General features: G+C 45.3%; 53 protein-coding genes and 1 tRNA gene. 23 read left to right on the forward strand and 31 right to left on the reverse strand.

Annotation, left to right across the window (positions count from 1 at the left end; translation table 11 throughout):
* Positions 1 to 312: 312 nt before the first annotated feature.
* From ABV001_RS14610 to ABV001_RS14635, 6 genes are all read right to left on the reverse strand, one after another.
* Complete coding sequence (locus ABV001_RS14610; RefSeq protein WP_352423500.1) at positions 313 to 1,029, reverse strand: head GIN domain-containing protein; 717 nt, start codon at positions 1,027 to 1,029, stop codon at positions 313 to 315.
* A 153-nt stretch (positions 1,030 to 1,182) separates the two neighbouring features.
* Complete coding sequence (locus tag ABV001_RS14615; RefSeq protein ID WP_352423501.1) at positions 1,183 to 2,493, reverse strand: TolC family protein; 1,311 nt, start codon at positions 2,491 to 2,493, stop codon at positions 1,183 to 1,185.
* Positions 2,494 to 2,498: 5 nt separating this feature from the next.
* Complete coding sequence (locus tag ABV001_RS14620; protein WP_352423502.1) at positions 2,499 to 3,605, reverse strand: efflux RND transporter periplasmic adaptor subunit; 1,107 nt, start codon at positions 3,603 to 3,605, stop codon at positions 2,499 to 2,501.
* 235 nt (positions 3,606 to 3,840) lie between these two features.
* Positions 3,841 to 5,088 (reverse strand): ABC transporter permease, encoded by a 1,248-nt coding sequence (locus ABV001_RS14625; protein ID WP_323424630.1) that lies wholly within the window; start codon positions 5,086 to 5,088, stop codon positions 3,841 to 3,843.
* Positions 5,089 to 5,137: 49 nt separating this feature from the next.
* Positions 5,138 to 6,400 (reverse strand): ABC transporter permease, encoded by a 1,263-nt coding sequence (locus tag ABV001_RS14630; protein WP_323424631.1) that lies wholly within the window; start codon positions 6,398 to 6,400, stop codon positions 5,138 to 5,140.
* Positions 6,397 to 7,119 (reverse strand): ABC transporter ATP-binding protein, encoded by a 723-nt coding sequence (locus ABV001_RS14635; protein WP_352423503.1) that lies wholly within the window; start codon positions 7,117 to 7,119, stop codon positions 6,397 to 6,399. The genes ABV001_RS14630 and ABV001_RS14635 overlap by 4 nt, the downstream gene beginning before the upstream one ends.
* A gap of 372 nt (positions 7,120 to 7,491) precedes the next feature.
* On the opposite strand from ABV001_RS14635, the gene ABV001_RS14640 reads away from it, so the two are divergent.
* A complete protein-coding gene (locus ABV001_RS14640; protein WP_352423504.1) occupies positions 7,492 to 8,886 on the forward strand; it encodes an alpha/beta hydrolase family protein in 1,395 nt (464 codons plus the stop codon).
* Positions 8,887 to 8,971: 85 nt separating this feature from the next.
* Here ABV001_RS14640 and ABV001_RS14645 read toward each other — a convergent pair whose 3' ends face one another.
* Both ABV001_RS14645 and ABV001_RS14650 read right to left on the reverse strand, forming a co-directional pair.
* Positions 8,972 to 9,634, reverse strand: coding sequence for a polysaccharide deacetylase family protein (locus ABV001_RS14645; protein ID WP_352423690.1), 663 nt, complete (start codon positions 9,632 to 9,634; stop codon positions 8,972 to 8,974).
* Between the two features lie 65 nt (positions 9,635 to 9,699).
* The gene (locus ABV001_RS14650) at positions 9,700 to 13,173 is read right to left on the reverse strand and encodes a glycosyltransferase family 117 protein (protein ID WP_352423505.1); all 3,474 of its coding nucleotides are present in this window, start codon (positions 13,171 to 13,173) and stop codon (positions 9,700 to 9,702) included.
* A 682-nt stretch (positions 13,174 to 13,855) separates the two neighbouring features.
* Between ABV001_RS14650 and ndk the strand changes: the two genes are divergently transcribed.
* From ndk to folE, 7 genes are all read left to right on the forward strand, one after another.
* Positions 13,856 to 14,317: a nucleoside-diphosphate kinase gene (gene ndk, locus ABV001_RS14655; RefSeq protein WP_352423506.1), complete on the forward strand. Its 462-nt coding sequence runs from the start codon at positions 13,856 to 13,858 to the stop codon at positions 14,315 to 14,317.
* Positions 14,318 to 14,365: 48 nt separating this feature from the next.
* Positions 14,366 to 15,412: a peptidoglycan DD-metalloendopeptidase family protein gene (locus ABV001_RS14660; RefSeq protein WP_352423507.1), complete on the forward strand. Its 1,047-nt coding sequence runs from the start codon at positions 14,366 to 14,368 to the stop codon at positions 15,410 to 15,412.
* 94 nt (positions 15,413 to 15,506) lie between these two features.
* Complete coding sequence (locus ABV001_RS14665; RefSeq protein WP_352423508.1) at positions 15,507 to 16,073, forward strand: DUF1599 domain-containing protein; 567 nt, start codon at positions 15,507 to 15,509, stop codon at positions 16,071 to 16,073.
* Positions 16,074 to 16,274: 201 nt separating this feature from the next.
* Positions 16,275 to 17,420, forward strand: coding sequence for a BT_3928 family protein (locus ABV001_RS14670; protein WP_352423509.1), 1,146 nt, complete (start codon positions 16,275 to 16,277; stop codon positions 17,418 to 17,420).
* Between the two features lie 51 nt (positions 17,421 to 17,471).
* Entirely contained in the window at positions 17,472 to 18,227 is a 756-nt protein-coding gene (tpiA, locus tag ABV001_RS14675) for a triose-phosphate isomerase (protein ID WP_352423510.1), read from the forward strand.
* Between the two features lie 209 nt (positions 18,228 to 18,436).
* Positions 18,437 to 18,958, forward strand: coding sequence for an SPOR domain-containing protein (locus ABV001_RS14680; RefSeq protein ID WP_352423511.1), 522 nt, complete (start codon positions 18,437 to 18,439; stop codon positions 18,956 to 18,958).
* A gap of 32 nt (positions 18,959 to 18,990) precedes the next feature.
* Entirely contained in the window at positions 18,991 to 19,566 is a 576-nt protein-coding gene (gene folE, locus ABV001_RS14685) for a GTP cyclohydrolase I FolE (RefSeq protein ID WP_352423512.1), read from the forward strand.
* Positions 19,567 to 19,651: 85 nt separating this feature from the next.
* On the opposite strand, the gene typA is transcribed toward folE, so the two are convergent.
* Positions 19,652 to 21,454 carry a translational GTPase TypA gene (gene typA, locus ABV001_RS14690; protein ID WP_352423513.1) on the reverse strand — a complete coding sequence of 601 codons (1,803 nt, stop codon included), beginning with the start codon at positions 21,452 to 21,454 and terminating at the stop codon, positions 19,652 to 19,654.
* Between the two features lie 276 nt (positions 21,455 to 21,730).
* On the opposite strand from typA, the gene ABV001_RS14695 reads away from it, so the two are divergent.
* The 6 genes from ABV001_RS14695 (at position 21,731) to ABV001_RS14720 (ending at position 26,781) form a co-directional block, all read left to right on the forward strand.
* Positions 21,731 to 22,174 (forward strand): putative signal transducing protein, encoded by a 444-nt coding sequence (locus ABV001_RS14695; protein ID WP_352423514.1) that lies wholly within the window; start codon positions 21,731 to 21,733, stop codon positions 22,172 to 22,174.
* Between the two features lie 37 nt (positions 22,175 to 22,211).
* Positions 22,212 to 22,517, forward strand: a complete 306-nt coding sequence (locus tag ABV001_RS14700) for a hypothetical protein (protein WP_352423515.1) — start codon at positions 22,212 to 22,214, stop codon at positions 22,515 to 22,517.
* Between the two features lie 67 nt (positions 22,518 to 22,584).
* The gene (locus ABV001_RS14705) at positions 22,585 to 22,947 is read left to right on the forward strand and encodes a MarR family winged helix-turn-helix transcriptional regulator (RefSeq protein WP_294083817.1); all 363 of its coding nucleotides are present in this window, start codon (positions 22,585 to 22,587) and stop codon (positions 22,945 to 22,947) included.
* Positions 22,948 to 23,012: 65 nt separating this feature from the next.
* Positions 23,013 to 25,481, forward strand: coding sequence for an FAD-dependent oxidoreductase (locus ABV001_RS14710; RefSeq protein ID WP_352423516.1), 2,469 nt, complete (start codon positions 23,013 to 23,015; stop codon positions 25,479 to 25,481).
* Positions 25,482 to 25,526: 45 nt separating this feature from the next.
* Positions 25,527 to 25,820 (forward strand): rhodanese-like domain-containing protein, encoded by a 294-nt coding sequence (locus ABV001_RS14715; RefSeq protein ID WP_294083821.1) that lies wholly within the window; start codon positions 25,527 to 25,529, stop codon positions 25,818 to 25,820.
* 118 nt (positions 25,821 to 25,938) lie between these two features.
* Entirely contained in the window at positions 25,939 to 26,781 is an 843-nt protein-coding gene (locus ABV001_RS14720; protein ID WP_352423517.1) for an energy transducer TonB, read from the forward strand.
* Here the strand turns inward: ABV001_RS14720 and ABV001_RS14725 are convergent.
* The 6 genes from ABV001_RS14725 to rpmH form a co-directional block, all read right to left on the reverse strand.
* On the reverse strand, positions 26,773 to 27,387 hold the full coding sequence (locus tag ABV001_RS14725) for a NigD1/NigD2 family lipoprotein (protein ID WP_352423518.1): 615 nt from the start codon (positions 27,385 to 27,387) through the stop codon (positions 26,773 to 26,775). The genes ABV001_RS14720 and ABV001_RS14725 overlap by 9 nt on opposite strands.
* 7 nt (positions 27,388 to 27,394) lie before the next feature.
* Entirely contained in the window at positions 27,395 to 28,564 is a 1,170-nt protein-coding gene (locus ABV001_RS14730) for a 1-acyl-sn-glycerol-3-phosphate acyltransferase (protein WP_352423519.1), read from the reverse strand.
* Positions 28,542 to 29,558, reverse strand: coding sequence for a D-alanine--D-alanine ligase (locus tag ABV001_RS14735; RefSeq protein ID WP_352423691.1), 1,017 nt, complete (start codon positions 29,556 to 29,558; stop codon positions 28,542 to 28,544). The genes ABV001_RS14730 and ABV001_RS14735 overlap by 23 nt, the downstream gene beginning before the upstream one ends.
* Before the next feature lie 55 nt (positions 29,559 to 29,613).
* Positions 29,614 to 30,696 carry an RluA family pseudouridine synthase gene (locus ABV001_RS14740; RefSeq protein ID WP_502929905.1) on the reverse strand — a complete coding sequence of 361 codons (1,083 nt, stop codon included), beginning with the start codon at positions 30,694 to 30,696 and terminating at the stop codon, positions 29,614 to 29,616.
* A gap of 10 nt (positions 30,697 to 30,706) precedes the next feature.
* Positions 30,707 to 31,366 (reverse strand): PASTA domain-containing protein, encoded by a 660-nt coding sequence (locus ABV001_RS14745; protein ID WP_352423520.1) that lies wholly within the window; start codon positions 31,364 to 31,366, stop codon positions 30,707 to 30,709.
* Between the two features lie 179 nt (positions 31,367 to 31,545).
* A complete protein-coding gene (rpmH, locus tag ABV001_RS14750) occupies positions 31,546 to 31,692 on the reverse strand; it encodes a 50S ribosomal protein L34 (RefSeq protein ID WP_019539052.1) in 147 nt (48 codons plus the stop codon).
* 278 nt (positions 31,693 to 31,970) lie between these two features.
* Between rpmH and ABV001_RS14755 the strand changes: the two genes are divergently transcribed.
* The 8 genes from ABV001_RS14755 to ABV001_RS14790 all read left to right on the forward strand — a co-directional run bounded on the left by ABV001_RS14755 (position 31,971) and on the right by ABV001_RS14790 (position 39,136).
* Positions 31,971 to 32,042 (forward strand) — tRNA-Glu (locus ABV001_RS14755).
* 40 nt (positions 32,043 to 32,082) lie between these two features.
* On the forward strand, positions 32,083 to 32,337 hold the full coding sequence (gene rpsT / locus ABV001_RS14760; RefSeq protein ID WP_076931048.1) for a 30S ribosomal protein S20: 255 nt from the start codon (positions 32,083 to 32,085) through the stop codon (positions 32,335 to 32,337).
* A 1-nt stretch (position 32,338) separates the two neighbouring features.
* A complete protein-coding gene (locus ABV001_RS14765; protein ID WP_352423521.1) occupies positions 32,339 to 32,644 on the forward strand; it encodes a Dabb family protein in 306 nt (101 codons plus the stop codon).
* Positions 32,645 to 32,869: 225 nt separating this feature from the next.
* Positions 32,870 to 34,828, forward strand: coding sequence for a DNA topoisomerase (ATP-hydrolyzing) subunit B (gene gyrB, locus ABV001_RS14770; protein WP_352423522.1), 1,959 nt, complete (start codon positions 32,870 to 32,872; stop codon positions 34,826 to 34,828).
* A gap of 16 nt (positions 34,829 to 34,844) precedes the next feature.
* Positions 34,845 to 35,750, forward strand: a complete 906-nt coding sequence (locus ABV001_RS14775) for a S66 peptidase family protein (RefSeq protein WP_352423523.1) — start codon at positions 34,845 to 34,847, stop codon at positions 35,748 to 35,750.
* Positions 35,751 to 35,843: 93 nt separating this feature from the next.
* The gene (locus ABV001_RS14780) at positions 35,844 to 37,358 is read left to right on the forward strand and encodes a potassium/proton antiporter (protein WP_352423524.1); all 1,515 of its coding nucleotides are present in this window, start codon (positions 35,844 to 35,846) and stop codon (positions 37,356 to 37,358) included.
* Between the two features lie 188 nt (positions 37,359 to 37,546).
* Entirely contained in the window at positions 37,547 to 38,551 is a 1,005-nt protein-coding gene (locus ABV001_RS14785) for a M28 family peptidase (protein ID WP_352423525.1), read from the forward strand.
* Positions 38,552 to 38,698: 147 nt separating this feature from the next.
* On the forward strand, positions 38,699 to 39,136 hold the full coding sequence (locus ABV001_RS14790; RefSeq protein ID WP_352423526.1) for a SufE family protein: 438 nt from the start codon (positions 38,699 to 38,701) through the stop codon (positions 39,134 to 39,136).
* Positions 39,137 to 39,169: 33 nt separating this feature from the next.
* Here the strand turns inward: ABV001_RS14790 and hydE are convergent, their stop codons facing one another.
* The 5 genes from hydE to ABV001_RS14815 form a co-directional block, all read right to left on the reverse strand.
* Positions 39,170 to 40,276, reverse strand: a complete 1,107-nt coding sequence (gene hydE, locus ABV001_RS14795) for a [FeFe] hydrogenase H-cluster radical SAM maturase HydE (protein ID WP_352423527.1) — start codon at positions 40,274 to 40,276, stop codon at positions 39,170 to 39,172.
* Positions 40,277 to 40,288: 12 nt separating this feature from the next.
* Positions 40,289 to 41,077, reverse strand: coding sequence for a pyrroline-5-carboxylate reductase family protein (locus ABV001_RS14800; protein WP_352423528.1), 789 nt, complete (start codon positions 41,075 to 41,077; stop codon positions 40,289 to 40,291).
* 69 nt (positions 41,078 to 41,146) lie between these two features.
* On the reverse strand, positions 41,147 to 41,305 hold the full coding sequence (locus tag ABV001_RS14805) for a hypothetical protein (protein WP_352423529.1): 159 nt from the start codon (positions 41,303 to 41,305) through the stop codon (positions 41,147 to 41,149).
* Positions 41,289 to 42,065, reverse strand: coding sequence for a glutamate 5-kinase (gene proB / locus ABV001_RS14810; protein ID WP_352423530.1), 777 nt, complete (start codon positions 42,063 to 42,065; stop codon positions 41,289 to 41,291). Before proB ends, ABV001_RS14805 begins: the two co-directional genes overlap by 17 nt.
* 123 nt (positions 42,066 to 42,188) lie before the next feature.
* Positions 42,189 to 43,376, reverse strand: a complete 1,188-nt coding sequence (locus ABV001_RS14815) for a glutamate-5-semialdehyde dehydrogenase (protein WP_352423531.1) — start codon at positions 43,374 to 43,376, stop codon at positions 42,189 to 42,191.
* Positions 43,377 to 43,562: 186 nt separating this feature from the next.
* On the opposite strand from ABV001_RS14815, the gene ABV001_RS14820 reads away from it, so the two are divergent.
* Entirely contained in the window at positions 43,563 to 45,368 is a 1,806-nt protein-coding gene (locus tag ABV001_RS14820; protein WP_294083853.1) for an ABC transporter ATP-binding protein, read from the forward strand.
* 6 nt (positions 45,369 to 45,374) lie between these two features.
* Here ABV001_RS14820 and ABV001_RS14825 read toward each other — a convergent pair whose 3' ends face one another.
* The 11 genes from ABV001_RS14825 to ABV001_RS14875 all read right to left on the reverse strand — a co-directional run bounded on the left by ABV001_RS14825 (position 45,375) and on the right by ABV001_RS14875 (position 57,518).
* Complete coding sequence (locus ABV001_RS14825) at positions 45,375 to 46,673, reverse strand: sensor histidine kinase (protein ID WP_352423532.1); 1,299 nt, start codon at positions 46,671 to 46,673, stop codon at positions 45,375 to 45,377.
* Complete coding sequence (locus ABV001_RS14830; protein WP_352423693.1) at positions 46,670 to 48,061, reverse strand: sigma-54-dependent transcriptional regulator; 1,392 nt, start codon at positions 48,059 to 48,061, stop codon at positions 46,670 to 46,672. Before ABV001_RS14830 ends, ABV001_RS14825 begins: the two co-directional genes overlap by 4 nt.
* 158 nt (positions 48,062 to 48,219) lie before the next feature.
* Positions 48,220 to 49,695, reverse strand: coding sequence for a TolC family protein (locus tag ABV001_RS14835; RefSeq protein WP_502929906.1), 1,476 nt, complete (start codon positions 49,693 to 49,695; stop codon positions 48,220 to 48,222).
* A 190-nt stretch (positions 49,696 to 49,885) separates the two neighbouring features.
* The gene (locus ABV001_RS14840; protein WP_352423534.1) at positions 49,886 to 50,056 is read right to left on the reverse strand and encodes a helix-turn-helix transcriptional regulator; all 171 of its coding nucleotides are present in this window, start codon (positions 50,054 to 50,056) and stop codon (positions 49,886 to 49,888) included.
* Between the two features lie 338 nt (positions 50,057 to 50,394).
* Positions 50,395 to 51,255, reverse strand: coding sequence for a nucleotidyl transferase AbiEii/AbiGii toxin family protein (locus tag ABV001_RS14845; RefSeq protein WP_352423535.1), 861 nt, complete (start codon positions 51,253 to 51,255; stop codon positions 50,395 to 50,397).
* Complete coding sequence (locus ABV001_RS14850; RefSeq protein WP_352423536.1) at positions 51,252 to 51,836, reverse strand: type IV toxin-antitoxin system AbiEi family antitoxin domain-containing protein; 585 nt, start codon at positions 51,834 to 51,836, stop codon at positions 51,252 to 51,254. Before ABV001_RS14850 ends, ABV001_RS14845 begins: the two co-directional genes overlap by 4 nt.
* Before the next feature lie 365 nt (positions 51,837 to 52,201).
* Entirely contained in the window at positions 52,202 to 53,452 is a 1,251-nt protein-coding gene (locus ABV001_RS14855) for an ABC transporter permease (protein WP_352423537.1), read from the reverse strand.
* Between the two features lie 11 nt (positions 53,453 to 53,463).
* Complete coding sequence (locus ABV001_RS14860; protein WP_352423538.1) at positions 53,464 to 53,799, reverse strand: ABC transporter permease; 336 nt, start codon at positions 53,797 to 53,799, stop codon at positions 53,464 to 53,466.
* Between the two features lie 283 nt (positions 53,800 to 54,082).
* Positions 54,083 to 54,721: an ABC transporter permease gene (locus ABV001_RS14865; protein ID WP_352423539.1), complete on the reverse strand. Its 639-nt coding sequence runs from the start codon at positions 54,719 to 54,721 to the stop codon at positions 54,083 to 54,085.
* 158 nt (positions 54,722 to 54,879) lie between these two features.
* Positions 54,880 to 56,202, reverse strand: coding sequence for an ABC transporter permease (locus tag ABV001_RS14870; RefSeq protein WP_352423540.1), 1,323 nt, complete (start codon positions 56,200 to 56,202; stop codon positions 54,880 to 54,882).
* A 2-nt stretch (positions 56,203 to 56,204) separates the two neighbouring features.
* The gene (locus ABV001_RS14875) at positions 56,205 to 57,518 is read right to left on the reverse strand and encodes an ABC transporter permease (protein ID WP_352423541.1); all 1,314 of its coding nucleotides are present in this window, start codon (positions 57,516 to 57,518) and stop codon (positions 56,205 to 56,207) included.
* Positions 57,519 to 57,671: the final 153 nt, after the last annotated feature.

Consider the following 57,671-nt stretch of genomic DNA (forward strand, 5'->3'; position numbering starts at 1 on the left):
GGCATCGATTTATAAAGCACTCCACTACAAAGACAGACCTTTTAGAAAAATCAAAATTTGTAGTACACAGCAAGACTTTCAAAAAAATAAGAATGCTGTTTTACAGAGAAATACATCCTGAAGGGGTCAAAGTTGGGTTAATATTGTTACCACAAAAGGGGATAATTCTTATACGCTGGAATATATAGAACATGATACTGAAATAAGTGAAGTAGAATAAGCGAAAAAACCCGAATACTTTCACAAGCCTCCGGGTTCGAAATTTTTTGTAATTAAAAGTAGAAGTAGAGTATTTATTGAGTAAGCAAGGGGTTAATTCCCTGCTTTTATTTTTCCTAATCCCTCTTTGTTGAGTTCTTTATCCGCCGGGTTACCATAATACCTGACGCTCCCAATACCCTCGGAACGTACCTTAAGGTGTTCTGAGGCATAGCAGCTAACGTTGCCGACTCCCTGCGACGTGACAACGGCACTTCGTGCGGTGAGTTCTGCTGTATTTACGTTGCCCACCCCTTCGGATTGGATTTCCACTTTGTCGGCCTTGCCGCCTAATGTGGTGTTGCCCACTCCCTCTGAAGAGATGTAAATGGAGCCGACATCGAGCCTGTCTGCTGTGAGATTGCCTACTCCTTCCGAGTCAATGGTCAGTTCGGGAGTGGAGAAAGTGCCTTCGATCTCAATATTTCCTACGCCGTCGAAATCAATTCTGGTAAGGGTGGGGGTTGAGATGGAGATCAGCAGTTTGTCGGAATGCTTATTGTTCTTTTTCAGGTGACGGTCTTCCATTGTAAGAATCAGTTTGTCATTGTCCATCCTTACGTCGAGGATATTGAGCAGTTCTTCACTACCCTCTGCAGTCACGCTGACAGTAGGGGATTGCTTGATGTGAATGTTGGCTATCACCGACGATTCGATGGCCGTAAATTCACTTACTTCAAATTGATCCGCAGCTTGGCGCGATTGGGCACCTACGGAGATGCAGGCTGTGAAAAGCACTGTGATGAGGATTAAAGTAGCTGAAATTTTCATATTGTTTTTGTTAAGAAGTTAAGAAGTTAAGAAGTGGAGAAGTTGGAAGTTGAGAAGTTAAGAATTAATTCTAATATGACAATGAGAATAATATGCCAATGAAATTGGATCATATAATGATTTAATAAATCAATTGGCACATTAATTTACTCTTCAATCCCTTAATAATTCAAGGATTTTGAGGCGGAACGCATATTCGTATTTGGCTTGCGCTTCTTCTCCCAGCACTTGGGTGAGATTGTTCTTGGCGAGGAACAGTTCATAAGAGTTGGCCCGTCCGCTCTCGTATTTCTCTTCCGCGAAACGGTAAGCTTCCCGACTGGCTTCTATGGATTTCAGTGCGGCGTCCCACCGGCTTTTGGCGCCGGTAGCATTGTAGTAGGCCTGCTCAATCCGTTTGCGCAATTCTACTTTGGCCTTGTCCATCTCGAGTTGTGTGTTGGTGATGGCCAGTTCGGCGCTATGGACACTGTTCCTGACCTGGAACCGGTTGAAGATGGGGATGCGGAGGCTGAACCCGAGCGAACTGCTCCTGTTGTTGCGCAATTGCGAACCGAAAGAGTCGTTATCCCTGCCGCTCATCTTGTAGTAACCGCTTCCGATATTGGCACCGAACGAGAGGGAAGGGTAGTATTGCGCTTTTGCCATCAGCAGTTCCTTCTCACTACTCTCTAACCGGTAGCGCATTCCCCGGATCTCCGGACGATTTACCAACGCACTTTCGTATACCGCTTCCGACCGGAGAAGGGTGGCTTCATTGATCAGCGTTTCTGCGGGAGGGGCAGTGATGTTGAAATGGTTGAATTCTTCCAGTTCCATGATTTGGGCAAGGTCGAGCAACGCCAGTTTGAGGTTGCTTTCCGCCTGTACCCGGTTCAGTTCTTCCTTTGCCACTTGCGCTTCCAGTTCATAGAGTTCACCCTGTGCCATCTTGCCGCTTTTCACCAATTCGCTACGACGTTGCAGGTTGGCCCTGCTGGTCTCGATCTGGTTCTCGGCGATCTGGAGCAGTTCTTGGTTGAGCAGTGCCTGAAGGAAAGCGGTGGAGACGCTCATGACGACGTCGTCGCGCATCTTTGCCAGATCAGCTTCCGAGGCGTACATATCGGCTTTTCTTGCATCGATGTTGTGCTTCATCCGCAAACCGTCGAAAAGGGTGATATCCCCGCCGATATTGAAGCTAGTCTGTGACGAGTTGGTGTTTTCATATACATTGTCGAGCCCGATGGAGCGGCCAAATACAAAGTTCTGTCCTGCCGACGCATTCAGGTTCGGCAGCAGGTCGGCACGTGCCTGACCATAAGCGATCTCCCGCTGTTGCCTGCCCAGTTCCTGTTGTTTGATATTGCGGTTGTTCTCCAGCGCAATATCGATGCATTCCTGCAACGTATACTTGTGCTGAGCTTCTGCCGGAAGCAGTGAAGCGCTGATAAACAGGGCGCTGATAATAGTTCTGATATACATGGTAATTACTTTTTCTTATTTTCAATAATCTCCGTGCCACGGATCTTGTCATTTTCTTTCAGTCCTTCGGTCACTTCGATGCGGATTCCGTCCGAAAGTCCGATTTTCACATGTTTCCGTTCGAATTCTTGCGGTTTTTCGCTCTTTACCATATAAACGAACGCAGAGTCGCCACTGAATTCGACTGAACTCTCGGGAATAGTCACCACTTCTTTACGCTGGTCAAGGATAATCTCGGCGTTGGCGCTGTAGCCTGCCCGGATAAAAAGATCTTCCGGTAGTTTCAGGGCAGCTTTCATTTCGAAAAGGATGGCCCCGCTTTCTTCTACACCTTTGGGTGCGACATATTCTAATGAGGCGGGAATCTTCAAGTCCTGGATGGCACCGATGGTAATCTCCATGGGCATCTCTACCGAAAGTTTGCCTACCTCCGTCTCGTCGATCTTACCCACGAAAAGCATGTCGCCCAGGTCGGCTACCGAGGCTACGGTAGTGCCGTCGTTGAAGTTATTCGACTGGATCACCGAATTACCCGCTTTGACGGGCACGTCAAGGATAGTGCCGCTCACTGTGGAACGTACCAGCGTATTGCTGGTCTGTGCTGAACTCTTGGTAATCCCGGTACGTACCAGACTCAGGTTGTCGTTGGCGGCGCGAAGCTCTTCCTGGTCGTTTTTGTACTGTAGTTCCACCTTCTCGAACTCTTCCCTTGAGATCACGTCATTGTCGAAGAGTTTTTTATCACGCTCATAATTGATTTTGCTTTGGTTGGCTGCCAACCGGGCCCTTTCTACACGCGACTCGGCACTGCTCTCGTTCACCATGTCGGGCACCACCTGTATCCGGGCAATGATATCTCCCGCCTGCACGGTTTCGCCTGCTTCTTTGTAGACCTCGGCAATAATGCCCGACATCTGCGGTTTGATAAGGATCTCATTACGCGGTTCCACTTTTCCTGTAGCCACGGTTCGTTTTTCGATATCGCCTTTTGTGGCAGCTTCGATCTTGTAAGTCACTGTTTTCGGACGCGATTTCTGCCAGAGAAACACAAAAGTAGATATAACCAAGAGCCCTAACAGGGACAATCCAACAATTCGCAATATTTTCTTCATACTATATATATTTTATTGTTATTTGCTTCGCGTTATTCGATTCTATTGTTATTCGATTCGCGTTATTCAATAGTTATTCGGCTTCGCCGTTATTTCCCGCTTTGCGGGATAGTACAACCGAACAACCACTGAATAGCAATTGAATTGCAATTGAATTACAATTGAATAACAACTGAATTACCACTGAATTACAATTGAATTACAACTGAACAACAACTGAATAACCACCGAACAACTATTCCTCACTGATCGCCTCTACGGGTTTGATCATCATGGCACGTTGTGCGGGTATATATCCCGCCATGGCACCAATCACGATAAGGATAATGAGTGAACCCACGGCCATGCCGAAGGAGACTTGTGGGTCTTTAAAGAACTGGTCGCCCTGGCTGAGTACGATCCCCGTTGCCCGTAGCAATCCCACTCCCAGCACAATGCCGAGTAGTCCCGCCAATACGGTGAGTACCACACTCTCACTGAGGATTTGGCCGATGATATTCCTGGGGGTGGCTCCCAGAGCCCTGCGGATACCGATCTCTTTGGTGCGCTCCCGGACAGTGACCAGCATGATGTTACTCACACCGATAGCGCCGGCGAAGAGCGTACCCAATCCCACGATCCATATCAGGGCCGCGATGCCGATGCCGAGGTAGTTGAACATCTTGAATTGTTCCTCTATGTTCAAAGTCCATATTGCATCCTTGTCGTCGGGTGAAACCTGATGCTGCTGTTTCAGTATCTCGGTAACCTGATCCTGCACTTTCTTTACCGGTACTTCGTCCTTGGCAGTGACAGCCAGTAGATGAACGATATTTCCCTGGTTGAATGCCTGCTGCATGGTGGAGAATGGGAGTACAACCGATTCAGTGGTATTACCTCCAATGCTGACGCCCGAGGTGCCGCGGGCTACTCCTATTACCTGAAAGTAGATGCCGTTCACACGTACCTGTTTTCCGGTAGGATCTTCCCCTTTCTGGAAGAGCACTTCATAGATTCGCTCACCGATCACACATACTTTTCGTTTTTCCGCAATATCTATATCGTTGATATATCGTCCGTAGACCATTTTGCTTTTCTCTATCAGGTCGTATTCCGGATAACTGCCTTTTATGCGGTAGGAGCCGTTTTTATCGCCCCTGACCACGTTTTTGTCATTGCCCCCGCTGAACAGCATGGGAGAGATATACTGTAGTTCACTCACCTTTTCTTTGATCACCGGGATATCGCTATTGGTGATATTCCACCTTCTGCCTTTCTGAAATCCTTTGTAGGGAACGGTTGTGCGCTCCGCTTCGAAGAAGCAGGAATTGGTGGCAAATCCTTCGATCTGCGAAAAAATCCCTTGTTCAAGCGCATTGCCTGCTCCCACCATCAGTATCAGCATCAGCATTCCCCAAAAAACACCGAAGGCGGTCAACGCACTCCGTGATTTGTTGTGCGTGATAGTGATCCATATTTCCTGCCACCTGTCTAAATCAAACATTTTTTTAAGAGTAAAGAGTAAAGAATCAAGACTTTTAGCACCACATTGATTATTCCTGCCGCATTGCTTCAATCGGCTTCACTTTCACTGCCTTGCGGGCGGGCAGGTAGCCGGCAATTACGCCTGAGATAATCAGCACGAGTGTGGCGAACAGTGCATAGCCCACATTCACCGTAGGATTGGAAAATATAGACATCTGCGGTTCGTCGGACACAGCTTGTGCATTGGCCGCCTGTTCCATAAAGAAGTTGACCGTTTCGGTCAGCCCGATTCCCATTATCAATCCTATATACCCGAAAACGGTAGTGATAAAGATTGATTCCAGGATAATGGTCTTCAGGATAGAGGTTGGTGTGGCGCCGATGGCTTTCCGTATCCCGATCTCACGGGTACGTTCCTTGACGGATACCAGCATGATGTTGCTTACGCCTACGATCCCCGCGATGAGTGTGAGGATACCGATAATAGTGACCAGGAAGGTGATTCCCCCGAATATTTTCATCGTCTCCACATATTCCGTTTGTGCATTATATACCCAGAGCGCTTGCTGGTCTTCCGGGTTAAAATTCAGCCGGCGTCCCATCAGTGCCCTCAGGGATTCATTGAACCGGTCGTTCTCCTCTTCTGTAACCAGTCCGTCTACGGTGAAAGTGATCTGATAGAACTTACGGTTAGGATTAAAAATGGTCTGTGCAGTAGAGAATGGAATGTAAGTATTCGATCCGCCCCATTGTTCCTTTTTAGAATTCACGCCTACCACCTTGAACATCAGTTGTCCCACCTTGACATATTTACCCAGAGGTGATTCTTCCTTGAAAAGGAGATCGGCAACTTTTTTATCCAGTACGATTACTTTATTCGATTGGTTGATATCCAGTTGATTAATGAAACGTCCTTCTTCCGGGGCAATGGTCAGTTTCTCAATATCAAAATAGTTCGGCATTACTCCTCTCACCTGGTAGGAGCCGTATTCATTCCCGTAAGAGATGGTTTGGGATGTGTTGAACCGGGGCGTAATGAGCCGGCTCTCCTCTACTTCTTTCCTGATAAAATCCAGTTCGTCCTCTGTAAAATAGAGGTTCCTTTCCGATTTCAGTCCCTTGTGGGGCATAGATGTGGTGCCGGGCCAGAGGTTGACCCGGTTCACTGCCCGGGAACTGAAGTTTTGCATTACTCCGTTCCGCAGTCCGTTACCTGCCCCCAGCAAGACAATAAGGATAAAGATACCCCATGACACCGAAAGTCCGGTGAGGGTAGTGCGCATCTTGTTCTTTTTCAGCGTGGACAGTATTTCCTGAAGCTGGTCGCTCATACCATTTGCGATTTTTGGGATGGGGTAGTGATATGTACGCCGTTATCCTTGCGTGTTTCGTATTCGATCATGCCGTCTTTCAGGTGGATGATACGGTTGGTGGCATCTGCCACCGACGGTTCATGTGTTACGATAATGGTGGTGATCCCTTCACTGTTGAGGTTCGTCAAAACTTCCATCACTTCCACCGTAGTCTTGCTGTCGAGGGCGCCCGTAGGTTCGTCGGCCAGGATGATCTTTGGATTCGAGATCAGGGCACGGGCAATAGCTACCCGTTGTTTTTGCCCGCCCGACATCTCGTTCGGCATGTGGTGTGCCCAGTCTTTCAAACCCATCCTGTCGAGATGTTCCAACGCGATGATATTCCTTTTTTTGCGGCTCACCTTCTTATAATAGAGAGGTAACGCCACATTTTCCAATGCGTTCTTGAAGTTGATCAGATTGAACGACTGGAAGACAAACCCGATCATCTCATTGCGGTAAAGCGCCGCCTGTGTCTCGCTGAGATTTTTAATCAGTGTGCCATTCAGGAAGTATTCGCCCGAATCGTATGTGTCGAGGATGCCCAGGATATTCAATAGGGTGGATTTTCCCGATCCCGACGCCCCCATGATGGAGACATATTCACCGGAAGCTATTTCCAGATCGATTCCTTTCAGGACATGAAGCGACAGGGCTTCTGTTCGGTAGGATTTATGTAATTGCCGGATTTCAATCATATAATAATATTTCTTGTGACCTCTATAGTTGTTTCTTTTGCTTAGACCATCTTTCACTCAAAATGGTTACAGGATTTTTCGCTTATTTTATTTGCACGGCACAAATGTATGTCAAAACATTGTACTATGCAATACATAATACTATATTGTTTTTATTTTTAACATTGTTTGTGATTTAGTGGAAAAGTGGTTAGGTGCCTAAGTGGCTAAGTGGTTAGGTGGCTAAGACTGGAGGACTGGGAGCGGGGGAGACTGGGAGAGGGGTGTTGAATCGTTGAATTGGAAAAAATAGTTGATACTAATGAATATTTGTTGTAAGTTTGCGAAAAAATGAAGCACATTTTCGTTGTTTAGTCCTTATTGCAGGAGCCTATGAAGAAATTGATTATTGCCGTACTTTGCATCTGCTTCGCAGGTGCTCTTTTCTCCCAGGATATAACAGGTTCATGGGGCGGAAAGCTGCAAATTCAAAATACCAGACTTGGGATTGTTTTCCATATCGTGAAAAACGACACAGTTTACGAAACAAAGATGGACAGCCCCGACCAGGGCGCTTTCGGACTGGCTACATCCAAAACTGTTTTTTCAAATGATCAGTTGGAAATCTCAGCAGGCGGAATGGGTATTTCCTATACCGGAACTTTTCAGGGTGATTCTATTGAGGGTATATTTCGTCAGGGTGGACTGCAATTGCCGTTGGTGTTGAAGCCCACTCAAAAAACTGACTTGTCCCGTCCCCAGGAACCTAAACCGCCTTTCCCATATTTGACAGAAGATATTACTTTCCGGAATGGGGTGAACGGAAACAGACTGTCCGGCACATTGACGGTTCCGGACGAAACGGGGATATTCCCGGCGGTAATCCTCATAGCCGGAAGTGGACCAAATGACCGCGATGAGGCTATTTTCGGTCACAAACCCTTTTGGGTGATCGCCGACCATCTGACACGCAACGGATTTGCGGTCTTGCGCTATGACAAACGGGGTATTGGCCAATCGAATGGTGATTACGCCAATGCTACTACGGCAGATTTTGCTTCTGATGCCGAGGCGGCGTTTCATTTTCTCCAAGCGCAAACTCGTATCGACAAAAAGCGGATAGCCCTGATCGGACACAGTGAAGGGGGAGTAATTGCACCCATGGTGGCAGCAAATGATACAACGGTCGGAGCGATAGTATTGATGGCGGGAATGGGAGTAGAGGGAAGCAGGCTTCTCCTGGAACAGAATGCGGACCTCTTGAAGATGGGGCAGGTGCGGCAGGATACCATCGATCGGATACTGGCAGTGTTAGAGACGGTCTATCCAAGCCTGAAAAATTGGAAAGGGACAGAAGAAGAGAAAAAAGAACTCAGCGATAAATTCGGTAAATTGTGGGAAGCAATGCCTGCCTCATCCCGTGGGGCAAACAGCCGGGAACAATTTATCAGCAGGAATATGGGGTCGATGCTCCTGCCATGGTACCGGGCCTTTTTATCATTAAATCCCGCCGGATACCTTGAAAAAGTGAAATGCCCCGTGCTGGCTGTCAATGGTGAAAAAGACATACAAGTGGACTCCCGGCAAAATCTGGAGATGATAAGGAAGTCGTTGGAAAAAGGAGGTAATAAAAATTATACGATCAAACCATACCCCGGCCTGAATCACCTTTTCCAGGAATGTGAAACCGGTTCGGTGGGAGAATATGGAAAGATTGAGCAAACAATATCACCCCGGTTTTTGTCGGACATAACGGACTGGCTGCAACATGTTTTTGCAGGGAAATAAAGGGAGTATAAGCTGCCGATCGGAGCGTTTGAATCGGCTTTCATTGCCTGTAGGTTTTTTGAATGGATATGAGGAAAGCGTTCTGTTAAATATAGGCAGTTTGTCGGGCCGGAAGGGAAATGGAATTTATATCCGGGATCAACTCGAAAGCATATCCTTCTTGCTGCAACCACTCAATGGCACGTGGAAGGGCGTATTTCATATTCTTCTCGGCTTTCAATGAATCGTGAAACACGATGATGGACCCGTCGCGCGTGTACTTCTTCACGTTGTCCAGCACCTGTTGGGGGTTCATAAAACGACTGTAATCCCTTGTGACCACATCCCACATGATCACTTTATAGCCTGCATTCTTCAGCGCCAGGTTTTGCGGTATGCGCATGTGTCCGTGGGGAGGTCGGAATAGCGGCGAATCGATCAGCTCCGCTGCTTTATTGGTATTTTTCAACAGAAAGGATGTCCTGCTTTTCCAGCCTTGTACATGGTTGAAGGTATGATTTCCGGTAAGGTGCCCCTTCCCAAGAAGTTGACGGTACAGGTCCGGATATTTTCGTACGTTATCACCCACGCAGAAAAAAGTGGCTTTTATATTGTAGCGATCCAACAGATCCAATACCCAGGGAGTTACCTCGGGTATGGGACCATCATCAAAAGTGAGATAGACCGTTTTCTGGCCGGGGATGCTTATCCGCCAGCGGGCTTCCGGAAAAAGAAGCCTGTAAAAATGTGGGGGTTGCTCAATTAGCATGAAATGGGATTGTATGTTGAAATGAGGTACGGCTGTGAGTCGGCTCACAACCGTACTTATTACTGCTACTGGGCCGGCTGCTGGTATTGTTCCAGCAGGCGGGGACTGAATTGCTGCATCATGTTGAGTGTTTTTTGCATCGTCTCTTCCTCTGTGGCACGGTGTACCGTATCGTCGGGAGAGGTGGAGTAATATCCGCGTACCGAACCGTCGGTGATCTCTTTTAAAAGGGTATCACCTACATAGGGAACGCCCAGCATATAGAAAGTTTGTGCGCGTTGCAGCAAGTCGTCGACCAGTATCCTGTATTTCTCCTTATTATATTGTTGATAAATATTTGAGATAAGCATCAGAGGATTGATATTGTTATATACCACATCAGAGAGTGAATTCGATAATTGTACGGGTGTCAACCGTACAAACCAGTCGAGGTTTTTGTTCACCCTGTCGCTGATGTCATTGATAAGGGCCTCTGCCTTTTCTTTTTCTCCCAGGCGGTAATACGCCCTGGCAAAAATTAACCCGTCGGTACCATAAGACACGGCCGAAGAGGGGATCATCGTGGTGACTTTATCCAGTGCGGTAAGCGCCTTCTCCTTTTCTCCCGCAGCAACCAATGCATCGACAAGATGCGTGAAGTAAAGTCTGTAGGTGGAAAGCATTCTCCGGCAGGTCTCATCAAGGTAGAGGTCTGGATTGTTTTCGAGTCCTCCCCACCTGAATTTGTTCACCATGTTGTCGTATGCTGCTTCGATGTTCACTCCATTATATAGCGGTGTGCCCGGTACCACCTGGTAGGTGAGCCCGTTGAGTGAGAAGCTATGATTCTTCTGCAGGTTCATATAAAGGTCGGGAGTGATGGTGGTAGCGAAATGGATGGGCCGCTGCCAATTGCCATCATTGATGTTGTCAAGCATCTCCATGATCATCTGCTCATTAAAAGATACATACGATTTATCTTTCAGGTCGATATACATCTTGTTGGAAGGCTTCGCGGCAAGTCCTTTCCAGTCCACCTGTGCGGTATCCACGTCGAGAGCCAGCACATTGCCCGGAATGATGGGCATATCGCCTGTAGTGAACGGGTTGTTCGGCCGTGTGTTCTGACCCGTCCGCAGGTTCTCCATGATCCGGCTCAAAGAAAGTGTATCCCTGAAAGCACTGATATCGTAGTAAGAACCGAAGGAAACGGGGGGGATATTGTTGTGGCGGAGCACATCTTCAATTTCCTTTTTGGTGATGATATATGCCAAGCTTCCCGCCTTGCCTGCATATTGCTGACTGGTCCAACGGATGGGCAATGGTTCCGACTCATACGCCTGTCGCAGCAACTGGTCCACATACCATTCCGTCTGTAGGAAGCTGAGGTTGGTGACCCGCACGTCGGTACGGAATCCCTCGGTTTCCTGCACGTACCAGAGTGGGTAGGTGTCGTTATCCCCATTGGTGAAAAGGATGGCGTTCTCGCCCACGCAGCTCAGGTAGTTCATGCCGGTATCCCTCGCCAGTGTCCTTCCCGAACGGTCGTGGTCGTCCCAGTTCTGTGACGCCATCTGGATGGGTACACAAAGTGTGGCTACCGTGGCAAGTGCTGTGGCGGCAGTTGTATTCTTTATATATTTTCTCAGGAAGTAACTGATACCTGCCACTCCCATTCCTATCCAGATGGCGAAGGCATAGAATGAGCCGGCATAGGCATAATCACGCTCCCTTGGCTCATAAGGTGTCTGGTTGAGATAGAGGATGATGGCCAATCCGGTCATGAAAAAGAGCATAAAGACAATGGCAAAACTCTGTTTTCCTCTCTTTTTCAGCTGCAACTGGTAAAGGATGCCGATGATACCAAGCAAAAGCGGCAACAGATAGTATTTATTGTGTCCCTTGTTGTTGACGATGTCGGGTGCGATATTATCCTGTGGCCCCAGGCCCAGCACATGTTCGTCGAAGAAAGGAATTCCGGTGATCCAGTTGCCGTTGGTAATTTCACCGTGACCCTGTATATCATTCTGCCTTCCGGAAAAGTTCCACATAAAATAACGCCAGTACATATGGTTGATCTGGTAGCTGAAGAGGAACTTCAGGTTCTGCCAGAAAGTAGGTTGCTTGTTCAGGTCGGTCACACCGGCCCACTGTTCATAACCGAGGCTGTGGTTCCTGAATGATGGGTTACCGGAATTGGAGTGCATCCTCGGGAACAGCATGGTGTTGGTATATTGGTAACTGGGCAACACCACTTTTTCATACCGGTCTTTCTGTTCAGGTGAAGTTTTTACTACTTGCTGGTAGGTGGTTTTCTCTCCCTTCCTGACCAATGACCCATCGGCGTTCCGTGCCAGTTGAGAGGCATAGGTTGTACCATGGATAAGAGGTGTTTGTCCGTATTGCTCCCGGTTAAGGAAACTCCCCAGGGAGAAGATATCCTCCGGTTTATTCAGGTCGAGCGGAGGATTGGCGTTTGATCGGATAGGTATCAGTGCATAGGCCGAAAACCCGATCAGGATGACCATCAGGCTTGTGACGGCCAGATTGATTTGATTGACCTGTAATTTTTTGTATCCGAATGCCAGATAGGCTCCTGCCGCAATGAGTGCTAACCATAACCAGGCACTGCTGCCGATGAAAAGGATACCTGTCATACCCAGGCTAAGGAAGAAAGAGATACGTGCCCTCTTTTCCTTCCCTTTTGGAGACAACGTCTCGTAGAGAGCCCATCCGATCACGGCGGACAAAAGAATAAGATACACAAACACCCCTGTATGGTAAGAAAACCCCAACGAATTCACAAAGAAGAGTTCAAACCAACCGCCCACTTTTGCGAAACCGGGGATAATCCCCCACATTACTATGACGATAAGTCCAAAAGAGAGCAGCAGGGCTTTGACCGCACCTTTCCAATCAGGTGTTTCGTTCTTCCTGAAATAATAAACCAGCACAATTGCCGGGATACACAACAGGTTGAGCAGGTGTACACCGATAGATAACCCTATCACATAGGCGATCAGTACGATCCATTTGTCGGAATGGGGTTTATCCGCATTGTCCTCCCATTTGAGGATTAACCAGAACACCAGGGCGGTGAGCATCGACGAGAAGGCATATACTTCACCTTCCACGGCCGAGAACCAGAATGTGTCGGAAAAAGTGTATGCCAGCGCACCCACGAGGCCACTGCCGATCACAGCAATAGTTTGGCCCACGTTAAGCTCGTCTCCCTCTTTTGCAATAATCAGTTTGCGGGTCAGATGGGTGATGGTCCAGAAAAGGAATAAGATGGTGAATGCACTCAGCAATGCCGACATGATATTGACCATTTTGGCTACCTGCGACGGATCCTGTGCCAATTGCGTGAAGAGATTTCCCACCAGCATAAAAATAGGGGCACCCGGTGGATGACCCACTTCCAGTTTATAGGCTTGGGTTATAAACTCACCGCAATCCCAGAAACTGGCAGTGGACTCAATAGTGAGCAGATAAACCACTGCCGCGACAGCAAATACAATCCAACCTGTAATATTATTGATAAGCTTGTACCTCATCATTTTTCATTCTTTTGATGATTGATGTATAGTTCCAATTTTAACCCGAATCACGCTGATTGATTGCGAATTTTGGGCAAAGATACTTAAATCTATTTATTTCGAGTAGGAATGGAACCCCATTTTATAAGAAGGGTATTAAAAATAGTAAAATTGTTCGATTGTTATTCGATTGTAATTCGGTTGTAATTCGGTTGTTATTCGATTGTAATTCAGTTGTAATTCGGTTGTTATTCGGTTGTTATTCGGTTGTAATTCGGTTGTTATTTGATTGCAATTCAGTTGTAGTTCAATAGTTGCTCGATTGTTGTTGTTCGGTCGCATTGCATGCGAAGCATGAATAACTATTGAATAACGTGAGCGAAGCGAGCGAATAACTACTGAATAACGCGAAGCGAATAACAGCGAAGCGAATAACTCGCCCCGTCAGGCGGTAAATAATGGTTAATAATTGTCTATTGTGCTTAATATCAGCAAAATGTGTTGTAAAACATGTTTTGCCGTAAGATGTTGTAAATCTGAATAATATGAGTGATTCTGACGTTTGTTGTAGAAAATATCCTCAAAAAAAGGATGAAGATAATTTGGATGAGAAATAATAAAAAGTTTACTTTGGAGATGATTTAAAGAAAAAAATCAGTAATTAAAAGGTCGTTTTCATTATAGTTTATCATTTTTATCATTCATGGAGATTACATTAGTAATTCTGAAACCATCTGCTGTACAGCGCGGAATCATGGGGGAAATTATCTCCCGTTTCGAAAAGAAGGGAATCCAGATTGTCGGCATGAAGATGGTAGAGTTGACTGATGAAATTCTGAATGAACACTATTCCCATTTGGCAGAAAAATCTTTTTTCGGTCGTATCAAGGAAGCTATGCGCGTAAGTCCGGTGGTAGTGATGGCACTTAAGGGAAAGGATGTGATAAGCGTAGTGAGGAAATTGGCAGGCGTTACAAATGGAAGGGAAGCGCAACCTGGTACTATAAGGGGTGATTTCAGTATGAGCGTGCAGGAAAATATTGTGCATGCTTCCGACTCTTCGGAAACGGCGCAAGCCGAATTGAAACGTTTTTTCTCTGAAGACGAGATTTTTAATTATTCTCATTATCTTATCCCATACCTTTATGCGAGTGATGAGATATAATGTCAAAAGTTTTTTAATGGATTATCAAAAAAATTCAGTGAAATAGCAATGGAAAGAAATCAAATTTTAGTTAAAGCAGGCACATTATTATCTGCAAGCTTGATGTTCGTTACATTGAACGCATTTTCACAATTAGCTCCGGAGTCAAGCGAAAATACCAGACCCGATTTAACATACAAACAACTACACAGTTCTACCCTGAGTGAGCAGCCGGGACTTTTTGCCGACGGGCTGAAGCTTAAATTGGATTTGTCCGTCCTGGATGAAGCGGAAGAAGACCGGTTTGAGTTTGATCCTGAGGCTATCCCTGCCGATGATATTTATGAGGGAATGTGGGGAAACAGGTTTGTCAATACGTACGGAAACCTGAAAAATGCACCGGATACTTTTATGGTGGATCTGGAGAATTTTACCATGCCGGTGGACGGGTACATGACATCCAATTTCGGACGGAGGGGTAGCCGCCGTTACCATTATGGGGTTGACCTGAAAGCACAAACGGGTGATACTATCTATGCCGCGTTTGATGGTAAGGTGAGGGTAAAGCAATATGAAAGAAGGGGTTATGGATATTATCTTGTGATCCGCCATTTGAACGGATTGGAAACTGTATACGGACATCTGTCCAAATTCCTTGTAAGTGAAAATGATTTTGTAAAGTCGGGAGAACCTATCGGGCTGGCCGGTAATACGGGACGTTCGTTCGGCTCTCACCTGCATTTCGAGACCCGCTTCCTGGGTAAACCCATTAATCCCAATTTCATTATCGACTTTGAGAAAAAAGCACCCCATAATGAAGAGTATCTGGTGACCAATTCCAGTTACAGGAAGACATCCAATAGTAGTAGAGTGGTGATCAAGAGCAACACGGTCGGAGCTGCTACTGCTTCAAACTACAGGGAGCCTTCGAAGAATACCAATACGACGAGTAATAAATACGTTTCGGGTGACGTGAATTATCACAGGATACAGAAAGGTGATACGCTGGGTGCCATTGCCAAACGCTACGGTGTCTCCGTAAATAAAATATGTTCATTGAATAATATCACTCCAAAGACTACGTTGCGCGTAGGCAAATCTATTCGCATTTCATAAATTGTGAACCGGACAGGTAAATAGAAAAGGGTACAGGGATAATTAACTTGTACCTTTTTTTATTACCTTTGCCCAAGCATTTAAATGAGATGAAATGAACCCAACCCTCCATCAATTTGACGAAGTGCTCGCTATTTGTCGGGGAGTATTCGAAAAGAAACTACAGGACTACGGTGCTGCATGGCGGATACTCCGCCCCGGTTCGGTGACCGATCAGATATTTATCAAAGCGAAACGGATCCGTACGCTTGAGACGACCAAAGATAATAAGGTGGACGAAGGTATCTTCCCCGAATATATCGGGATCGTGAATTACGGTATCATCGGATTGATCCAACTCGAACTGGGTTATGTGGATTCGGTGGATATTTCTCCTGAAAAGGCATTGGACCTTTACGACCGCTTTGTGGCGGAATCGAAAGCGCTGATGGACGCAAAAAATCATGATTATGGAGAAGCATGGAGAAGCATGAGAGTGAGTTCCTATACCGATCTTATTCTGATGAAGATACAGCGGACAAAAGAGATTGAGGCAAATGACGGACAAACGCTTATTTCCGAAGGAATTGATGCCAATTACAAAGATATGATCAACTATGCTGTTTTTGGGTTGATCAGGCTGCACTTTGATGATAATTCAGCGGTTGTAATTCAGTTGTAATTCGGTTGTTATTCAGTTGTAAGGTTGTAATTCGGTTGTTATTCAGTTGTACTATCCCGCAAAGCGGGAAATAACAGCGAAGCTGAATAACGGCGAAGCCGAATAACAATCGAATAACGGAGCCGAATAACACGAAGTGAATAACAAGTGAATAACAATTGAATAACAATTGAATAGCGGAGAACTAAATATTGAAGAGAAATGAGTGCAAACAGTAAAATAATGAAACTCTTGGTGGAGTTGTCGCGCGTTATTGTCGGGGCGACTTTTCTGTTTTCCGGTTTTGTGAAAGCGGTTGATCCATTGGGCTTCACCTATAAGATTGAAGATTACCTGATTGAATTGGGGCTTTCGGAACTCTTTCCGTTGGCTTTGCCTGCAGCTGTTTGTATGGTGACAGCAGAGTTTGCTTTGGGCGTTTTTCTGTTATTGGGAATTTACAGGAAATGGACAGTCAGGTTGATTGGAGTGTTCATGGTCTTTTTCACGCCGCTTACATTATGGATCGCTATCGCTAATCCCGTAGAAGATTGTGGGTGTTTCGGCGATGCGTTTGTTATCGGTAACTGGCAGACTTTTTATAAGAATATTATCCTTTTGGCAGGAGCGGTCCTGCTGCTTTTGAAATGGGAACAGGTTGCCCCGCTCTTTCCAAAGAAAATTGCCCCTGTCGCTGCTCTTTTGACGCTGCTTTTTGGGGTGTTTTTCTCTCTTCATAATGTATATCGCCTGCCGGTAATCGATTTCCGACCATATAAGATTGGCGCCAATATTCCACAACAGATGTTTATCGATCCTGAAAAAGCAGATGTGCTGGAGACTGTTTTTATTTACAGTAAAGACGGGGTAGAGCAGGAGTTCACAGAAGAGAACTATCCCTGGAACGACTCTACCTGGATATTTGTAGATATGAAAACAAAGCTGGTGAAAGAAGGTGAGAAGCCTGCGATCGAGGATTTTGCCATAGAGTCTTTGTATTACGATGAGGTAACCGGTGCCTGGGATATCGGGGGAGATATCACCGATATTATCCTTTCAGAGCCTTCTTATACTTTCCTGATGGTTGCTTATTCATTGGAGAAGATGAGCCTGAAACATCTTGAGCGGTTCAGGGAAGTTCATCGTTATGCCCAGGAAAACGGATACTCCTTTTACCTGCTAACCTCATCGTCGGCAGATGCGGTCGGCAAATGGGAAGAGCATCACCATACCGGTTTCCAATTCTGCCATGCGGATGAACGGGTACTGAAAACCATGATCCGGGCCAATCCCGGATTGATGTTGCTGAAGGAGGGTACAGTGATCAATAAATGGGATGGGGGCAACGTCCTTCGGGCGATAAAATGATAGTTTTTCACTTTTAGTTTTTAGTTTTAATTATATAATATATTTATTGGTATGAGAAAGAGCATTGTGGCAGGTAACTGGAAAATGAATAAAAACCTGCAAGAGGGAATTGAACTGGCGACAGCGTTGAACGAGGCATTAAAAAACAAGACCGTGAACTGTGATGTGGTAATCGGTACGCCTTTTATTCATCTGGCAAGTGTGGTAAACAGCATAGACACAAACAAAATTGGTGTAGCTGCACAAAATTGTGCGGATAAGGAATCTGGCGCATATACAGGGGAAGTGTCGGCCGCAATGGTAGCTTCTACCGGAGCCGGATATGTGATTCTGGGACATAGCGAACGTCGGGCTTATTACCACGAGACTCCTGAAATACTGAAAGAAAAAGTGAAATTGGCGCTTGCCAACGGACTCACTCCCATCTTCTGTATCGGAGAGGTGTTAGAAGAAAGGGAAGCCGGCAACCATTTCGAAGTGGTAAAATCTCAGGTTGAAGAATCATTATTCGAACTCTCTCCCGAAGATTTCTCCAGGATTGTACTGGCTTACGAACCGGTATGGGCTATTGGTACGGGAAAAACAGCTACGGCTGCTCAGGCGCAGGAAATGCATGCTTTTATCCGTAAAACGCTGGAAGGAAAATATGGTCAGGAAATAGCAGACAATACTTCTATCCTCTATGGTGGAAGCGCTAATGCCGGTAATGCTAAAGAATTATTCTCCAATCCTGATGTCGATGGTGGCCTTATTGGCGGTGCTTCACTGGGAGTGGACAAATTTATGCCGATTATTGAGGCATTCTGAATCCATTAACAGAATTTTACCACAGATCCGCTCCGGGTCCGTGGTATTTTTTTATCTTTGCAGGAATTTAATGTGCCAATAAGATGAATGTGGCTAATGAGACTAATGTGCCAATCCCGATAAACGGGATGAGTAGTTTCTATATGATTAATCTACTTATGTCTTAATATTTGGATCAATTGGTAATTAGTAATTAGTAATTTAGAACAATGAACTATCTCTTCCATTATACGATCCTTTTCCTGTTGTTGGTGTTTGTAAACGGCGCCTATGCGCAGTCGTCATCACAAAGAAAAGAAATACTGCGGGAACTCAACTCCTCTGTACCCGGTAAGGGGCATGTCTCGGTCTATGAAGATGAGAGTATCGGGAATGTATTGGGGCGTCCTATGGCTCCTCCCAGAACGGTATATACTAATTCAGACGGGTCGACACAATTCTACCGTGCGCGTGGATTTAAGATCCAGGCTTTTTCGGGAAATAACCAGCGTACATCCAAGAATGAGGCTCTCCGAAAACAACAACTTATCAATAACGCATATGCTGAACATGAGACGATTGTGCTTTTTGAATCGCCTTTCTGGAGATTGCGTGTAGGAAATTTTCAGACCAGGGCCGAGGCTGAAGAGGTGTTGAAAGAGATGGTGAAGTCGTTTCCATCGTTCGGGAAAGAGATGTATATAGTAGTCGACGAGGTGAAAATCCCGGTTAGCCAACCCTACGGTGAATGAGAATTGATGGTAACCCTACAATAGAAAAATAGATGTCTTCTGAAGAATTAGAGGTGAAAAAATCGGCAATTGCCGATCGTATGCGGGATATTCTTACCCTGTTGGGTGAGGATGCTCATCGTGAAGGGCTGGTCAAAACACCGGATCGGGTTGCAAAGGCCTATCAATATCTGACGAAAGGATATTGGCAGGATCCGGAAACTATTTTGCGCTCCGCACTGTTCAAGGAAAATTACCGGCAGATGGTGATTGTGAAAGATATCGACCTCTTTTCCTTGTGTGAGCACCATATGCTGCCATTTTTTGGTAAAGCGCACGTGGCTTATATTCCCGATGGGTATATTACCGGATTGAGCAAGATTGCCCGGGTCGTTGACGTATTCGCACGACGGTTGCAGGTGCAGGAACGGCTTACTACCCAGATCAAAGATTGCATTCAGAGGACACTGAATCCGATGGGTGTGATGGTGGTGATCGAAGCACAACACATGTGCATGCAGATGAGGGGAGTGGAAAAACAAAATTCCATTACCACCACTTCCGATTTTACCGGTGTTTTTCGTGAACAGCGTACACGCGAAGAGTTTATCGCGTTGATTAAAAAATAGAACAAGCTCAGCTTTGGGTGATATCCAGTGCGTAAGCTTGCTATCCGTTACAGGTGATGCCCGTTGGGCAGTCACCTTTTTTTAATTACCCTTTCTTGGAAACCCGCTTGCGGTCGTTCTCATCCAGCAGTATCTTGCGGATACGCATATGCTTGGGGGTTACTTCCACATACTCGTCTTCCTTGATGTATTCCAGCGCTTCTTCCAGGCTGAAGACGATGGGCGGTGCCAATTGCGCCTTGTCGTCGGTTCCCGATGCACGCACGTTGGTCAGTTTTTTCGATTTGGTCACGTTGACCACCAGGTCGCCCTCCTTGTTGTGCTCACCTACGACCTGTCCTTCATATACGTCGGTTTGCGGTTCAATAAAAAAACGTCCCCTGTCTTGTAACTTGTCCAAAGCGTAGGCATACGCATTCCCTGATTCTCCGGCGATGATGGAACCGTTCTGCCGCTTTTCGATATTTCCTTTCCACGGACGGAATTCCAGGAAGCGATGCGCCATGATGGCTTCACCGGCAGAAAGCGTCAGCACGGTATTGTTCAACCCGATGATACCCCTGGAAGGGATCACGAATTCGATATGCATGCGGTCGCCCTTGTTCTCCATAGTGAGCATCTCGCCCTTGCGGCGGGTAATGACGTCGATTACTTTGCTGGCCGATTCTTCGGGGAGGTTGACGGTGAGTTGTTCTATCGGTTCGCACTTCTCCCCATCTATTTCCTTGATGATCACCTGGGGTTGTCCCACCTGCAGTTCATACCCTTCGCGGCGCATGGTCTCTATCAGTACAGAGAGGTGCAGTACCCCCCGCCCGTATACAATCCAGGAATCGGAACTGTCGGTCTCCTGCACACGGAGTGCCAGGTTCTTGTCCAGCTCCCGCATCAACCGGTCGTAGATATGGCGCGAAGTCACATATTTCCCGTCCTGCCCGAAAAAGGGAGAGTTGTTGATGGTGAAGAGCATCGACATGGTGGGCTCGTCGATGGCGATCGGGTCGAGCGGTTCAGGTTTTTCTACATCGGTAACACTGTCTCCGATATCAAAGCCATCAATCCCGATCAGTGCGCAGATATCACCCGAGGTAGCTTCATCCACTTTCACCCGTCCCAATCCTTCAAACAGGTTCACCTCCTTGATGCGGATCTTCTTGATGCTCCCGTCCCGTTTGCAGAGCGCGTAATCCTTATTGGATGTGATGATGCCTCTATGTACACGCCCTACGGCGATACGTCCTACATAGTTGGAATAGTCGAGGGAAGTAATCAGCATCTGCGGTGTTCCTTCCAGCACTTTGGGTGCGGGGATATATTTGATGATGGCATCCAGCAATGGAATGATGCTTCCGGACGGTTTTTTCCAGTCGTCGGACATCCATCCCTGCTTGGCCGACCCATAGATGGTCGGGAAATCGAGTTGTTCTTCGGTGGCGTCTAAGCTGAACATCAGGTCGAACACGTTTTCCTGCACCTCTTCGGGACGGCAGTTGGGCTTATCCACCTTGTTGATCACCAGTATGGGTTTTAATCCGATTTCAAGTGCCTTTTGCAGTACGAATCGGGTCTGCGGCATAGGCCCTTCAAAAGCGTCGACCACCAGTAGGCAACCGTCCGCCATATTGAGTACCCGTTCCACTTCACCGCCGAAGTCGGCATGGCCGGGCGTGTCGATAATATTTATTTTTACGTCGTTGTAACGTATAGAGACATTCTTTGAGAGGATGGTAATACCCCGTTCCCTCTCCAGGTCGTTGTTATCGAGGATCAAATCCTCCGTCTGCTGGTTGTCCCTGAAGAGATGGCCTGCCATCAACATTTTGTCCACCAAGGTGGTTTTGCCGTGGTCGACGTGGGCGATGATGGCAATATTTCGGATATTCTGCATGTAAACAATCTTTTTAGGGACGCAAAGGTACGGATTTTCAACGAGAAATTGATTATATGCTTTGTTATAATCGCATTATATCTCATTTATTTTTCTTTTATCACCAAGATATTTACTTCAAAACTTGGAGATTGTTATCTTTTGTGATAGCTTTGTCGGATGAGCAGAAAAATAATTTTCTACGAAAATCACTTTATTGAATTGGATCATGGAAAATTAGGAACATAGGGCTGACATTCCTGTAAACCGAAATAAAATGCTTTTGAAATGTTGTATATGGAACAGTTTGTCACAATAAAAACATTTACTTATCCGCATGAAGCTTATGTGATCAGGGGAAAACTGGAATCGGAAGGGATCCGGACTTTTCTCAAGGATGAAATGACGGTACAGGTATATAATTTCTATTCCAATGCGATTGGAGGAGTAAAGTTACAGGTCCTCGAAGAGGATGCCGAAAAGGCGTTAAACATTGTCAACAGTGTGGAAGAGGTTCCCCGGGAGGTAGTTGTCTTTTCGAAGAAAGAACTTGACGGAACGGATATCTGCCCTTTTTGCCATTCTGAAAATATTGGCCATAGCAAAAAGCCCGGTTGGCTCACATTGATACCTTACCTGATCGTGGGTTTTATTTTTCCGGTATATAAAAACTCCTATCTCTGTTTTGACTGTGAGAAGCAATGGAAAATTAAGAGAAGTTGTCAAAACAAGCATTCATGAGACTGGAATAAATGTATAATTTATAATATGAAAAGTCATGGAAAATAAAAATTCTAAATACGATAGATCAAGTGTTTTATTGATTGTGTTTATAGGAGTGCTATTCATTACCAGTATTACCATTATGATGCTACAAACTTTCGTCGATAATTGGTATGATAAAAAAGCAATAGCAACTATTCTTCTAATTTTGTCGATTTTACGGAATATAAGTTATATTTTGCCTGCATTGGCAATTAAGAGTAAAAACTTAAAAATCGCAGGAATTATTGTTGCTTCAATATTAATACTATGTTTGTTAATTAGCCCTGCAAAAATGTTGTTCACTATACAACCACATTAAAAAATATTTGCAAGTTTACCGGAAAAATATTTACTTTGTAAATAATTTCTATTAGCAATTATTTTTAATGGAATCAATTTGCAGGTTAAAAGACATATATAAAGCGCTGTATGCTTACGAAAAGCAGTTTGCCGAAGATGCGGGTATTACCATCAATGAGGGAGCTTTGCTCTGTTGCATGAAGGATGGTAAGCCAAAATCTGCAAACGAATTAAGCGATTTTATCGGGCTTTCCGGTTCAAGGGTGTCACGTATTATCCATGCTATGGAAGAAAAAGGATTTATTTTGCGGGAGATAGGGATTTCCGATAAGCGCCAGATGATTTTTACACTGACCGATGCCGGAAGAAAAAAAATAAAAGAGATGCAAGGATATACTATAGACGTGCATTCTTTGATGGTCAAATTGACAACCATCGCAGAAGAATAAAAAATTTTACCTATGTGATTGCTACTGGCAAATATGTATATCGACAAATTAATTAACACATCAATATGAAGATTATCATTATCGGGGGAGTAGCCGGAGGGGCTACTGCGGCAGCGCGCCTCAGGAGATTGGATGAAAAGGCTGAAATTGTACTTTTTGAGAAAGATGAGTATGTATCTTATGCCAATTGTGGTTTGCCGTACCATATAGGCGGTACAATCAAGGAACGTGACGAGTTGTTTTTACAGACACCGGAAGGCTTCAAAAGCCGTTTCGGGATTGATGTCCGTATCAAGTCGGAAGTTATGGCGATAGATACTGTGCGGAAGTATGTTACCGTAAAAGATTTGAAAACGGGAGCACAGTATGAGGAAGCGTATGATAAACTGGTCATCTCAACCGGGGCGAGACCCGTAAAACCGCCCATCAGCGGTATAGAAAATGAAAATATTTTTTCGTTGCGGAATGTGCCCGACATGGACCGGATCAAATCGTTTGTCACCGGGAAAAGCGTCACATCGGCAGTGATTGTCGGTGCGGGCTTTATCGGGCTTGAAATGGCAGAGAACTTAAAAGAAGTAGGGCTGTCGGTAACTGTAGTTGAACAGGCCGACCAGGTAATGGGTATCATTGATTATCCCATGGCGGCCATGGTGCATCAATATCTTCGTACACGAAAAATCAATCTTTTGCTGAAAGAAAAAATCACCGCTTTTGAACCGGATGGAAATGCTATTGTTGTTAAGACAGAGAGCCGGAAGGCTATTTCGGCCGATATGGTTATCCTGAGTATCGGGGTAACGCCGGAGAACAGTCTGGCCAAAGCCGCGGGGTTGGAAATCGGTAGTTTGGGTGGAATCAGGGTAAATGATTATATGCAGACCTCCAATGCCGATATCTATGCGGTGGGTGATGCGGTGGAGGTGAAAAACCTTGTCACCGGGAAACCCGCATTGATCCCGCTTGCCGGGCCGGCCAACAAACAGGCAAGAATTGCCGCAGATAACATTGTAAGAGGAAACTGCCGGATTTACCGTGGAACCATCGGCACTTCCATTGCCAAGGTATTTGACATGACGGTCGCTTCTGCCGGTGCATCTGAAAGGTTGCTTTCACGGGAAGGAATAGCCTATATGACTTCGATCAGCCATGCCGGTTCGCATGCCGGATATTATCCCGGCGCTCTGCCGTTAACCGTCAAGATCAATTTCGCACTCGATGGGAAACTGCTTGGAGCGCAAGTGGTAGGTTTTGATGGGGTTGACAAGCGTATAGACCTGTTGGCTCAGGTTATCCGTAACGGGGGAACCATTTACGACCTGCAGGAGATTGAACATGCATACGCGCCACCGTTCTCTTCTGCGAAAGACCCGGTGAATATGGCGGGATTTATCGCGGAGAACATACTGTCCGGACGGGTAAAGGTTATCCAATGGAGTGACATGCTGAAGGTGGAGAATGGTGCCATGATCCTTGATGTAAGGACCAGGGAGGAATTTGATTTCGGCCATATAGAGAATGCGGTGAATATTCCTGTGGATGAATTGCGGGGCAGGCTTCCTGAAATCCCCACCAATAAGCCGGTATATGTGTACTGTGCCGTGGGATTGCGGGGATATACTGCTTCACGTATCCTTTTGCAACACGGATATACCGCTGTGTATAACTTGTCGGGGGGATATAAGACCTATTCATGTGTGCTGCAGGATCAACAGAGTAATAATGGAAATACCGGCGTAGAATGCGATTTCTTTCCGGTGATTCGTGATGACGGGGAAATGATGGTGGAGCCTGAGAAAAAGGTGATTGTGGATGCCTGTGGTTTACAGTGCCCGGGCCCCATCAGGGAATTGAAAAGGCACTATGATACGTTATCGGCCGGGCAGCAATTGACAATTAAGGTAACCGACCAGGCTTTCGGGCAGGATTTAAATGCATGGTGCAATATGGTGGGAGCGAAACTGATCGACATGAAGCATTCGGGAGGCGTTATTACGGCTACGGTGGAGAAAGCAGAATTGAAGAACATGACTGTTCCTATGCCTGGCAACCCGATGAGTGGTAGTGGTACAAAAACATTGATTGTCTTCAGCGACGACCTCGACAAGGCATTGGCTACCTTTGTGATTGCGAATGGCATGTTGGCTGCGGGTAAGAAGGTGAGTATATTCTTTACCTTCTGGGGATTAAGTGTGATTAAAAAACAGGATAAACCGGCCGTGGAAAAAGATCTCATCTCCAAAATGTTTGGCATGATGCTGCCTTCGAACAGCCGTAAGCTGAGATTATCAAAAATCAATATGATGGGTGCGGGAGGAAAGATGATGCGGTCTGTGATGAAAGACAAACATATCGATAGTCTGGAGGATCTGATGCGGCAGGCCATTGAGGGAGGCGCAGAACTGATTGCCTGCTCCATGTCGATGGATGTGATGGGAATCCAGAAAGAAGAGTTGGTGGATGGAGTGATCATCGGCGGAGTGGCAACTTACTTGGAAAGGGCAGAGAAGTCGAATATCAATTTATTTATATAGAGTTCAGTCATCATACAATTTAACATACATAATAATCAATAGAATATGGGATTTTTGGGAAATATGTTCAAGTCGCCGGGCAAGGGCGAATTAAAGGAAAAGATTCAGAAGGGAGCATTATTATTGGACGTGCGGGAAGTAGAGGAATATGAATCGGGACATGCCAAAGGATCGGTCAATATACCGTTGTTCCTTTTGCCGAGTGAAATGAGCCGGCTCGACAGGAACAGGCCTGTTGTGGTCGTTTGTCTCAGTGGTGCTCGCAGCGCCCAGGCGGTGAATTTGCTGAAAAGGCAAGGGTTTGAGGCTTACAATGGCGGAGGATGGCAATTGTTTTGAGTGTTCACACATAATATTTTTACATAATCTAAGCAGTTTTTTCCTTTGTGTAAACCGATGGATTTTTATATCTTTGCCCCTAAATCAAAAGTAACACGTTTCAGCGCATTTAAGTCAAATGAATATACCCAAATTTCTCTTTGTTTTTGCGGCATCCATTTTTATTGGAGGTTTTGCCGCGAAACAATCAGCTATCATGGCGCAGGATGCCCCGATTTCTAAAAGTGACAAAGTCATTGAAGAACCCGATATAATGCCGATATATCCGGGTGGAACTCCCGAAATGCATCGTTTTATTGCCAATACATTGAAATATCCGGAGGATGCAAGGGAACGCAAGGCGCAGGGATTGGTAGTATATACTTTTGTGGTAGAAAAAGACGGTTCGCTTTCCAACTTTAATATCCTCCATCGTGCGGACCCTCTCCTGAATGAAGAGGCGTTACGTATCTTGCAGGCTATGCCGTCCTGGCGCCCTGCAAGGCATAAAGGCGAGATTGTACGCTCTGAAACCTATGTGCCTATGTATTTCAGGCTCAACCAGAATGCAATGGCATCCGGTAATCCTGTGCAACCTACCCGTAATTATTCTAAAACAAAACCGGAGGTAATTGAAAATAATACTATTTATACCATAGTGGATAAGATGCCGCAATATACCTATGGAGAGTCGGGATTATCAGATTTTATTTCACATAACATCCGTTATCCGCGTGAGGCCCGACAGGAAGGCATTGAGGGGCGAATCCTCTGCTCTTTTATCGTAGCCAGTGATGGTGCTATTTCGAATATAGAAGTGGTGGAAGGATCGAATAAATCGCTCAATGAAGAAGCTGTCCGTGTTTTGGGACTTATGCCGAAATGGATACCGGGTGAGAATAACGGTGAGAAAGTACATGTGAAATGTCTCCTGCCGATAGACTTTATAATAGATGAGGATCCTATCCCGCCTTTATTGTAATTCCAGTTCCAATATATGGATTCCCGTATAAGTGTTGATAAAAAGGCGGAAAGGGACAGGAGAGGTGTTTGTCTGTTCCCGTAAGTCGGAGAGCAGGAAAGAGGCATACATCATTTTGGGATATCCCGGAGGATCATCCTCGGAGGAGTGGCTGAAGTAGAGATCTACCGTTGTGGAGGAATGATCACGTAACAATGCGACTTTATGAGGCTCAGAATGGTACTCAATCTCCATGACCAGGTTCAGATAATTTCCACCTACCCACACGCTCTGTATTTTTACCGGATCATCCGAATAGTTCTGCGGGAAACCCTCGGATTGAATGCTGCCCGTAAATATATTAGACACATAATTGATTTGGATGGCATCTCCTCCCAATGGGATGTAATTGAGGATGACCCGCTGTCCATCGTCTCCGGAATAGTTTTTTACCTCTTCGGGAATAAGCAGCCTGCCATTGTCGAGCCTGAAACGGTAGTTTGAATTTTCTTTTTCTACCGTGGCAAACTCCACCAGATAATCGGCCATCCTTCCCTGATCTTTCTCACATGCGGGAAGAAGGGGAATCAATAGAAATACCAGAAGGGTAGCTATATGGCCTTTCATTGTATAATTAATGCGCTTCCAGATAGTTTTTAACTGTATTTCCGTACATCTCGATCATTTTCACACGCAGGAAAACATCGTCTCTGTTGGGGATGTCTATTTTCCCGATCTGCTTTTCCAGGTAGGCATTGAACTTCGACAGATCCTCATCGGTATATTGCGATGAGAACCGGTCGGTTCCGGTCATCAAATCGTATGCTACCCAGTTGAATGGGAAAAAAGTATAATTGCGATAAATCTCACGGTCGATAATCGAAGCCACCTGTTCCAGTAGCTCATTCCTCCCGGTTGCCGCAGGGATTTCCCGGATAGCCTGATCGATGCAGGAGCTGAAACGGAATGTGACACGTCCCTTGAATCCCATGATGCCGGTATACATATTTTCTATGTCGTCGGCTTCCGTTTTTTTGTATCCGGGATTGTCACGCTTAAGCTGGAACTCTTTGGCTTTGAGATAATCACAGGGATCCAATTCATAGGAAATAGAGAGGGGGACGATGTGCAGGTCCTGTAATGCTTTTTCCGGATCGGAGCTATTGTGGAGCGTAAGCATCTTTAACAGGCTTACCTGTGTTTTATCGTTCGAATCCTTTGCCCTTCCTTCGCGTTGGGCAATCCATGCCGGTTGTGCCCTCCGGTGTACCGTATCATGGATATATTCCGAAAGATGTTTTGACACCTCCAGCATTTGGCGTACAGATACACCCCGTTTCACGATAAAACTTTTGTTAAGGCGTACCAGTTCTTCTATCCATGGATAGATAAGCAGATTATCCCCGATAGCTATTTCGGTGGTGGGTCTCTTTTTTTCGAACATGAGGATATTCAGGAAAGCGGCATCCAATACAATATCGCGATGGTTGGAAATAAAAAGATATCCTTTCCCTTCAGGGATATTTCCCCATCCTGCGCCGCTCAATTCCTCCGTGGTTCCGGCGATCAGCTGTTTCATTACAGGATAGATAATGTGGCGCTGAAAATCGTCCTTGGTCCGGCATTGGCTCATGACCGCTGTAAACTGTTCCCACGGAAGGGGTTTTACGAAGGGTTCGGCCGTGCGCCTGAAATAGCTGTTGTTTATAAGTTTCTCAATTGTTTCCGGTACTTCGTTATCGGGAACCGGGCTGATATCGTTGAACCGGGCTGCTATCGTACTATTTGTTGTGGTCGTTGTCATAACATTGTCTCGGGTTGAAGTGAACCAATTCCGTTTCGATAATCTCAGTAATGATATTTGTCATGGAAAGTCCGGCAGCGTTTACCTGTTGGGGAACAAAGCTGGTAGCCGTCATTCCCGGTGTAGTATTCACTTCCAGAAGAACAGGCCTGTTCCCGACCAGGATATAATCCACACGGATAATCCCTTTCGCGCCGATCAGGTGGTATATTCTTTCTGTCTCCTGTTGAATAGCCAGGGTGGTTTCTTCTGAAAGCCGGGCAGGAGTGATTTCTTCTACCTGTCCGTTATATTTGGCGTCAAAATCGAAAAACTCATTGGAGGTAACCACTTCCGTTAAAGGGAGCACCGTCATTCCTTTATCGGTTTTGAGGCATCCGCAGGTCACTTCTGTGCCTTGCAGGAAACTCTCGATGATCACTTCCTGGGCTTCCCGGAAAGCCTCTTCCACAGCGGATTCGAGTTGTGCACTTTCCTTTACTTTGGTGGTGGCAAAACTGGAACCGCCCAAGTTAGGTTTTACAAAGACCGGTAATCCCAACCGCGAAATGACCTCATCGGGTTGGCACGTGTCACCTTTCCGTAGGAGTATTGAATTGGCTACCTCAATCCCGAAGTTCTTCAGGAAACTGTTACAGATGAATTTATTGAATGTCAGTGCCGATGCCAGTACGCCACAGTTGGAGTAGGGAATGGCCAGCATATCGAAATAACCCTGAAGCGTTCCATCCTCACCGGGAGTGCCATGAATAGTAATATAGGCGAAATCGAACCGGATGTGCCTGTTGTCGCTGTCAGTAAAACTGAAGTTATTTTTGTCGACCGGATAGAAACACCCCCGGGCTTCCGCTTGCCACGAAGTACGGTCTATTTTAACCTTGAAGACATTGTACTTCTCCTTATCAATAAAGGAGTAAATACCTGTAGCGCTCTTTTCAGATATCACTTTTTCCGAAGAGTAGCCTCCCCACACTATGGCTATGTTTTTTTTTATCATTTTTCACTTTTCACTTTTAGTTTTTCACTCTTCACTCTTCACTCTTCACTCTTCATTCTTCACTCTTCACTCTTACATACGCTCTCCATTTATCGATGACCGACTGCATGTCTTCCGGAATATCGCTTTCAAAATAGAGTTCTTCTCCTGTCATAGGATGTATAAAACCCAGCGTTTTCGCGTGCAGGCATTGGCGGGGACAGAGGGCGAAACAATTGGTGACAAATTGTTTGTATTTGGCAAAATGGGTGCCGCGAAGGATTTCGTTGCCTCCATACCGTTCATCATTGAACAACGGATGCCCTATATGTTTCATATGGACACGGATCTGGTGTGTGCGCCCGGTCTCTAACCGGCATTGCACCAATGTCACGTAACCAAATCGTTCCAACACGCTATAGTGGGTGACGGCAGGTTTACCATGCTCTCCATCGGGAAAGACACGCATACGCATACGATCGTTCGGGTCGCGCCCGATATTGCCCTCTACTGTGCCATGGTCTTCTACCGGATTCCCCCATACCAAAGCGGCATACATCCGTTTTGTCTCTTTACGGAAGAACTGTCCGGAGAGATTTGTTTTGGCCTCCGGGGTTTTGGCTACCAGCAGCAGCCCGGAGGTGTCTTTATCTATCCTGTGGACCAACCCCAGTCTCGGATCGTTTATATCGCTGATATTATCCCGATGTAGATGGTATGCTACCGCATTGACCAGTGTGCCGGTATAGTTTCCGTGTCCGGGATGTACTACCATACCGGCAGGTTTGTTGATCACCATCAGGGCATCATCCTCATAGACAATATGAAGGGGGATATTTTCAGGGATGATTTCCAGCTCGCGTCTGGGACGATCCATCACAATAGAGATCATATCAAGTGGCTTCACCCTGTAATTCGATTTTACCGGTCGCCCGTTCACCAGGATGCAATCGGCTTCGGCTGCCTGCTGGATCCGGTTTCTGGAAATCCCTTCTATCCTGACAGACAAAAATTTATCGATTCGCAGCATATTTTGTCCTTTATCTGCTACAAACCGATAATGCTCGAATTTCTGATTTTCGTCCGGAGATTCCTCTGCGATCCCGTCGTCATCCTCAGCCAAAAAATCAATATCGTCCAAATTCTGTTCTGTCACAAGCCGTTAATTAGAAAAATGAATCGTCTATGGCCCTATCGCCCCCCGATCGAATATCATCACCGGTGCTTCCCGGCGGGACAATATATTCGTTGTCGATCCTGAGCGAGTCGGCCAACGTATTACTGGTAACGACCAACGTGAGCGGTGAACCGGCAGGGATTTTTTCTTCAGGCATCAGTCTTTTTCCCCGGTACTCTACAGCTACCACCAGGCCGGAATATTCTGCCGGTACCTCCTGGATATGTAACTGGTCGAATCCTATCGAGTTAAGTAATGCAGATGCCTGACGGGTAGAGTAGTCGGTCAATTCAGGTACGGCAACCATCTGAGGGTTCCTGGCATAAATCGTCAGATAAATAGCGCGCCCTTCTTTTACCTTGTTACCGGCTTTAGGTCTCTGGTCTATGATCGCTCCAGGCACAGCATCGCGCTGGTAGATTGAGTCCACAATCTCGGCATGGAGTCCCTTGGCCCTGAGGATCGTATTAGCTTCCTTTATCTGAAGGTTTTCCAATGCCGGTACTGCCACATTTTGTCCGTGTCGTGTATAAATGTTCAGAAGCAATAGTGCCAGGACAACCAACAGTACGCTGCAAGCTATGATCATCAGCAGATTTTTTATAATACTGTTGCTGGGAATGGTTTTTTTTGTCTGTTTTTTACTCATAACAATCGCTCGTATAAGTGTAAGCGTATACGGGATACAAAAGTACAAAAAATAATGAGAGTGGGGAGTTGCGGTATAGAAAAAGAGCCGATAAAGTATGTGAGTGGAACGTTCGACCGGTATCTAACAAAAAGCAGGAATAAGTCAATCTTATCCCTGCCTTTTTTAAGATACTCTCTTTAATATTCGTCTGACACGGATAATTTAGCCCTGCCTTTTGCACGACGGGCAGCAAGTACTTTCCTTCCGTTTTTGGAAGCCATTCTGGAACGGAATCCGTGTTTGTTCTTTCTCTTTCTGTTAGAGGGTTGGAATGTTCTTTTCATATGATTATTTGTTATTTATTTTGTTTCTTATTCCTTATATATACATCAGGCCTTATTTTACGGGCTGCAAAATTAGAAAAAATATTTGAAAGAACCAATTCGATAGGATAGAAAAATAGTTTTTTTCTCTTTTTCAGTTCTTTGGCTGCATTAGGGGAAGAAAATAAAAAAAAGGGAGGAAATATACATGAAAAGTTTTGTGCTTTCAGAAAAACGTTCTATATTTGCACCCGCAATTGCGACAGCGAGATATTTAACAATAGGTTCACGCCTGAAAAGGCCCATTCGTCTATCGGTTAGGACGCAAGATTTTCATTCTTGAAAGAGGGGTTCGATTCCCCTATGGGCTACTACATTATTTAGAAAATTTAAACATACGCGTCAAGAGAAATGGCAAATCATAAATCATCTGTAAAGAGAATCAGACAAACCAAAGTTCGTCGTCTGGCAAACAGATACGTTTCACGCACTACAAGGAATAAAGTGCGGGAATTACGTACCCTTACTTCCAAGGAAGAAGCCCAGAAGATGTATCCCGAAGTTTGTTCTATGCTCGACAAGTTGGCGAAGAAGAATGTAATACATCAGAACAAGGCCAATAACCTGAAGTCGAAACTGGCTTCTCATGTGAATAGCCTGAGTTGAGATGGTAAAGCATTTGGTATTCTTTCAATTGGCTGAAGAGGCTGAAGGAAATGCTAAAGCAGAAAATATTCTCCTTGTAAAAGAGAAACTGGAGGCATTAAAAGCGGTGATTCCCGTAATCAGGAAGATAGTGGTCTTCCCGAATCATCCACGGGCTTCTTCCGAGAATTATGATATCGTACTCGACAGTGAGTTTGATTCGCTGGAAGACCTGAAAATATATGCCGAACACCCTGAACATTTGAAAGTAGGGGAGTTTATTGCGAAAGTAAGGATTGGGAGAGCGGCCATTGATTACGAGTTTTAAAACCGGATACACATACAATAATATAGCAAAAGCGGACAATAGTCCGCTTTTGTCGTTTATGACCTTCCGGGAAAGGTTTTGTATTTGCTCCCGCAGCTTATCTAAAAAAACAAAAAGGGGTTGTAAAAATGACTATTTTTTCGTACTTTTGTTCAGTTTTGAAAAAATCGGAACCCCCCTTTTAGGAGTCTAATCCACAGATAGTTTTAATATATATTGAAAGAAATGTCAGAAGAAGAGAAAAAAAATGGAAGCGGGAACTATTCCGCTCAAAATATTCAGGTACTCGAAGGGCTTGAGGCTGTACGTAAACGCCCTGCCATGTATATCGGGGATGTAAGCGAAAAAGGATTGCACCATTTAGTATCAGAGGTGGTTGATAACTCCATTGATGAAGCATTGGCCGGATACTGTACGGAGATCAATGTGACCATCAACGAAGATAATTCCATTACCGTAAAGGATAATGGACGAGGTATCCCGGTGGATTATCACGAAAAAGAAAAAAAGTCGGCACTTGAAGTGGTACTTACCGTATTGCACGCAGGAGGAAAGTTCGACAAAGGTACCTATAAGGTGTCGGGTGGATTGCACGGCGTGGGGGTGTCTTGTGTGAATGCGCTTTCCATCTACCTGAAGGCCGAAATTCATAAAGATGGGAAGATCTATATGCAGGAGTACTCGAAAGGTAAGCCTTATGCTGATGTGAAAGTGCTGGGTGAAACCAATGAGACCGGGACGGTTATTACCTTTAAACCGGACGATACCATTTTTACCGTGTTGGAATACCGGCACGATGTGTTGGCGTCGCGTCTCCGTGAATTGGCCTTCCTCAATGCCGGCATTACGCTGACATTGACTGATAAGCGGGTCCCCGGAGAGGATGGTACTTTCAAAACGGAGTATTTTCACTCCGAAACCGGATTGGAAGAGTTTGTGCGTTATATCGACAAGAATAAGGAATCCCTTATTCCGGAACCTATTCATATTGTGACGGAGAAAAGCGGTATTCCCATTGAGATCGCTCTTACTTATAACGATACCTATAACGAGAATATCTATTCGTATGTGAATAATATCAATACCATTGAAGGTGGAGCGCACCTTACCGGTTTCAGGCGTGGCCTTTCCCGTACGCTGAAGAAGTATGCCGAAGACTCCAAGATGCTCGAAAAGGTAAAAGTGGAGATCAGCGGGGATGACTTCAGGGAGGGGATCACTGCCGTACTTTCGGTGAAAGTGGCTGAACCCCAGTTTGAAGGGCAGACTAAAACGAAATTGGGAAACAGTGAGGTGGTGGGTGCCGTGGACCAGGCTACCGGGGAGGCCTTGCGGAATTACCTGGAAGAACATCCCAAGGAGGCAAAGATCATTGTGGAAAAAGTGATCCTTGCCGCTACAGCCCGCCAGGCTGCACGAAAGGCACGTGAGATGGTACAGCGCAAATCGCCGCTCTCCGGCGCAGGACTGCCCGGAAAATTGGCCGATTGCTCCAGCAAGGATCCGGCACAGAGTGAGATCTTCCTGGTGGAGGGGGACTCCGCAGGCGGTACCGCCAAGCAGGGGCGCAACCGTATATTCCAGGCCATCTTGCCGTTGCGCGGTAAAATTCTCAATGTGGAAAAAGCGATGCCGCATAAAGTACTGGAAAGTGATGAAATCAAGAACATATATACCGCTTTAGGTGTTTCTATAGGAACCGAAGAGGATTCCAAGGAGCTCAATATCCAAAAATTGAGGTATCATAAAATTATTCTGATGACGGATGCTGATGTGGACGGAAGCCATATTGACACCCTTATTCTTACTTTTTTCTTCCGCTATATGCGTTTGCTGATAGAAAGCGGGTATGTGTATATTGCCACTCCACCCCTCTATCTTTGCAAGAAAGGTAAGATTGAAGAATATTGCTATAACGATCAGCAACGGCAGGCTTTTATCGACAAATATGGCGGCGGTAACGAAAACGCTATCCATACGCAACGCTACAAAGGTCTTGGTGAGATGAATGCCGAACAACTCTGGGAGACAACGATGAATCCCGAGCACCGTACTCTCAAACAGGTGACGATTGAGAATGCCGCCGATGCGGATGTAATTTTTTCCATGTTGATGGGTGAAGAGGTGGCTCCGCGACGTGAATTTATTGAAGAAAATGCTACCTATGCCAATATCGATGCATAGATGATAAAATAACAAGATGAAGCGACCGCCGTCATTGCAGACCAACGATAGAGCCGTCATCCTTTCCCCCGCAGGGAAAATTGACGGGTATGTCGTGCGGGACGCAGTCGCTGTCCTGGATAGCTGGGGACTCCGTCCTGAGATCAGTGAAAATGCCTTGTGTGACGCAGGGCGATTCAGCGGTTCGGTAACGCAGCGGCTTTCTGATCTGCAAAAAGCGCTCGACGATCCGGACGTGCGGTTGATCCTCTGCTCCCGTGGCGGTTATGGAATATCGCATCTTCTTGGAAAGCTTAACTTTTCGGGGATTAGAAAAAAGCCGAAGTGGGTGGTCGGTTATAGTGATATAACCCTTCTTCATGCTGCGCTGCAAACCTGCGGTATAGCTTCTCTTCATGGGCCGATGGCACAACATTTTTCCGATGAAGGTGCGGAAGATATAGCGGTACGTTATACAAAAACTGTTTTGGCCGGACAGCCACTGGAATATAGGATTCCCGTGCGGGAACATTCTTCTTTGAATAGAAAAGGGGAAGCTACGGGCAGACTGTTTGGTGGAAACCTATCGGTTTTTTGTAGCCTGTTAGGAACTAAGTACTTCAGCATCCCGCGCGGAGGTGTCCTGTTCATCGAGGATATCGGTGAAGCGCCTTATCGTGTGGACCGGATGATATACCAGCTGAAACTTGCCGGCATATTCGGGAAAATCAGTGGACTGATTGTCGGTCAGTTCACCGGTTATGAAGAGGATAATCAAATGTATTCCCCATTGAAAGAGTCCATTAGAGAGAGTGTCAGTGAGTATGATTTTCCTCTCTGTTTCGGTTTTCCGGTGGGGCACGTGAAGTTAAACTTCCCGCTGATTATGGGAGAAACCGCCACATTGAAAGTCGAAGAAGATTTTACATCATTTATACAATAGGTATTATGTTGTAATGTGAGTTTTTGTATTTATAATCAGTTGTTTACGATTAGAATCAATATAAGATATAATAAGAAATAAAAATTATATAAGATGCAGATAGGCCCTGAATTATTGTTATTGGTAGGATCCATCCTTTTTTTCATAAGTTTGTTAGTTGGAAAAACCGGACACCGTTTTGGCGTTCCTATATTACTACTTTTCCTTGTAGTGGGAATGGTTTTTGGATCCGATGGATTCGGTTTGGATTTTGAAAATGTGCAGACGGCACAAACGATTGGTACCATCTGTTTGACAATCATTCTTTTCTCCGGCGGGCTGGATACCAAATTCTCTGAAATTAAACCGGTTATTTGGCCCGGAGTGATGCTTGCTACCTTAGGGGTGTTTATTACTGCTATTCTCACCGGATTGTTTACCTACTGGTTGTCCGGCCACATGTTTCCCTCTTTGGGTATCAGCCTGCTGACCGCCATGTTGCTTGCCTCTACGTTCTCATCGACCGATTCAGCGTCGGTATTCGGGATATTGCGTTCAAAAGGCCTTTCACTCAAGCATAACCTCCGGCCATTGCTGGAGTTGGAGAGTGGTAGTAACGACCCGATGGCCTATATGCTTACCATCGTGTTTATGAATATCATTCAGTCGGGAAGCGATCCCAATCTCGGCATGGTGGCACTGACTATTGTGGTACAACTGGCGGTGGGCGCAGGAATGGGTTATCTTCTTGGAAAAGGGGCGGTAGCCATCATCAACCGTATCCGTATGGATAATAGTTCCTTTTACCCTATCCTTTTATTGACCCTGGGCGTGTTTATCTTTGCGTCGACTTACTATCTGAAAGGGAATGGCTATCTTGCCGTGTATATTGCCGGATTGGTGATCGGCAATGCTAAGTTCACCCATAAACGGACCTCCATGAAATTTATTGATGGGGTAGCCTGGATGAGCCAGATATTGCTATTCATTACATTGGGATTACTTGTAAATCCGGCAGAACTGCTCGGAGTGATTGTTCCGGCACTGATCGTATCAGCTTTCCTTATTTTTATAGGACGTCCGTTGACCGTATTTCTTACCCTTCTTCCATTCCGTAAAATCGGATTTAAAGATAATCTTTATATTTCATGGGTGGGCCTCAGGGGAGCCGTACCTATTATCTTTGCCATTCTACCGTTGGCTGCCGGAGTCCCGGATGCCCGGTGGATCTTTAATATGGTTTTCGTGATTACCATTGTATCACTTCTTGTGCAGGGGACTTCTCTTCCCATAGTAGCAAGATGGCTGAATCTGGCTGAGAAACCGCAAAAACATAAGGCATTTGAGGATTTCGACGTGGAATTTGCCGAGGAGATCAAATCGGCTATGACTGAGATATTGATCACCGAAGAGACGTTACAATATGGAAAGAATTTAATAGAAATGCCCCTGCCGGACAGGACCCTGGTGGTGATGGTGAAAAGAGGAGAACGGTATTTTGTGCCGACCGGCCAGACCGAATTATTCGCCGGGGATAAATTATTGGTTATCTCCGATGATGAGGAGGCGCTGAGAGAAACTTATCAAAATATTGGAATTTCGGATTTTTCTTATCAGAAGAACCAGTAAATTGATGTGATTGATGAAAAAGAAGTCTGAAGTTGAGAAGTTAAGAAGTTGAGAAGTCTTGATTCTGATTTAGTTCTTCACTCTTGCTCCTTGGTCCTTAGTTTTTAGCTTTTAGTTTTCGCTTTTAGTTCTTCACTTTTCACTTTTAGTTTTTAGTTTATAAAGTTTTACTCTTTATTCTATATTAAATGCAACGTGCGGGTAGTCTTTTTCTGTTGATCCTGTTATTGACAGGAGTACTGTTTTCGTTATCGTGTAATTCTTGCCAGTCCAATAAAAACACGATTGTAACAGGGGTATACCGGCAAATTTCTCCGGAATTCAACGCAGACAGTGCCTACGCTTTTGTGGAGAAGCAGGTGAATCTTGGCCCACGGATTCCAGGCTCTGATGCACATAAAGCCTGTGGGGATTACCTGGTGGCGAAACTAACAGGATTCGGTGCACTCGTGACAGAGCAAAAAGCAGATATTACCCATTACGACGGTAAAAATCTGTCGATACGCAATATCATAGGGAGTTTTTATCCCGAAAAAGAAAAGAGGATTTTACTTTATGCCCATTGGGACACGCGTCCCTTTGCTGATGAAGAACCGGACCCCGGTAGGCAACAACAACCTATTGCAGGTGCGGATGATGGGGCAAGTGGGGTAGGAACATTGCTGGAAATTGCCCGTAACTTGCCACAGTATCCGTTGGAGGTAGGAGTCGACATTATCTTCTTCGACCTTGAAGATTGGGGACAGCCCTCTTTTGAGACAGATTGGGTGCAGGGTGAGTGGTGGTGCCTCGGTTCACAGTACTGGTCGGAGCAACCACACGTGGAGAATTACAAAGCAGATTATGGTATCCTGCTTGATATGGTGGGCGCTGCGAATGCCTCTTTCCTGAAAGAAGGATACTCTACACAGTATGCATCGAATATATTGGAGAAAGTATGGAATACCGCAGTTAAATTAGGGTACGGGAATTATTTCCTCTCGAAAAGCGGAGGGTATATCACCGACGACCACCTACCGGTAAATAAGCATCACCGGGCTCCGAGCATCAATATAATCAATTTGAAAACCGATACCCAAACGGGGTTTGCCCCGCATTGGCATACACATAGGGATGATATGCGAAATATCGACCGGAGCACTCTTAGAGTCGTAGGACAGACAGTAATGGAAGTGATTTATAGTGAAAAATGAAGAGTGAAAATGAAAAATTAGAAGTCTGAAGTTAAGAAGTTGAGAAGTCAAGATTTGGCTTACGCTGATTTGCAATTCATTTTCCATTGTCAATTAATAAAGTCTTAAATTTTAAATGTTGAATGTTGAATATTGAATATTGAAAAGATGATACAGACGATAAACGAAGTACAACAGGAGATTATTGACGAGTTCAGCATGTATGATGACTGGATGGATAAATATGCCGTTATCATTGAGCAGGGAAATGCTTTGCAACCCATCGATGAAAAATATAAAACTCCCGAAAATATCATTGAGGGATGTCAGAGCCGGGTCTGGTTACAGACCGATTACCGTGACGGGAAACTTTGGTTCCAGGCGGAAAGTGATGCCATTATAGTGAAAGGGTTGCTTGCATTGGTACTGCGGGTATTCAACGGACGTACTCCCGATGAAATAATCAATACCGATTTGCGTTTTATGAAAGAGATCGGGTTGACAGAGCATCTTTCCCCCACGCGTTCCAACGGTTTGCTTTCCGTTATCAAACAGATCCGTTTTTATGCCATCGCTTATAAAGCAAAAAATGATGTGGTAATGTGATGATGTGGTGTCACAATCCTGAGATTTGAGGTTTTAAGGGGTTGTTTTGGTTTGCCGGAAAAAATGTAATGGATCACCCCATTTGCCGTATCCTATGGTTTCGCCCACAGAAGCAATTCTTACTTCGAGGCATTTGTCGCATTGGATGGCATCCTCATCGATACAAGGTTTGTTTTCGTAAAGCAGATAATCTTTTTTGTAGGAAGGTGGGGTGAGGTTAGGCATAATCACGTTGGCTCCGAATAAGAACCCTTTTTCCCGTCCGAATGGATCTAATGCCTGCATGGCTGTGGTGGAAGCGATGTTTACATCTTTCAATAAAATCCTCAATACGGCTATCATCCGAAGTGTAACATCCAACCGCTCTTCTTGCGGGATGGAATAAGCATTGAGTTGATGGAACGGGGTGTTTGAATGCTCGATAAAGGGACCTATCCCCATCATATCAATTTCCATGTCGCGGAAGAAAATAATATCGGCAGCAATATCTTCATAAGTCTGGAAAGGTACGCCCACCATACTTCCTGATCCTACTTGAAACCCAATATTTTTCAATACCCCCAGGCAATTGAGGCGGGTCTCAAACCTGTGCATCCTGTCGTCCGGATGCCATTTTCTATATAACTGAGGTGAAGATGTCTCTATACGAAGCAGATAGCGGTGCGCCCCGCTCTCAAAGAAACGGCGGTAAGTCTCTTCAGTTTGTTCTCCACAGGATAAGGTGATTCCCAAATCGAATTTCGATTTGATCTGTTGCACAATCCTGCAAACAAAATCGATGTGCTCCTCACTCTGATTCTCTCCGGATTGAAGTACTAACGAACCGTAACGGTTTTGATAGGCAAAGGCAGCCGCATGGAGGATCTCCTCTTCATTGAGACGGAAACGGTTTACCGCTTTATTATCTTTTCTCAATCCACAATAGAAACAGTTCTTCCGGCATACATTTGAAAATTCCACTAACCCGCGGAAATAGACGACCCTGCCCACTTCCTTCTGTTTGACTTTCATCGCCAGGGATTGCAGGGCTTCAATCTCTTCTTTTGTTTCCATTTTTAGGATGGGAACAATATCCTCCTTCTTTAGAAAAGGAGAAGAGAGTATTTCCATAATATGGCGTTGTAACTTTACCTTTCCCATACCGCAAAGGTATCAATCTCCGTTTCTACTCATTTCTTCCGACCGGTTTTTTGCCGCATCGAGTATTCCTTCAAAATGTTTTCCGATCTCATGTGTACGGAAATAATCGAGTCCGGCCTGGGTCGTTCCACCCTTGCTGGTGATATTTTGTATTAACTGTTCGATACTGTAGCTTTTCTGATTCTGGGAAAAGTAGAGGGTAGTTCCTTGTGTGAGTTCCAACAGCAGTTCGTCGAGAAGTGGTCCGGGAAGGTTGAACTCCTTCATTTTCTCCTTGAAGATCTGGATAAAGGCGAGGATGAAAGCAGGACCGCTACCAAACACAGCTGTGAACAGATCAAATCCATTCTCTTCTAACCGCACAGCTTTCCCCAGCTTTTCCAACAAATGGAAAATCGTCACCGCATTCTCATTTTCCGGTTGATTGCTGGCAAAAGCCGTCACCGATTTACGGTAGGCCATCGCCAGGTTAGGCATGATCCGTAGGATCAGTTGCTCCTTACCCAGATAACGTTCAATAAAAGCGATGTTTCTTCCGGCTACCGGTGAAACGACGATTTTGCCGAATCGGTCAAGAGGTTCCAACTCTTCTAAAATTGTGGAAAGATCCTGGGGCTTTATCATCAGCCAGATCACATCCGCAAAAGCAACCAGATCGTTAATCTTGTCATAATAAGGTATATCTACTTCTTTCCGGCTTCTGGCAAAGTAAGCAAATTCAATATCTTTCTCCTCTTTCAATCCCTGATAAACTGCTTTGGCCAGATTGCCGAAGCCTATAAAACCATGTTTCACTTTCATTAATTACCAATTACTAATTACCAATTACCAATTATCAATTATCAATTACCAATTACTAATTACCAATTACTAATTGCCAATTACCGGCTGATTATTAATATGTTGATTTTTTGTTTCACTCTCCCGGTCCCCCAGTCCCCCGTTCTCCCAGTCCCCCGTTCTCCCAGTCTCCCGTTCTCCCGATCTCCCAGTCTCCCGGTCACCCTTTCTCCTAACTCTTCCCGTCATCTTTCCCGAAGCGGGTGAAAGGGATGCGGTTGCCCATGGCATTGATGATGTAATTGGGCCGTTGCCCGTTCACGATCCACATCTCTACGCCATGCTGCATACATATTTCCGCCGCATGTATTTTGGATGACATGCCACCGGTACCCAACAATGACTCTTTCTCTTCAATATATTCTCTGATGGAATCTAAGTCAGTTACTTCGGCGATTAATTGTGCATCGGCATGCAGATGAGGGTTCCGGTCGAAAATGCCATCAATATCGGAGACAAGGGTGAGTAGGTCTGCCTCTGTGATCATCGCCACCAGCGCAGAAAGCTTATCGTTGTCTCCCAACACGATCTCTTCTATGGAAACGGTATCATTCTCATTGACGATGGGTATGTAATCAACCTGCCAGAGTCGTCTGATGGTATTACGGGTATTCTCGTTGGCTGTCGGATTCTCAAAATCACGGTAAGTCAGCAATATCTGGGCGATATTCAATCCAAAAGTACTGAAAATGGAGTCGTACAGCTCCATCAGCTTAGTTTGCCCGATCGCAGCCAGCGCCTGTTTGGAGTCGACATGTTTGTTGAATCCATTGATCTCTACGAATTGTCTTGCCGTGGCAATCGCGCCCGAGGAAACGATTACGATATCGTATTCTTTTTTCAGTTCCACGATCTGACGCGCCAGACTTTCTATCACGGCGAATGATATCCGGTTTGTTCCGGCCGTCAGCGTGGATGTCCCTATTTTTATAATCAGTTTCTTCTTCATCCTATTTTCTCTGTCTTATCCTCCTTTTTAGTTCTCAGTTCTTCACTCTTAGTTCTTAGTTTTTAGTTCTTCACTTTTCACACCTAACCACTTAACCACCTAATCACTTGGGCACCTAAGCACCTATTCCCTCACGTGTCCGTTTCCATATATGAACCATTTGTTCGTCACCAATTCCTGGGCACCCAGTGGACCACGGAAATGGAGTTTTTGAGTGCTGATGGCGATTTCCGCGCCTACCCCAAACTGACCACCATCCGTGAAACGCGATGACGCATTGTGATAGACCGCGGCACAATCCACCTCTTGCATGAATTCAACGGCTTTGGTGGCATCGTTGGTGACGATTACTGCTGTATGCCCGCCCGAATAGCGGTTGATCATATGTATGGCATCCTGTATTCCGTCCACGAGGGAAAGGTAGAGTTTCGGCGCCAGATACTCCTCACAGAGCGTGGCGGCATCATTTTCTTCCCTGATATCTTTATGCAGTGACGCTATTTCTTTGTTTCCCCACACCTCAATACCTTTTTCAGTAAGGTGCGACACCAGGTCGGACAGATTCTCTTCTAATCTGTTGATATCTTTGTGTATGAGTACCTTGTCAATAGCATTGCATACGCTGATACGTTTTTTCCCATTTACTATCAGCCGGACGGCCATGGCAAAATCGGAGTTGTCATCCACATAAAGAAAATTATTTCCTCTACCACTCACGATGACAGGCACAGAAGCATTTTCCTGCACGAACCGGATTAATCCTTCCCCGCCGCGCGGAATAATGAGATCCACCCGGCGGCTGTTTTCCTTGATGAGGCGTTGCGTTTCTTCCCGTGACAGATCGAGATATTCTATATAATCCGTACCAACCTTCTGCCCGGCTAATGCTTGTTGCCATAATTCGGTGAGCAATAGGTTAGTATGGCGTGCCTCTGTCCCTCCTTTCAGTAAAACATGATTTCCCGCCTTGAAAGCAGTGGCCGCTGCCTCTATGGTGACGTCGGGCCTCGACTCGTAAATAATCAGGATGGTTCCGAATGGTACTGTCTGATTGACAATACGGAGCCTGTCTTCCCGTACGAATTCATATAGGGTTTTCCCTTCAGGATCGGGTTGTGAAGCAACCTCTTCCAATGACCGGATCATTCCGTCGATTTTCTTTTCATCCACCTTGAGCCGGTCTTTCATGGAAGCGTCCATCGCGGGAAATGCGTGCATATCGGCCTCGTTGGCCTCTGTTATCTTCTTCCTGTTAAGCTCCAATAATTGGGCGAGGGAAGATAATACATTGTTTTTTTGTTCATTCTTCATTGCTGTGATACGAATATGATAAAATAATATATTTGTTGGGATAATGCCATTGTAAAAAAAATAGATAATTGAAAGTATTCCGGTTTCAAAGATAACAAATTATTCTTAAATTATTTCTTTTGCTATCCAAATTGAATTATAATGAAATAGTTTAAACCCTTTTCAACTTGTTAAGTCCAATGGTCGATGATTAATAAAGAAACTTATAGCCAGTCTTTTAAAGCCCTTTTCCGGAACCTTGTCCCATATGTGAAACCCTATAGGAAGATGATTGCGGGGACACTCCTTCTCACGCTGGTGGGATCGTTTGCCGCCCAGGTAAATCCGCTTTTAGTGAACGAGACGATCAATCGTGTGGAAGAGTTGCTCAGGCAGTCCGACCCGTTTGAGAACGGGGTGCGCTTACTGTTGATCATTTCCGCCATCATGCTTGCCAATGAGTTGCTGAACATCGGTATCCAGTTCGGACAGAAATATTTCGGGGAGAAAATCCGTATCAAAGTGGGAAGCGACCTTTCCCAGGCTGCTGTAGATCGTATATTGAGATATAAGATGTCGTTTTTTTCCGAACCGGAAAACCAGACCGGATTATTGCAAACCCGCATTAATAGGGGAATTGAGAGCCTTATCGGGCTGGTACAGAACTTCTTCCTCGATATACTGCCCCTGTTTTCAACCGCTATCATCGCCCTTGTGGTGATGTATAACGCCAACCTCTATGTGGGGTTGCTGGCTACGATCATAGTTCCGGCTTACTTTTATGTGAGCCAGAAACAGGCAGGTAGGTTGAAAGGATGGCGCATCCAGTTGCGGGGGCAACGCGAACGCAAGAACCATGGATTGATCAATATTATCGATTCCATCACGGTGATCAAGAGCTTCGTACGGGAAGAACCGGAAGGAAAGAAACAATATGATGTGCAGATGGAGATGCTCAACAACCAATTGCAGACCCGCCGGACAAGTTATGTCTACGAGAGCCTGAAATCGTTTATACAGCAGATCGGGGTGGTGCTGATCATTATCCTTACCGTATTTCTGGTGCTTGACGGACAGATGGGAATCGGTGCCATCATGATGCATATCATGCTCTTCCGCAACGTGTCGGCTCCCATCAGCCAGTTGCATCGTATCTATGACCAGGTGAATGACGCCCTGATCTATGCCGACGGATTTTTCGAGGTGCTTGCCAACGACGATGCGGTAGAGGTGGGTGGTGACATAAAAGCCCAGGATGTGAAGGGACAGTTTGAAGTACGTGATGTGACCTTCACCTATCCCAACGGGAAGGAGGCGCTTTCGGATGTCAGTCTCACCCTTGAAAAAGGCAAGACGACGGCTATTGTCGGCTTAAGCGGGGCCGGCAAGAGTACCCTGATTAATCTTCTTTGTAAATTTTATAAGCCTGATCGCGGAGAGATCCTGCTGGACGGGATCGACCTGGAAGAGTATGAGAACGGGTCATTGCGTAACAATATCGGTCTGGTATTGCAGAAGAATCATATTTTCAAGGGAACCATCTATGACAATATCCTTTACGGGAAACTCGATGCTACGCGTGAGGAGGTGATCGAAGCATCGAAAAGTGCTTTTCTGCACGACCAGGTGCTTCTGCTGCCCGACGGTTACGATACCGACGCTTCCAACCTGAGTGGCGGACAGCAGCAACGGATCGCCATTGCCCGGTTGTTCCTGAAGAATCCGCCGGTGATTTTCCTTGATGAGCCGACCGCCAGCCTCGACGCCATTGCCACCGAGCATATCAAGATGAGCCTCGATGCCATCAAGGAAGGCCGCACGGTGGTGATTATTTCCCACTCACTTTCGCAGATCGTGGATGCCGACGTGATCCACGTATTAAAAGAGGGACGGTTGGTGGAGACCGGCTCGCATGAGTCGCTCTATAAACTGAACGGGGAATACCGCAAGATATTCGACGCTTCCGCCCGCAGCCTCAACCTCGACAAGATGCTCGACACCATCGCAGGGTGAGTATCCTTAATCAAACCGGATAATAAACCGTGTCCAGTTGTCGGGGTAAGTGCGTAAGGAATATTGGACATCATGCTGTGCGAGTACTTCACGGATAAAAAGCAGTCCGATCCCCTGTCCTTGGGGTTTGCTGGAAAAGAAGGGGTTGAATATCTTTTTCTCGACCTCCCTGCTGATTCCCTTCCCGTTGTCCGCAATGACCAATTTTTTCGACTGCGCCTCTGTGGTGATGATGATTTCCCCATTTTCTTCAATACTTTCCACCGCGTTCTTGATGATGTTCAGTATTACCTGGTCAAAGAGCGATGTGTCAAGCAGTACCGGTGGAAGGTGCTCGTCCGGCTTGAAGGTGAGCCGGATGTTTTTGTGTGTACACATCACTTCCATAAAACGTATCAGGTTGGTGATTAACCGGTTCAGGTCGATCAGTTCCCGCTCTGCTTTCGGAATCTTTACTACATCGGCAAAGTTGGTGATAAAGCGACTCATCCCATAACATCTCTCCACGCAGATTTGCATGGCCTGTCGCATATCCTCTGCTTCGGGGACCGGTTCAAGTCCTTCAATCACGGTGTCGAGGGTGGAAGTGATCCCCGCGGTGGTGTTGTTTACCTCGTGGGATATCATGCGGATCACTTTTTCGTATGCTTTCTTTTCTGCCCTGCGTACTTCCTCCGTAAGACTTTCGATCAAGTAGAACGGACGAGGGAATCCCCGGTCGACAAATGATTCCAGTGAGCATTTATAGACGGTACCATTACTCAGGCCGATAGAGCGGGTTTCGTGCATCGGTATTTCTGAAAGGTCGATCGGCACCGATTCTTTTATTTCGGAGATTGTCTTGCCTCTCACCCCATCCGCATTCTTCACATCTAACAGTCTGACTGCCGCCGGGTTGAGGTCGGTAATCTGGTGGTCGTAGTTCAGCACGATGACACCCATGGGTGAAGCAGTGATGAGCAGGTCGAGGAATTCATTCTGTTCGCGGAGTTGGAGCCGTTCGTTCTTCAATTGCGCCATCATCCTGTTGAAGATGGCGACTACCCTGTCGGCTTCGTATTGTCCCACTTCCCGGAGTTTGGAACTGAAATCCTGTTCCCGGAGCAGGTCCATCCCGTTACTGATCGTTTGCAAGGGGCGCACCGTTTTCCGGTAGAAAATGACCAGATATACCACAGTTCCCAGGATAAGCCCCTCAAGCGCCAATGTTTTCCACGAAGGAGCATCCAAGTTCTCGTAAAGTGTAAACCCGAAGACCAGCAGCAGTAAAATTGCCAGAATATAGAAATAGACTTTCAGTTTCATAACCCATATTTCTCAATGCGCCGGTAGAGGGCGGTCCTGCTTATCCCCAGCGCGCGGGCGGCTTTCGACAGGTTGCCGTTATGTTGTTCGATCGCATGGCGGATAGTTTGTGCTTCCAAGTTGTCCAACGTCATGGGCTGGTCTGTATGGTAGCTGCCGGGCAGGATTCCTCGCCTTTCCTGTACTCCCTGCACCCCCTGAGCCCCCTGCATGGGTGTTTGGCTGCGCAGGTCGTCTGCCGAAATGCGGCTCTTTCCACTTACGAGGATGGTGCGCTCTATCAAGTTCTTCAATTCCCGTATATTTCCCGGAAAGGGAAGCGTTTGGAGTAGTTCGAAAGCGTCGGGAGTGAATGAAATGGCAGGAAGCCTGTTTTGTGCCGATTGGCGGTCGGCAAAGAATTGTGCCAGCAGGGGAATATCTTCTTTTCGTTCGCGGAGTGCCGGCAGATGAATTTGAATCAGGTTGATGCGGTAGAAAAGGTCTTCACGGAATGTCTTTTCCCGTACCATTTGCTGCAAGTCGGCATTGGTTGCGCTCACCACCCGTACATCCACTTTTCGGGGAGTACTGTCGCCCAGCACCTCGAAGGTCTGGTCCTGCAATACACGCAGCAGTTTCACCTGGCAGGTGATGTCGAGTTCACCGATCTCATCCAGAAAGATGGTTCCCTTGTCCGCCAATTCGAATCGTCCGGTACGGTCGGCTTGGGCATCGGTAAAGGCTCCTTTGCGGTGCCCGAACATCTCGCTTTCGAATAGGCTTTGGGATACGCCGCCCAGGTTGACTTTCACAAACCGTTGTTTTTTGCGGGAGCTGTTTTTGTGGATGGCCTCCGCAATCAGTTCTTTCCCTGTACCGCTTTCTCCTGTGATTAATACCGAAGCATTGGTGTCGGCGATTCGGGCTACGGTGGAGAGTACGTCGACCAATGCCTTCGATTGTCCGATGATGAAAGAGAAATCATATTGACCATCCAGCTCCCGGCGTGTCTGAGGAAGATTGTCAATAGCTCTCCGCGCTTTCAGTTCGAGTGCGGTTTCTACCGACTTCAATAGTTGGCGGTTATCCCAGGGTTTGGTGATGAAGTCGAATGCACCGGCTTTCATCCCTCGTACTGCAAGCGATATGGAGCCCCATGCGGTAATCAGTATGACGGGCACCCTTGGACAAAAGACCTGTACTTTCTGTAATAACTCTAATCCTTCTTCTCCTTTGGTGGTCAGTGAAAAATTCATATCCATCAGCATCAGGTCCGGCGAGGTATGGCGTACGAAATCCAGCGCCGCTTTGGGAGAAGCCACCGCTTCGGTTTCATATCCCGCACGTTTCAGCAGTAGTGAAAGTGAAGAACGTACAATCGCATCGTCATCAATTATCAAGATTATCATGAGCGCAAAGTTACTATTTTTATCTCATTGGCATTACTTGCTCCGATTTATCGGGGTTATCCACATTAACTCATTGACTTCGTTCATTTTATGTCGTCACTCGACAAAGCGAAAACAAGTTTGGCTATGTGTTCGTTCCTAAGAAAATTGACACATTATTCCCTTACCAACCGTTCAAATTCAGCATCCATATTTACGCCCTTTTCAAAATCATACAATGTGAGGCTGCGCAGTTGATAGAGATAATACCAGTATAAATGCATTTCCGAAACGTAATTGGCTCGGGCATTGTCTTTCGAGAGCTGAGCGTCATTCAGGTCGAGGGTGTTGATTTTTCCGATCATGAATGATTCTACCGATGTGTTGTAACGTTTCTGTGCGATCACATCGGCTTCCCGGGATATACGCAATTGTGCTGCCTGGTGGTTGTATTGCTCTACCAACAGGAAGATATCCTGGTTGAAATCCATCTGTTCCTGTTTGAGACGGGAAGCGATCACGTCGCGGTTGGACTCCGCCACTTTCACGCGCCCCTTGCGTTTACCCCAATCAAGAATGGGGATCTTTACGCCTACCTGTATCACCTGGTAATCCATCAGGTTCTGGTATGCTGCCCGGAATGCCTGATCCTGCCCGGTATATCCTACCGAAGCGAACAGGTCTATTTCGCGTTGTGCCCCTTTGGCTTTTGCCACTTCATAATCAGCTTCCAACTGGCGGCGACGGATATTTTGGGCAAGCGGGTTATTTTGTTGCGCTTTTTCCAACACCTCGTGATAACTGATCACCGGATATTGTGTCATTTCAGGGATTACCGGATCGATGGTGTCGGTTTCGCTCAGTCCCAAAAACGACCGTAGCCGGAACATCGCACCATTGAGGGACGACTCTTCTTTGGTGAGGTTGGATGCTGCTTTCAGGGCTGAAAGTTCCAGTTGCAGCAGTTCGTTTTCCGATATCTGCCCCATTTTACGGCGTGCCTGTGCAATTTCGTAGATACGGTCGGCGTTCTTCTTGTTCTGTTCGGCGATATGCAGGTTTTCCTTTGCCAGGAGTAGCTGGAAATAATAGGTGATGGTGCGTAGCGTGATGATTTCCACGTTTTCCAGATAAGAGGCTTTCGCTTCGTTATAGCGGATGGGCTCAATACGCCGTTTCCATTTCATGTTGTTTACGCCGAAGATGGGCTGGGAATAGGTGACCCCTACCGGCACACTCATATAGTAGCGGTTGGCTCCGGACGAATTCAGCGGATCGATATATTGCAAAGAGGTGTTGAGGGACAGTTTTCCGCCGGTTAACCATACATTCTGGTCGATGGAGATATCACCGTTTACACTCAGTGAATTGGTTCTGACAAATTTATAGGAGCCATCGTCACTTTGGTATAGGTTATAACTCCTTCTGTAATCCGGCAGGGTGGCAGAGAAATTCACTTCCGGCAGCAGATCTGCCCGGTAGGTGCGGTATTCCCAGTAGGATGTCTTTAACTCGTTAAGCGCCACCGCGGCGTCTACCGATTGTAGTCGCGCCATCTCAATGGCTTCGGGAAGTGTCAGCACCTGCTGTGCCGGCACCCCCGTTGCCATAGAAAATAAAAAAAGTAGAGTTATGAAATTTATTTTTTGCATACAAGAGTCATACAAGGGTCATTGAGTCTAAATCTATCCTGCCATAAACAAAGGATGTGCCAAAAATGTAATCAATTGTGTATTAGATTATAATAAAACAATAACTGTCCGAAAACGAACAGTCAGGGTTCGTTTTCGGACAGTTGAGATGGGTTTGCGGCAAAATTTGCTTTTTAACCGATTACAAGGCTTATTTGTTTGCCAAGCCCTGTTTCAAATATCCTGTAGAGTGTTGAAAGCTGGATATCGCACTTTCCGTTTTCCAATCGGGATATACAACTTTCTTTGTCCCGACTTTTTCGGCTAGTTGTTGTGTCATATTCGCTTCTTTCCGTGCCTCTTTCAGCATTTCGCTGATCATAAAACAGTGCGCTTTTTCTTCAAACTCGTCTCGTTTTTTGTGCCGATCTTACCATATTTGATGTCTAACAACTCGTCAAAGTTCTTCGCATTTCTGATTTCGTCCTTGTTCATTGCTTTTCCCTTTAGTTGTTCTTTCAATGTTAACTGAAAAGTTATCTATATGCAAATAAAATGTAGTTTTCTTCACATTATTCACATTGGCATATTAATTAATCATCACATCAGTACATCATCAGAATACCGCCAAATATCATATAGCTCTCTACTACCTGCATACGATTCATCACGATTCCATTCTCTTTATAATATTCTTCGCACTCAGAGAGTGTGCAAGGCTCAATAAATAAGTGTTTCGTATATCGGTTCAAGCCTTGAAACAATCACGGTCATCACCGATTCAAAACTTAGGCCGTCATCCTGTCTTATCTTTTTCAAAAAAAGCGACCAATGTTTATTTCGTTCTTCATTGGTTACAAACTCTTTGGTGAAAAGCGGATGTCCTTTGAAATAATGAGTTTCACGATTTTGAAAAGTGGCGTGAATGGCTGCCGATAAAATGTCGTTGTCCAATTCCTGATTTTTAAGAATTTTATATACGTCGTAGAAATCTTTATAGCGGCTGTTTACTTCAGAAAGTTCAATCATCGCCTGAAACTTTTCGGCAACAACGGATTCCAACGAATACGCCAAAATACTTGCCGTCGGCAATTCTTCCATCAAAGCAGGGTACGATATAACTAACGGTCTTGGCGTAACTACGTCGCCGAAACCAATATCCATTTTCATCACCTGACGAATGGTGTCCAAGTGGGCAACGAGCGACAAACGTATTCCCGTATAGTCCTTCTGTTCGGTGATTTCTTCCGTTGCGATAGAATTTATATCGAAGTTTACACCGTCTTCTTCACACGCTAAACCGCAAATTTCTATGAATATTTCTTTGATATGCGCTACATCGTTTTTGATTTTCACACCTAAAAAGTCGATATCCAACGTTGGCCGCGGATATTCCTTTTCAAAAGCATACAACAACGTACCACCTTTTAGGTAGAATCTTTCGCGGTAATCGCTGATAGACAATCGGTAGAGTAGTCGTTCATACAAATAGCGAATAATAAGCAATTGGTAATCCAATCGCTCTTGCTTTGCCAAGTTAAGCAACTTTGCCTTGATTGATTTTGCAATATCTTTGGTCATAGTCCGATTTCCAAATAAGTTTTAAGCGTTTTTTCTACTCTCATTTGCTTCGCATAGCCCATCAACTTAGACAGGTTGCGGTCTTTGCGTTTCAGGTAATTTTTCAGGATTTCAGTAGCCACATCCAATCCGATTTTAGTGCGGTATTTAACGGCATCACAAACCGATTTTTCCAAATCGTATATTTTTACTGTGTAACCGCCAATTTTTTGCTTGATAACCCCCATTTCCTGATATTTGCGCATCCAGTAATATAGCGTAATCGGGGGATATTCGGGCAATGCTATTTTCCTGTTTTTTTCTATGGCAATGTTGAATGATTGCGGTATCTGTACCGTCAAATCATAATGCGCCCAAGCCGAATAGAGGCAAAGCACCCCATCGGGAACAATCTTTTCGATGTCAATCATCGTATTGTCAAATGCAGCGCTCTCGTAGTGATATACGCCCCGCTTTACACGTTCCACAATACCTTCATCAACCAACTGCAACAAGTGGTTGTAGGTGGACTTATCAGGCAATTGCTTTTTTGTCAGATAGCCCTTATTCTTGCTGAACAGCATTTGAAGTTTATGATTCATGCCACATAATTTTGGGACAAATATACCGCTTTTATTTGAATGAGCGGTATTTTAATTCCAAAAATAAGTTTAATAAAATGATATTAAGGTATTTATTGATAAGAAACTATAAAAAGATGATTCTTCACTGTTTTGTGCAAGGTGCAAGCATCTACACTCTAAAATATAAAGTTGGGTGTTTTTTCAAATACATCTTTTATTTGGTGTTTTAGCTGATGATAAAATTTATTATCAGCTAAATCAGTAGTTTTATTGCCACATTTAGCTGATAATAATAATTCACATGATTATTTCATTATTCGTATTATCCTCATTGGCACATTGACACATTAATCGATCATCACATCAGTACATCATCGCATCAATCACTCATCCCGCAACGCTTCCATTGGCGGTACTTTTACTGCTTTCCGTGCAGGGAACCAGATGCCGATAATAATCATCAGTGCCAGTAATAAATATGTAATCCCAAAGCCGATCAGGCAACGTCCCCAAGTGAATGACTCGTAATAGGATAATAACCCGGTAACTTTAAGAACATATATGATCACTGTTGCAGGTATTATTGCCGAGGTTAAGAGAATTACACCTTCTATATAATATTTCTCTAAGATCTTTTTCGGAGTATCTCCCAATGCAATCCTTAACCCTATTTCTCCTTTTCTGTGCTGGGTGCGGAACCAGAATGTGCCGATTATTCCTAAAAAGATATTTACCAGCAGGAAAAAGGTAATGAACATGCGAGTACGCAGATTATTCATATCGTCCCGTTGGAATATCTTTCTATTTTCAGGGATCGACTCTATAGTGCTGAGATAATAATTTCCAACACGTAACTGCTCCGTCATTTCGGAGCGAAAGCGATCAATAAAATCACGCTCTTCCTCCGGTTTTACCCGTACACATATTTCCAATGCGTTGATTTTATCTCCGGTGAAAGTTTCTAATGTTTTATTTGATAAAGCACGTGCAAAGTATAGATCCCATGTGTTGAAATGGTCATAACGGACTCCTTTTGATACGGCTCCCACCCGATAGGTTATTGAGTCGCCTTTTCTTAAGGATATCTCTTTTCCTACAGCCGATTCACCATTGGAAAACAGTAGTCTTTCAACACTTCCCGAAATCACAAATTCATTCTTTTCAACAGCCTGTACCAGTTCATCGGTACTTCCACTTTTTGCTTTATACCGAAATACTTTGAAAAAGTCAGGAGTAACTGCTCTTTCCAATACGGGAAAATTTGTTTGAAATGTATCCCTGTAGAGGTGATGAGATATGTTATTCCCAATATGAGGACTGGAATGAAAAGATAGACTGGCAACTTCGACTAACGGGTTATGTTGTATCCGCTCCTGGATAATTAGGAGTTGCTCTACTTCCTTCTGAACAGATTCTTCCTTTTTGAATTCAGGGCTATTCTCATTCAATATCCCGAGGCGCATGATATAGGTATGCTCCGTATCAAAACCCATCGGTTTTGTATAAATACCCACTGTTACGTATAAAAAATCTACTATAAACCATAAGAAAACAGATACCAGAAAAAATTCGAGCCAAATACCCATATTCTGTTTCCGTTCATTCCAGATAATTTGTAAAATATGCTTGATCATAGTCCTATTATTTAATTAGAAAGGATGGATTCTACAATGGGTTTACGTGAAGTACGCCATGCAGGGATAATAGCCGACAGCACATTCAATAGTATACAAAAAAGGAATGCAGACAAAAAGGTGACCGGACTAAGCAGAGATGTAAACGGAACCATTGCCCCTTCATAGAGCATTTCTCTTAGTGCATAAGCTGCTATATAGGAGAGTATAAGGCCTAATAGTCCACCAATTAGGGTTTGTATAAGGCTCTCCGTCATAATCTGATATATTAAATTATTTCTTGTCGCACCATATGCTCGCCGCACTCCCAGTTCTGACAGTCGTTTGCGCATTTGTGATCCGGTCATACTCGACAGGTTGACAGCAGGGATAAGTAATAATAAAGCTATAATTACAGTATACTGAATAATAATTTTTGATACGTTGACTTCGTCTCCGGCCTATTCCCGATTCAAATAGGCGAAATGGCTTTCAGGCTGCCCTTTATACTCGGCTGCATATTCACCACTTAACCCCTCGTTATGTTTTTGACGTAATTGTTCGGCTTCTTCTTTTATTGCCGGAAAATCTTTCCTGTTTTTGGCCAGGATATAAATCCGGTATTTTCCTGCGATCCGGTCACTTTCTTCTTTATATATTCGGTTGTGAGGTAAGGGGGATCCATATTTGGGAGTAAGCGGCCGTTGCCAGCACATTCACATTATTCACCACACCACACACGGTATAATCGGTATAATTTAACTGGATTGTTTTTCCTACTGCGTCTGTTGTCCCGAACATCTCGCGGGCAACACCCTTTGAAATCACAGCTTTATAAAGACCTGCATCGACATCCGCTTGAGAATAAGGACTTCCTTCGATAAAATGGAAATCAAATACCTGCCAAAAAGCGTCATCGGTCAATAATTTATTGTATGATTTAACTATTCTGCTTCCCGGTAGTGTGGCTAACGCAGGAGGCTCGTATGCAGAAACAATTGTTACGGCCTCGGGTGTTTTTAATGCTTTAAAACCCTCTTTCGCCAGTTGATAACCAACCGTACTGTTCCTTGATCCGGCACTGTTCGTCCGTTGCGCCCTCACAAATTTCATATATAACATTCGGTCGCGATTGGTCTCGGGCGGGTAGGGCGCATTCTTCACCTGATGCGACATTACCATCACCATGATCATGCTGATCGCCAATGCCGTGCCGATAATGGATATGGCACTTAGCACGGGATTTTCTTTTAACAGCCTCCACGCTTGTTTGAAATATTGTTTAATCATATTTTAGACTTTTAGAATCAAGAATCAAGAGCCAAGACTTTTTAAGTGAAAAATTAAAAGTGAAAAGTGAAAAATTGAAATTCATTATATTAGTCTCATTGGCACATTGGCACATTAATCAATTATCACATCAGTAAATCATCACATCATCACATCAATCACTCATCCCGCAACGCTTCCACCGGATGGACTTTCGATGCTTTGTATGCCGGGAGCCAGGCGCTGAATAGTATAATCACTACGAGTAACAGATAGGTCATCAGGTTTGCCACTAAAAAGCGCCATGTGAAATGCTGGGTTATATAGGGTGATCCCACTACGGTTTCATATTTCCTATGGAGGTCTATATTGAGTTCGATCATACCGGCTCGTGCAATCACGTAATTAATAATGAGGGCAGGAATAACCGCCAAGGTGAACAGGAGAACAGCTTCTGTGATAAACTGCCGTTGTAATGTTGCGCGCGTGCTTCCCATCGCCATGCGCAAGCCAATTTCGCTGCGCCGGGTTTCATTGCGGAACCAGAAGGTGGCAATGATTCCCAAGGCGATATTTAACAGAAAGAAAATCATCAGGGCTGTACGGGTGCGTACTTCGTTGGTTATTCCCAATTCATATCTGAGGTTTTCTTTTCGTTGGTGGAACGACTCTATATTTTTCAGATAAAAATTCCCGATACGTAACTGTTTTGTCATTTCTTTTCTAAAATTGAGGATAAACTGTTTCTCCGGTGTTCCCTGCTTCACCCGAAAACAGACTCCAAAACCTGTTAAATTGTCTGGTGTAGCCGATGGTGAATCACCAAATACACCTCCTTCCGGTAATCTGTAATCGAAGCGTTTCTGGTCGTTCAGTACGTCGGCGACTACATAGTTCCTCGAGCCATCACCTATGTCTGCCGTAATGGTTTTTCCAATGGCCGATCCGTTCTTGAACAGTTCCCTCTCCACTTTTCGCGTGATGAGGATGGAGTTATTCTGATACAGGTCGATGTCCGCCGGACGCTCCCATGATCCATCTTTTGCAGATGTGTACCGGAAGATACGGAAAAAATCACCCGAGCGGACGTTTTTAGTTTCAGCAAATACTTCGGTAGGATCACCATCATTGTATTTCTTGACAGAGGTCCTGTTCTGTCCTCCTGAAAATGGTACGGATCCCCATGAGAGATAGGTCAGGTCTGCATATTCCACATCCTTGTATTCTTTGATCTTACGGACGAACAGATCCAGGTTTTCCATTATTTTTACCGAATCGCTTTCTTGCGGATTGTATCGGTTAGTTTCATCCCCGTAAATACCGTAGGTTACAAGATAGGTGTCATTTATATCAAATCCTTGTGGGATACTCTTGTTGTGCAGCATCACAAAAGCGTAATCCGTCAGTACCCAGACCAATACAAAGACGACCATCAGTTCGATGAAAATCCAACCGTTGTATTTGCGTTGTGCCCAAATCTGTCTGAAAATATGTTGTAACATGATCAGTTGTATTTAATGTAGAGTGAGTCGGTGATCTGCTTGCGTAACGACCGATAGACGGGTACCAATGCTGATAGTATGTTCATCACAAGGCATACCAGCAGGACGATAAGGAATATTTTTCCATTGAAGAGCATGGTGGCGGAGAAATCGACCGATGCACCTTCGGGAAGTGAACTGGCGTATTGTCTTCCCATATCGAGGATCCAATCGCGTGTGAACAAAAGGATCAGATAAGAGAACAGTAATCCTGCCAATCCTCCCAATCCGGTGAGCAGCAGGTTCTCGGTCAGCACCTGGTTGGTGAGTTTGGAGCGTGATGCCCCGAATGCCTTGCGTACTCCCATCTCTCCTAACCGCCGTTCCATACGTGTGCTGTTCATCCCCGACAGGTTGAGCGCGGGCACGAGGAGTAGTAAGAATATGAGTAGCCAATTCTGGATCCGGATTTTTGTCATATCAGGCCCTTCATTCGACCAATAACGGTGTATGGCCACCGATTGTATATCGGGCTGCCCCATCAGGTCTGCTTTCCAATCCGTAGCCTGTGCATTGTAGCGGCGCACATTCTCGTTTACCTCGTTGCGGATGGATTCAAAGTCAGATGGAGAGTGTGCCAGCAGATATACCGCGCTTATGCCGCCAATCATTCCGCCCCTTTCGGACCATTCCTTGTCATAATCTTCGATACAGGTATAGGGCATCCATATCTGGGCGTAAGTCTCTTCCATTACATACGATATATCTTTTACCACACCCACGATACGGTAAGGTTTAAAGCCGTATTCAAGATATTTTCCTACTACATCGGACGAACCGAAAATATTTTTTGCCAGCGATTCGGTGATGACAACAATCTGTAATCCCGACCGGAAGTCGGCATTGGAGAACGGTTTTCCCGACAGAAAACGGAAATTAAAGATTTCCCAGTAAGCGGTGTCCACATATCGGCTTTTGACGTTGACAAGGTTATCGTCATTCGGCAGTGATGCAAAATTGGATCCCGACATCATGACTGATATTTTTTCGGGAATTTCCAACGGCATAAAAAGCAATCGTGCCGCTTTGTAGGACAGATTACCCGAGTTTGTGTATTTAAATCGTACCGTATCGACCGGAGCCATGCTTATCGTTTTTGCATACATCATCCTGTTGCGATTATACTCCGGATAGATATTGGCAGTTTTGATATGATTCAGGATAGCCATCACCATCACCATCGAAATACCCAATGCCGTTCCGATCACATAAATGGAGCTGAAAAGCTTGTTTTGCCTTATCAGTTGCCACGCCTGTTTGAAGTACTGTTTGAGCATATTTATTAAACTAAGAACTAAAAGTGAAGAACTAAAAACTAATACTTTATTCATTGACAATTGACAATTGACAATGAATTGCAAATCGATGTAGTCAATTAATAATCAGCATAAACCAAATCTTGACTTCAGACTTTCTTTTTCTCATTAGTA

This window comes from Proteiniphilum sp., from assembly GCF_040307845.1.
Lineage (GTDB): Bacteria > Bacteroidota > Bacteroidia > Bacteroidales > Dysgonomonadaceae > Proteiniphilum.

Bases quoted from the DNA above. Each gene is read 5' to 3' on its own strand.
- ABV001_RS14725 (WP_352423518.1), bottom strand. From the start codon at position 27,387: ATGAAAGGCCATATAGCTACCCTTCTGGTATTTCTATTGATTCCCCTT.
- ABV001_RS14705 (WP_294083817.1), top strand. From the start codon at position 22,585: ATGGAATCAATTTGCAGGTTAAAAGACATATATAAAGCGCTGTATGCT.
- ABV001_RS14860 (WP_352423538.1), bottom strand. From the start codon at position 53,799: ATGACCGGATCACAAATGCGCAAACGACTGTCAGAACTGGGAGTGCGG.
- ABV001_RS14865 (WP_352423539.1), bottom strand. From the start codon at position 54,721: ATGATTAAACAATATTTCAAACAAGCGTGGAGGCTGTTAAAAGAAAAT.
- ABV001_RS14615 (WP_352423501.1), bottom strand. From the start codon at position 2,493: ATGTATATCAGAACTATTATCAGCGCCCTGTTTATCAGCGCTTCACTG.
- ABV001_RS14845 (WP_352423535.1), bottom strand. From the start codon at position 51,255: ATGACCAAAGATATTGCAAAATCAATCAAGGCAAAGTTGCTTAACTTG.
- ABV001_RS14645 (WP_352423690.1), bottom strand. From the start codon at position 9,634: ATGCTAATTGAGCAACCCCCACATTTTTACAGGCTTCTTTTTCCGGAA.
- ABV001_RS14660 (WP_352423507.1), top strand. From the start codon at position 14,366: ATGGAAAGAAATCAAATTTTAGTTAAAGCAGGCACATTATTATCTGCA.
- ABV001_RS14630 (WP_323424631.1), bottom strand. From the start codon at position 6,400: ATGAGCGACCAGCTTCAGGAAATACTGTCCACGCTGAAAAAGAACAAG.
- ABV001_RS14720 (WP_352423517.1), top strand. From the start codon at position 25,939: ATGAATATACCCAAATTTCTCTTTGTTTTTGCGGCATCCATTTTTATT.
- ABV001_RS14780 (WP_352423524.1), top strand. From the start codon at position 35,844: ATGCAGATAGGCCCTGAATTATTGTTATTGGTAGGATCCATCCTTTTT.
- ABV001_RS14610 (WP_352423500.1), bottom strand. From the start codon at position 1,029: ATGAAAATTTCAGCTACTTTAATCCTCATCACAGTGCTTTTCACAGCC.
- ABV001_RS14855 (WP_352423537.1), bottom strand. From the start codon at position 53,452: ATGATCAAGCATATTTTACAAATTATCTGGAATGAACGGAAACAGAAT.
- rpmH (WP_019539052.1), bottom strand. From the start codon at position 31,692: ATGAAAAGAACATTCCAACCCTCTAACAGAAAGAGAAAGAACAAACAC.
- ABV001_RS14840 (WP_352423534.1), bottom strand. From the start codon at position 50,056: ATGATCAGCGAAATGCTGAAAGAGGCACGGAAAGAAGCGAATATGACA.
- ABV001_RS14815 (WP_352423531.1), bottom strand. From the start codon at position 43,376: ATGAAGAATGAACAAAAAAACAATGTATTATCTTCCCTCGCCCAATTA.
- ABV001_RS14790 (WP_352423526.1), top strand. From the start codon at position 38,699: ATGATACAGACGATAAACGAAGTACAACAGGAGATTATTGACGAGTTC.
- ABV001_RS14820 (WP_294083853.1), top strand. From the start codon at position 43,563: ATGATTAATAAAGAAACTTATAGCCAGTCTTTTAAAGCCCTTTTCCGG.
- ABV001_RS14745 (WP_352423520.1), bottom strand. From the start codon at position 31,366: ATGAGTAAAAAACAGACAAAAAAAACCATTCCCAGCAACAGTATTATA.
- ABV001_RS14825 (WP_352423532.1), bottom strand. From the start codon at position 46,673: ATGAAACTGAAAGTCTATTTCTATATTCTGGCAATTTTACTGCTGCTG.
- proB (WP_352423530.1), bottom strand. From the start codon at position 42,065: ATGAAGAAGAAACTGATTATAAAAATAGGGACATCCACGCTGACGGCC.
- ABV001_RS14785 (WP_352423525.1), top strand. From the start codon at position 37,547: ATGCAACGTGCGGGTAGTCTTTTTCTGTTGATCCTGTTATTGACAGGA.
- ABV001_RS14625 (WP_323424630.1), bottom strand. From the start codon at position 5,088: ATGTTTGATTTAGACAGGTGGCAGGAAATATGGATCACTATCACGCAC.
- ABV001_RS14700 (WP_352423515.1), top strand. From the start codon at position 22,212: ATGGAAAATAAAAATTCTAAATACGATAGATCAAGTGTTTTATTGATT.
- tpiA (WP_352423510.1), top strand. From the start codon at position 17,472: ATGAGAAAGAGCATTGTGGCAGGTAACTGGAAAATGAATAAAAACCTG.
- ABV001_RS14870 (WP_352423540.1), bottom strand. From the start codon at position 56,202: ATGTTACAACATATTTTCAGACAGATTTGGGCACAACGCAAATACAAC.
- ABV001_RS14805 (WP_352423529.1), bottom strand. From the start codon at position 41,305: ATGACGGGAAGAGTTAGGAGAAAGGGTGACCGGGAGACTGGGAGATCG.
- ABV001_RS14765 (WP_352423521.1), top strand. From the start codon at position 32,339: ATGGTAAAGCATTTGGTATTCTTTCAATTGGCTGAAGAGGCTGAAGGA.
- ABV001_RS14775 (WP_352423523.1), top strand. From the start codon at position 34,845: ATGAAGCGACCGCCGTCATTGCAGACCAACGATAGAGCCGTCATCCTT.
- ABV001_RS14730 (WP_352423519.1), bottom strand. From the start codon at position 28,564: ATGACAACGACCACAACAAATAGTACGATAGCAGCCCGGTTCAACGAT.
- ABV001_RS14875 (WP_352423541.1), bottom strand. From the start codon at position 57,518: ATGCTCAAACAGTACTTCAAACAGGCGTGGCAACTGATAAGGCAAAAC.
- ABV001_RS14620 (WP_352423502.1), bottom strand. From the start codon at position 3,605: ATGAAGAAAATATTGCGAATTGTTGGATTGTCCCTGTTAGGGCTCTTG.
- ABV001_RS14665 (WP_352423508.1), top strand. From the start codon at position 15,507: ATGAACCCAACCCTCCATCAATTTGACGAAGTGCTCGCTATTTGTCGG.
- ABV001_RS14650 (WP_352423505.1), bottom strand. From the start codon at position 13,173: ATGATGAGGTACAAGCTTATCAATAATATTACAGGTTGGATTGTATTT.
- ABV001_RS14670 (WP_352423509.1), top strand. From the start codon at position 16,275: ATGAGTGCAAACAGTAAAATAATGAAACTCTTGGTGGAGTTGTCGCGC.
- ABV001_RS14800 (WP_352423528.1), bottom strand. From the start codon at position 41,077: ATGAAAGTGAAACATGGTTTTATAGGCTTCGGCAATCTGGCCAAAGCA.
- ABV001_RS14640 (WP_352423504.1), top strand. From the start codon at position 7,492: ATGAAGAAATTGATTATTGCCGTACTTTGCATCTGCTTCGCAGGTGCT.
- rpsT (WP_076931048.1), top strand. From the start codon at position 32,083: ATGGCAAATCATAAATCATCTGTAAAGAGAATCAGACAAACCAAAGTT.
- ABV001_RS14695 (WP_352423514.1), top strand. From the start codon at position 21,731: ATGGAACAGTTTGTCACAATAAAAACATTTACTTATCCGCATGAAGCT.
- gyrB (WP_352423522.1), top strand. From the start codon at position 32,870: ATGTCAGAAGAAGAGAAAAAAAATGGAAGCGGGAACTATTCCGCTCAA.
- ABV001_RS14710 (WP_352423516.1), top strand. From the start codon at position 23,013: ATGAAGATTATCATTATCGGGGGAGTAGCCGGAGGGGCTACTGCGGCA.
- ABV001_RS14680 (WP_352423511.1), top strand. From the start codon at position 18,437: ATGAACTATCTCTTCCATTATACGATCCTTTTCCTGTTGTTGGTGTTT.
- folE (WP_352423512.1), top strand. From the start codon at position 18,991: ATGTCTTCTGAAGAATTAGAGGTGAAAAAATCGGCAATTGCCGATCGT.
- ndk (WP_352423506.1), top strand. From the start codon at position 13,856: ATGGAGATTACATTAGTAATTCTGAAACCATCTGCTGTACAGCGCGGA.
- hydE (WP_352423527.1), bottom strand. From the start codon at position 40,276: ATGGGAAAGGTAAAGTTACAACGCCATATTATGGAAATACTCTCTTCT.
- ABV001_RS14850 (WP_352423536.1), bottom strand. From the start codon at position 51,836: ATGAATCATAAACTTCAAATGCTGTTCAGCAAGAATAAGGGCTATCTG.
- ABV001_RS14715 (WP_294083821.1), top strand. From the start codon at position 25,527: ATGGGATTTTTGGGAAATATGTTCAAGTCGCCGGGCAAGGGCGAATTA.
- typA (WP_352423513.1), bottom strand. From the start codon at position 21,454: ATGCAGAATATCCGAAATATTGCCATCATCGCCCACGTCGACCACGGC.
- ABV001_RS14635 (WP_352423503.1), bottom strand. From the start codon at position 7,119: ATGATTGAAATCCGGCAATTACATAAATCCTACCGAACAGAAGCCCTG.
- ABV001_RS14835 (WP_502929906.1), bottom strand. From the start codon at position 49,695: ATGCAAAAAATAAATTTCATAACTCTACTTTTTTTATTTTCTATGGCA.